The organism is Pseudomonas sp. ANT_H12B (assembly GCF_008369325.1).
GTDB lineage: Bacteria > Pseudomonadota > Gammaproteobacteria > Pseudomonadales > Pseudomonadaceae > Aquipseudomonas.
Window position 1 is genome coordinate 56861 of record NZ_VOBI01000020.1, and the last position, 57671, is coordinate 114531.

Consider the following 57671-nt stretch of genomic DNA (forward strand, 5'->3'; position numbering starts at 1 on the left):
CGAATATCCTCCTTGGGCAATTTCGCCAATTCACTGACCACCGGCCCCATCGGTCCGGTCGCCACGCCATGGGCATCGGAATAGCCGGTGCTGAGATAACCGAACAGCTGATCCTCGGTCCATGGTGTCGGTGCCCTCGACAAACCGTTCAGCGCCGGCGCCTCCCAACCATCGACCATGCCTCCGGCCAGGAACGACGCACCGCCCTTCCCCGCCCCCATCAGGTTGCGCGGTGAATGGCAGGCGGCGCAGTGCCCCAAACCGTTGACCAGATAGGCGCCGCGATTCCATTGCTCGCTGCGCTGCGGTTGAACGCTGATCTCGCCACTGCGCAGAAATAGCGCATTCCAGCCGGCCATCAACGGCCGCAGATTGAACGGAAAACGCATGTCATTGGCTTTCGCCGGTTGGCTGACCGGCGCTTGCGACATCAGGTACGCATACAGCGCCTGCATGTCGGCATCGTTGATATTGCGAAAAGCGGTGTAGGGAAACGCCGGGTACAGATTGCGCCCATCGCGACCAATGCCATCACGCATGGCACGTTCAAACGCCGGGTACGACCAGTTGCCGGTACCGGTCTTCACGTCAGGGGTGATGTTGCTGCTGTAGAGCGTGCCGAATGGCGTCTGCATCGCCAACCCACCGGCATTGGTCGCGCCGCCGGGCGCGGTATGACACACCGCACAATCGCCGACCGCAGCCAGCAAACGCCCGCGCTCAAGGGTCGCAGCAGACCAGGTGCCGGCACTCGGCGGCGCAATCGGCGCGATTTCACCGTGAAATGGCCACGCGGTGGCCGCCATGCCCAGCAGCGCGCCGAACGCCGCAAACAGTGAACCGAACAACCACTTCGAACGTTTGGCCGGCGCTGTCGGCGGCTCGTCACAGGTGCCGGCATTCAGCGCTGCCAATACCCGCTCCGGGGTAATCGGCAGTTCGCGAAAGCGGATCCCGGTGGCGTCATAAATGGCGTTGGCAATCGCCGCTGCACTTGGCACCGACGCGGACTCACCGGCGCCCATCGGCGGCTGGTCCTGACGCGGCATCATCATGACGTCGATCTGCGGCACCTCGGGGAAGGTCAGGATCGGATAGCCGCCCCACTCCTTGCTGGCCACCGTGGATTCCTCGAACGTCACCCGCTCCTTGAGTACCCGGCTGGTGGACTGAATGACATTGCCGTGGATCTGATGTTGCACGCCCGCCGGGTTGATCATCATCCCCGAGTCATGGCCGATCACTACCCGCGTGACGGACACATCACCGGTCTGGCGATCCACCGCCACGTCCGCCACCCACGCGGCCCACGCCGCACCAAAACCGGGGAACTTGCTGTGGATGTAGCGCGCGTAGGCAAAGCCGCGACCACGCAAAAACTGATCGTCGTTCGGGGTTTGCATCGGCGCAGTGCGCGGGGTCCAGGCCGCACGCTCGGCGGTGGATTTCACCAGGTCGATGGCGCGCTTGTCGCGCAGGTAGCGCAAGCGGTATTCCACCGGATCGACGCCCGCCGCGAACGCCAGTTCATCGATGTACGACTCGTGGGCGAAAGTGTTGGGCAACGCCGAAACCCCGCGCATCCACGACGCCCGCACAATCGGCGCCATGTCGTTGATGGTGACGCGCATGTGTTCGAAGTCATACGGCGGGATCGACGTGCGATCGCCCATTTCGAACATCGCGGCCACCGGCTCGACCCGCCCGGTCAGCAGCAAGGCCAGGGTCGGCGCGCCGTTGGAGGGGTAGCTGGTCTGAAAGTCATAGGCGGCGACGCTGCCATCGGCGTTCAAGCCACCGTCGACGTCCATCAGTTGCGCGGTGCCTTTGGGTTCCCACAGATGCTCTTGCTCGCGGGTCAACTGCACCCGCACCGGTTTGCCCACAGCGCGGGATAACAGCAAGGCATCGGCGCACACATCGTCGGCACAATTGCGCCCGTAACAACCGGACGCTTCCATGCGAATGATCTCGATAGACGTTTCATCACACTCCAGTAGCCAGGCCAGGTCGGCGCGCAGCAAATGCGGATTCTGGCTACCGGACCACACGCGGCTGCCCGACAGCTGATAGTCCGCGACCCCACAGGACGGGCCGATGGAGCCGTGCATCTGATACGGCCATAAATAGGTGCGCGGCATGCGTTGACTGGCCCCGGCCAGGGCTTCGTCGACATTGCCCTGGTCCAGGACGACGCGCTGCACGCTCGGGTTGTCTCGGATCGCCTGTTCGACATTACTCATGTCAGGTAGCGCATGGTTCCAGGCTTTCCAGCTGATCTTCAGCGACTGGGCAGCCTTGATAGCCTGCTCTTCACGCAGGGCCACGACGCCGACGAAATCGCGGATCACCACCACCGCGACGATCCCGGCGATATGGGCGATGGAGGATTCATCGACTTCCAACAGGCTGTTACCGACGAAGTCGCCACAATCGAGCCCGGCATAGGGTGGGCGAATCACCCGGCCGTGGAGCATGTCCGGCACCCGCATGTCGTGGACGTAAGTCAGTTCGCCGGTGGCTTTGGCCGGAATGTCCACCCGCGCGGCGCCCTTGCCCACCAGCCGATAGTCTTCGGCAGGCTTGAGTGGCGCGGTGCCGGAGATGCGCAGTTCAACGTGGTCACCGCGCACCAGATCGGCGTAGGCCATGGTGCGTCCGTCCGCCGCGACAATTAGCCCGGCCTCGACCTTCAGGCTGCCCGCCTCCACCGCCCAGCGTTCTGCCGCAGTCTCCAGCAGAAAACGCCGGGCCTCGGCCGCGGCGTTGCGCAACGGGATCGCGGAAATCTGCAGGGTGGCGCTGGCGATGGTTGCGCCCTGATTCGGCACACGCTCCGTATCGCCCAGCACCATGCACACTTGCTCCAGTGGCAAGTCCAGTTCTTCGGCGACGATCTGCGCCAGCGAGGTGCGAATGCCGGTGCCGAGGTCGACATGCCCGTTGAAGGCATACACGCGCCCGTCGTCGCAGATGGCAATGAACAACCCCAGTTCCTTGGGCTTGATCAACGGGGTACCACCTTTGGCCACCGGGCCCGAAGGCGGCAGGATGTCGTCGACGATCAGCAGAACGCCGGTCTTGGCCAGCAATTGGTCGCGGGTAGGGATTGCGTCAGTCATGGTCATCGATCCACGTTCAAGGCGTTTGACGGGCGGCACGCAGCACCGCCCGGAGGATTTCGATATGGGTGCCGCAACGGCAGAGATTGGCCGAGAGTTCGTTGCGGATCTGGGTTTCGCTGGGGTGCGGGATGCGGTCGAGCAAGGCCTTGGCCGTCATGATCATGCCGTTGAGGCAATAGCCGCATTGCGCCGCTTGCTCATCGATAAAAGCTTGTTGCACCGGATGTGGATCGGCGCGGGTGCCGAGTCCTTCGAGGGTGACGATCTGCCGGTCGGCTGCGCCGGCCAGGGGAAATACGCAAGAGCGCGCCGCCACGCCGTCGATGATCACCGTGCACGCACCGCACTCGCCCAGGCCGCAGCCGTACTTGGGGCCGTTGAGTTGCAGGTCATTGCGCAGAATCAGCAATAACGGCGTGTCCGCCATGGCGGTGACGGTGGTGGTGTGGCCGTTGACCTCAAGCGCTACCGTGATTTCCTGGCTTGTCATTCGCTTCGCCCGCTTCAATTGATGAAGTACCCACTACACCAAAAGGTCGAAGAAAAGGTCGCGGGCCAGCGTCAATTTGTGGCGTCGCGACACACTCGAATGGTGAAGTGGTTACTACATGAAAAGAGAGCAAAAACAGTGCCAAAAACCTGATGCGTTGATCAGTCTTGTGGGTCGTCGATCATTTTTCGCAGCAAAAACAGCACCGCGACTTGCTCAGCCGGGTTGAGGTTGCTCATGGTCAGCTCGGTGATTTTTCCGGCACAGGGCACGGTTTGCTGCACCAGCCGGTTGCCGGTTTCGGACAGGCCGACAATGACTTTGCGTCGATCCTGCGGGTCAGGTTCGAGGGTAATCAGTTCCCGCGCCTTGAGCCGTTCGACAATGCCACGAATGGTCGCCTGGTCCACCGCCGTGGCCTTGACCAGTTCGGTCAGGGAGCTGGAGCCGTGATCGCGCAAGGCGCAAAGGGTCACGAACTGCACCGCCGTGAGCTGGGAGTCGCCGACATTCTGTTGAAAAATCGCCAGGTGCCGCTGATAGGCCTTGCGCAGCAAATGCCCGACTTGTTCGGAGAAAACATAGGAAGAATCAGGAGTTTCAGGCACGGCGGACTCGAAAGACGATGAGTGGTGGGGAGGCATGATGGACAGGTTGTGGGGTGGACTCAAGAGTGGCGTTGGCCAGCCCACACTCTCCGGGGATAGCGCAGAACCTTGTGGGAGCGGGCTTGCCCGCGAAGGCGGCGTCACATCCAACACATCAGTTGACTGACAGTCCGCTTTCGCGAGCAAGCCCGCTCCCACATTTGATCCGTGCTGACCACAGCATTTGGGTCTGGCAATCAGCAGTTCAGCGAACCCGGGAAGCGTCAGGCGCCACCACGTCACCGCCGATCACCACGGCCAAGTCATCCAGGTACACATCGCAATGACGCAGCGGAATATCCAGGTGGCACGGCGTCTTGCGGGTGCCACCGACTTCGGTATTCGGCCCGGTGGAGAACAGGAAGTTGCCGTAGAACGCCCGGGCGTCCATGCACATGCCGTCGTTTTTGTCGTGCAGCCCCATGGCGGTCCACTGCGCTTTTGGCTGCAATCCCCAGCCAATGTGGGAAATGCCGTAGACCTCGGGATCATTGAAATACTTCATGTAGTCGCGCAGGTATTCGGCCTCGAAACCACCGTGGATCGAGGTAATAAAGCCCTTGTCGATTTCCAGGGTGATCTTCTCCCGGGTGTAGGTCTTGAACGGCAGCAGAATATCGCCGACATCCAGCACCAGCACGCCCTCGGCGGTTTCTTCGTTCGGCCAGGAGAACAGAAAACCGCTGGGCCAGTGGTCCCAGCGCCCCGGTTCATCGGCGAAACCGTACTCGGTGACTGAAGGATATTGCCCAAGTGCAGCGCGAAAATCGCTGCCGGCCTTTGATTTGACGTGAATCGAGCGCGCCTGCTTGAGCAGCTTTTCCGCCGCCATCACTCGCACCTTATCGGCTTCGGTCGGCAGCATCCGCGCCAGGACTTCCGGGGGCTCTACGGCCAACAGAATCCGCGTGCCGGTTTTGAGGATCTGTTCCTGTTCCGGCGAGTGCAGCAGCATCATCGTGTCGACGATCAGGTCCGCCGCTTCCAGCGCCCGCTGCGCCGCGATATTACCGGTCAGCGCGGTGTCGCCGCAGTAGGCCGTCATGTCATTGCCCATGGCAGTCGGGTGGTTGAACGATGGCAATTCCACCGCATACACCTTGGCGCCCAACCGCTGGGCCGCATCCATCGCGGCACGCACGGTACGCGGGTCCGAATAGTGGCTCTTGAGCACGGCGACGCTCTGGGTCGGGTCGACCTTCGACAGCGTCAACACGTGTTCGAACATCTGGGTCAGTTCGCAATCGCTTACCGGCATTTTCCTCTCTCCTCAATCGTCTGCTGCGCACCAAGTCGAGGCACCCCGCCTCACTCTAGTGCAATTTTATAGTGTGTACGCCACTTATTAACGATAAGACCTGAAATGAGAGCGGACTGCAAGCATCAGACCACGACGTTACCAACTCACACAATTCCAACAAACAATGGTTACATTCGGTGACTACCGCGAAAAAACAATGAAAATTATTTTTCCCAGAAGGTCCTTTCTTTTTTTAAATTACAGCGTATACACTTTAAAAACCTTGCGGCGACCCAGCCAGCGACTATTCGAAGAAGAGGAACAAGCCCCATGGCAAATACACAAAAAATCGCCATCGTCGGTGCAGGTCTCGGCGGTGCAGCCGCTGCGACGTTGCTGCAACAAGCCGGGTTCCAGGTGGACATTTACGAACAGGCCCCGGAGTTCTCCCGCCTCGGTGCAGGGATCCACATGGGTCCCAACATCATGAAAATCTTCCGGCGCATGGGCATCGAGCAGCAGCTCGACCTCATGGGCTCGCACCCGGATCACTGGTTCAGCCGTGACGGCTTGAGCGGCGATTACCTGTCACGCATCCCTTTGGGAGATTTCGCTCGCAAGGAATACGGCGCGTCCTACATCACCGTGCACCGAGGCGACTTGCACGCCCTGCAGATGTCGACGATCAAACCCGGCACCGTGCACTTCAACAAACGCCTGGAAACCCTCGAAGAAACCGACAGTCAGGTGCGCCTGACCTTTAGCGATGGCGAAGTGACCTACGCCGACATCGTGATCGGCGCCGATGGCATCAATTCAAAAATTCGCGAAGAGTTACTCGGCGCAGAAAAACCGCTGTACAGCGGCTGGGTCGCGCACCGGGCACTGATCCGTGGCGACCAATTGGCCAAGTACGACCTGAAGTTCGAGGACTGCATCAAGTGGTGGACCGAGGACCGCCACATGATGGTTTATTACACCACCGGCAAGCGCGACGAGTACTACTACGTGACCGGCGTTCCGCACCCGGAGTGGGATTTCCAGGGCGCTTTCGTCGACAGCAGCCGCGAAGAAATGTTTGAGGCGTTCCAGGGTTATCACCCAACGGTTCAGGCACTGATCGAGTCCACCGAAAGCGTCACCAAGTGGCCGCTGCGCAACCGCAACCCGTTGCCACTGTGGAGCCGTGGTCGACTGGTGTTGCTGGGCGACGCCTGCCACCCGATGAAACCGCACATGGCCCAGGGCGCCGGCATGGCCATTGAAGACGCCGCAATGCTCACTCGCTGCCTGCAGGAAACCGGGCTCGGCGACTACCGCACCGCGTTTGAATTGTATGAAGCCAACCGCAAGGAACGCGCCTCCCGGGTGCAATCGGTGTCCAACGCCAACACCTGGCTGCGCACCCAGGAAGACCCGGCCTGGGTCTACGGTTATGACCTGTACGCCCAGCAGTTGAAATCGGGGGTGGCCGCGTGAGCACGTTTATCCACGGCGGCAACGTCCAGGCCAACGGCATTCGCCAGCATTACCTGCGCTACGGCGGCCAGGGCCCGGCGCTGATCCTGATTCCCGGCATCACCAGCCCGGCGATTACCTGGGGTTTTGTTGCCGAACGCCTCGGCGAACATTTCGATACGTATGTGCTCGATGTTCGCGGTCGCGGCCTCTCCTCCACCGGCCCGGAACTGGACTACAGCGCTGACGCTTGCGCCGACGACATCGGCGCCTTTGCCAAAGCCATGAAACTCGACAACTACCACCTGGTCGGCCACTCCATGGGCGCGCGATTTGCCGTGCAAAGCGCCGTGCGACATCCGGCCGGGGTAAACCGTCTGGTATTGATCGACCCGCCGGTCTCCGGCCCCGGTCGACGCGAGTACCCGAGCAAACTGCCGTGGTACGTCGACTCGATTCGCCAATCGTTGATCGGGATGGATGCCGAGGCCATGCGCGCTTTCTGCGCCACCTGGACCGACGAGCAACTGCAACTGCGCGCCGAATGGCTGCACACCTGCTACGAACCGGCGATCGTCAGGGCGTTCAACGATTTCCACGAGGTGGATTTCCATCAGGACCTGCCGGAACTTCAAGCCCCTGCGCTGCTGATGATCGCTGGCCGCGGCGGCGTGATTCAGCCTGAGGACGAAGCAGAAATCCTCGCGCTGCAACCGAACATTCGCACAGTCCACGTCGACAACGCCGGCCACATGATTCCCTGGGATGACCTGGAAGGCTTCTTCGCTGCCTTCGGTGACTTCCTTGGTCCACGCCTGAATTAAACGTATCCGGGAGACTTTTATGCTCAAGCCTTACCGCATCGGCCAGATCGTGCCGAGCTCCAACACCACCATGGAAACCGAGATCCCGGCGATGCTCACCGCGCGCCAATTGATCCGTCCGGAACGCTTCACCTTTCACTCAAGCCGCATGCGCATGAAGCAAGTGCGCAAGGAAGAACTGGCTGCGATGGATGGCGAATCCGACCGCTGCGCCGTGGAACTGTCCGACGCCAAGGTCGACGTATTGGGTTACGCGTGCCTGGTGGCAATCATGGCCATGGGTCTGGGTTATCACCGCAAGTCCGAGCAGCGGCTGCGCAAGGCCACTGCCGATAACGACGGCAACGCGCCGGTCATTACCAGCGCCGGCGCCTTGATCGAAGGTCTGAAAGTGTTGGGCGCCAAACGCATCGCCATCGTCGCGCCGTACATGAAACCGCTGACCGAATTGGTGGTGGATTATATTCGCGAGGAAGGCTTTGAAGTGGTGGACTGGCGCGCGCTAGAAATCCCCGACAACCTCGCCGTGGCCCGCCACGATCCGGCCAACCTGCCCGGCATCGTTGCCGGCATGAACCTGGAAGGTGTTGACGTGATCGTGCTCTCGGCCTGTGTGCAGATGCAGTCGCTGCCGGTGGTGGCGCAGGTCGAAGCGCAAACCGGCAAACCGGTGCTCACCGCAGCCATTGCCACTACCTACGCCATGCTCAAGGCCCTGGACTTGGAGCCCATCGTTCCCGGTGCCGGCGCCCTGCTGTCCGGTGCTTACTAAAAGGTGAGCGACATGAGCGAACAAACCGCCAACGACAACTATCAAGGCGTGTGGGGTCAGCGCATCGGTTTCGGCCAGAAATCCGCGTTGTTGATGATCGATTTCATGCGCGGCTACACCACCGAAGGGGCGCCGCTGTTTGCCCCAGGCGTGGTCAGTGCCGTGGCCGAAAGCGTCGAACTGCTGGCTAGCGCCCGACGTCAAGGCATCCCGGTGGTGCACACCAATATCCGCTACCATCCCGGCCATTTCGCCGACGGTGGAATCTGGGTTAAAAAAGCCCCGGTAATGAAAGACATGGTCGAAGGCAACCCTTTAGCGGCGTTCTGCGAAGAGCTGCTGCCAAGGCATGATGAAGTGGTGATCAGCAAACAGTACGCCAGTGCGTTTTTCGGCAGCAGCCTGGCCTCGATGCTGCACGCTCAGGGCATCGACACCGTGGTGCTGGCCGGTTGCTCCACCAGCGGCTGCATTCGTGCGACGGCAGTAGATGCGGTGCAACACGGCTTTCGCACCATCGTCGTGCGCGAGTGCGTCGGCGACCGGCATCCGGCGCCCCATGAAGCGAACCTGTTCGATATCGACAGCAAGTACGGCGATGTCGTCAGCAAACAGGAGGCGATCGCACACTTTGAGCAGCAGTAATATCCAACAAAGAACCGCGCCATAGAGCGCAGGTCTTGGACAAAAACTGAGGGTTCGCCCTCAGTCTTCTGACACTGCCTTTGGACGTCGCTTGCTACAGCGCGCCAGAGCGCTGGAAAAAAAGCGGCTGTATAAAAACCATAAGTCACCGCCAGGAGACACCCGATGCCCATTGCGAATGCAGCACCAGCGACCACGGTCGCTGACCCGATACAAGCGCTTTACCACAAAATCACCTGGAAGCTGATCCCTTTCCTGTGCTTCTGCTACCTGGCCGCGTACCTCGACCGGATCAATATCGGCTTCGCCAAACTGCAGATGCTCGATCAACTGCAATTCAGCGAAACCGCCTTCGGCCTCGGTGCCGGCCTGTTCTTTGTCGGCTACATCCTGTTCGAGGTGCCCAGCAACCTGGTTCTGGAAAAAGTCGGCGCGAAGATCTGGATCGCCCGAATCATGATCACCTGGGGCCTGCTCTCGGCCTGCACCATGCTCGTGACTTCCACCACGCAGTTCTACATCCTGCGCTTCTTGCTCGGCGCCGCCGAAGCGGGCTTTCTGCCGGGCGTGCTGTATTACCTGACGACCTGGTTTCCGACCTACCGCCGGGGCCGCATCATCGCGTTGTTCATGATCGGCCTGCCGCTGTCCAGCGTGATTGGCGGCCCGCTGTCGGGCTGGGTCATGAGTTATTTCGACAACTATGGCGGCCTGCATGGCTGGCAGTGGCTGTTCCTGATCGAAGCGGTGCCCAGCGTATTGCTCGGCGTGCTGACCTTCTGGGCCCTGCCGAACAACTATCGCCAGGCCAAATGGCTCAACGATGAAGAAAAAGCCCTGCTGGAGCAGGAATTGCAGGCCGATGACGCCAGTGCCAGTGGCAGCAAACACAGCTTTCGCGACGGGTTCTTCAACCTGAAAGTATGGATGCTCGGCGGGATCGACTTCTCGATCCTGCTCAGCGCCTACGCCATGGGGTTCTGGATGCCGACCTTCATCCGTAACGCAGGCGTTGTCGACACGTTCCACATCGGCGTCCTCACTGCGCTACCGAGCGTCGCCGCGTTGTTGGGCATGCTGTTGATCGGCGCCAGTTCCGACAAACACCGCGAGCGCCGCTGGCACATCATCGTGCCGTTTCTGGTGGGCGCAGCGGCCATGGCCAGCGCACCCTTCTTCGTCCACAACGTGGTGGCGACGGTGGCGCTGTTCGCCATCGCCTCGGCGGCGATCATCGGCGCGGTCCCGGTGTTCTTCAGCCTGCCGGCGACCTTTCTCAAAGGCACCGCTGCGGCCACCGGATTCGCCCTCGCCTGTTCGGTGGCGAACATCGCCGGGCTGGTGAGCAACTCACTGATGGGCGTGGCCATCGATGTCACCGGCAGCAGCGCGGGCGCCCTCTGGTTCTTCGCCGGCTGTCTGATTCTGAGCAGCTTCCTGGTGATCGCCTTGCCGGCCAAACTGGTCAACCGCTGATACACCACTGTCCCTGTGGGAGCGAGCTTGCTCGCGATGACGGCATGACATTCAGCATCAATGTTGACTGGTCTACCGCTATCGCGAGCAAGCTCGCTCCCATAGGGAATTTCAGCAGCCGAATATTCCGATTATCAGGTGAGAAAAACCATGCGAGCTGTGGGTTGATGTGAATGCCCAGTTCGGCGCCGATTACGGGCGAGCGCTGGGTTACAAGAAAAGTCCGCCTGTGGGCACGCAAAAAGCCAAGGTCGTGTTTGCCATCGACCAGAAAAAATTCTGGGATGATTATGTGAACCTTGTGACCTTGCCGACACCGGTCAAAGGCAGCTGATGCCGCGGTCGATCATGAACGAGTGACAGCCCGCGGCGAACCCCTCACAGTGAGCGTGGTCGCACAGGTGAACTGCTGAACGTTGCTCAAGGGTAGAGCCGTCAGCGGTTCGGTCCCTTTTTCTGTCGAGAGCCCCTTCATGCGCCGACTCCTCGCGTTAACCCTTTCTTTGTTGTTGATGTCCCTGAGCGCCTGCGCCCTGTTCCCCAATCGCGATCCGCTGAACATCAACGTGGTCGGCTTCGAACCATTGCAAAGCCAGAACATGGAAGTACGCTTTGCGGTGAAAATACGCGTGCAAAACCCCAATGAAACCGCCATCAACTACAACGGCGTGGCCCTGGACCTGGAAGTTAACGGCCAGCCACTCGCCTCCGGCGTCAGCGATCAATCGGGTACGATTGCACGCTTTTCCGAAACCGTACTGACCGTACCGGTCAGCGTTTCGGCGTTCTCGGTGCTGCGCCAGACATTAGGCCTGAGCCAGACTCAAACGCTGAACAACCTGCCCTACCTCCTGCGCGGCAAACTGGCTGGCGGGCTGTTCGGCACCATGCGCTTCGTGGACAGTGGCAAACTCAGCCTGCCAACGTCGACGACCGGCACCTGGTAAGACTCACAAAAGGAGTGACAAAGAACATGGACGCCACACCCACGCTCTACACCGAACGCTTGATCCTGCGCCCACTGGAATTGGCCGATGCCGGAGCCATCCAGCAACAGTTCCCGCATTGGGAAGTCGTGCGGTATCTGAACGTTTTCGTCCCATGGCCTTATCCCGCGGACGGCGCACTGACCTACCTGCGTGACAATGCCCTGCCGGCGATTGCCCGTGGCGAAGAATGGCACTGGTCGATCCGTTTGAAGTCGGCACCTGAGCAACTGATCGGCAATATCAGCCTGATGGATGAGCAGGACAACAACCGCGGCTTCTGGCTCGGGCTGCAATGGCAAGGCCAGGGTCTGATGACCGAGACCAGTGCAGCCGTGACCGAGTACTGGTTCCAGACCCTCGGCCGGCCAGTGTTGCGTGTACCAAAAGCGGCGCCCAACATCGGCTCGCGCAAACTCTCGGAACGGACCGGCATGCGCTTGATCCGCACCGATGAAGGCGATTTCGTCAGCGGGCGATTCCCGAGAGAAATCTGGGAAATCACCCGCGAAGAGTGGCTACAGCAACGCTGAAAATACAGGAACCGGGACCGGCCACTTACCTCGTGCACGACACCAACCAAATGTGGGAGCGGGCTTGCCCGCGATGGCGATCTACCAGTCGACATTGATGCTGAATGTGCCGGCCTCTACCCAGGCAAGCCCGCTCCCACAAGGGTTATACGGTGAACCGGACGCCGGGTTTAGCCCGTTCATCCACCGTCAACTCAAACACGTCCGGGCGCGCGTAGTGCCCGGTCACATCGAAGTCGTAACGGGCGCGGATCAGGTCGTCGGTGTCGATTTCAGCGCTGAGCAAACCGGCACTGTCACGCAGCGGTCCTGCCAGAATGTCGCCCATCGGTCCGACGATCACGCTGCCACCGGCAATCAGCGATCGGTCCACCGGCCAGTTAGCGATGTCCACGCCCAAAGCGCGCGGTGAATCCTGAACCTGACAGGCGCTGACCACGAAACAGCGTCCTTCATGAGCGATATGGCGCATGCTGACCTGCCACATTTCCCGCTCGTCGACCGTTGGCGCGCACCAGACCTCCACGCCTTTGGCGTACATTGCGGTGCGCAGTAACGGCATCATGTTTTCCCAGCAAATCACCCCGCCGATCCTTCCGACCTGACTGTCGATCACTGGCAACGTCGACCCATCGCCCTTGCCCCAGATCAGCCGTTCCGTACCGGTAGGCATCAGTTTGCGGTGCTTAGCCACCAGCCCCGCCTGCGGATCGAAATACAACGCAGTGCAGAACAAGGTGCTGCCAGCGCGTTCGATGACACCGATCACCAGATTCGCGCCGGTGCGCGCCGACAATTCGGCCAAAGCTTCGGTTTCCGCGCCGGGCACATCGATGGCGTTGGCGAAATACCGGGCAAACGCGTCGCGACCTTCCGGCAGTCGATACCCCAGTTGAGTGCCAAAACCCTCACCTTTCGGGTATCCGCCGAGCAATGCTTCGGGCATGACGACCAGCGCGGCACCGGACTCGATAATGGCGTTTTCATACGACAGGATTTGTTCCAGGGTCTCATCCTTGCCGCCAGGCAAGGCACCGATTTGCAACGCAGCAACGATTGACTTGGGCATGGCAGTAACTCCGAAAGCAATGAGGTGTTGCTCATTCTCAGGCCCCACAGGATCATGAATAAAGCCCCATTCACTGCTGAATGATATGAACCAAATGAATATCGCCGCCGTTGATCTCAACTTGCTGAAAGTCTTCGAAGCCCTGCACGAGGAGTCCAGCGCCAGTCGCGCTGCGTTGCGCTTGGGTGTAACGCAATCGGCGGTCAGTGCGGCGTTGCGCCGGCTGCGCGAGGTGTATGGCGATCAATTATTCGTGCGTACCGGTCGTGGCCTTGCCCCCACCCTGAAGGCCAACCAGCTCAAACCGGTGGTCAGCGATGCCCTGAACAAATGCCGCCAGAGCCTGGCGATGGTCGACCCGGCCGCCAATCATTACGAAGGACGCTCAGTCACTGTAGGCTTGTCGGATGACTTTGAAATCGCCTACGGGCGGCGCTTGATCGAGCACATCGCAATCTGCGCGCCGAAGCTGAGGCTGATCTTCCGTCAAACCCACAGCCAGATCGTCGCCCAGGCGTTGATGGAACGCAGCATCGATCTGGCGATTACCGCCGGCGGGTTCGCCGAACGGTTGCTCAGCCGTCAGGTGCTGGGTGAAGGAGACTATCTGTGCCTGGTAGATCCGATGAGTCTGGCCAAGGGACAGCAGACCCTCAGTCTTGAGGAGTTCGTCGCCCGCGAGCACATTCTGGTCTCATCAGGCGGCTTTATCGGGATCACCGATGAAGGGTTGGCGGCGCAGGGGTTGAGTCGACGGGTATGTGCCTCGACCACACACTTTGCGGTGTTGCCGCATTTACTCAAGGGCAGTCAGGCCGTGGCGACCATTCCGGCGCATGCAGCCCAAAGCATCGGTGCGCTCAGCGGGTTGGCGCTGCTGCCCTGCCCTCTGGCGTTGCCGCGCTACCCGATCGAACTGGGCTGGCGCACCAGCACGCAGCTCGATCCGGTGGTGTTGAAAGTGCGCGAGGCGATCGTGGCGAGTTTTGCGTGAAAGCCGGGCTTATTTGGCAGCCATCAGCCGATTGACTTCACTGCGCACCATGTTGGCGAATTCCGGGGGCGACATGCCGTCAAGTTCGGAGCGGACCCACTCGGCCCACTTACCCTTGCGTTTGGCGCGCTCACCGAACAAGCGCGCGGCCTCGCCTTTGGACTTGCCGAGGTTGCTTTGCCAGAGATCGAACAGACGGGATTTTTCATCTTCCAGCGCAGCGCGCTCGGTAAGGGGTTTGTCGGCCAGATTGAAGCTCATGGGAAATACCTGCTGCGTAAAATAGGCGACATCTTACACTGTAGGAGGAAATGTCCTGCGCTGGATTTTTCGTCAGGATTGAGCTCGCGCGCGAATCCGCTGCAACTTTTTCGATGACGACGGACTCCATTGTTCACTGTCCATTCACCTGCAAGGAGTACTCAAATGGCCCGGAAAACCGCCGCCCAAGCCGCCGAAGATCAAATCAAGGATCAGGCCTTCAGCGAACTTCAGGCTCTGATCGAAGAGTCGGAAAAACTGCTCAAGAGCAGTGCCTCACTGGTCGGTGAGGAAGCGGAGACACTTCGTGGGCAAATCGCCCAGAAACTTCAGCAGGCCCGGGACTCGGTAACCAGTGTTCGTGACCGGACCAAACCCGCGGTTGAAGCGACTGAAACCTACATCGGTGGTCATCCGTGGCAAACCGTAGCCATCTCTGCCGGTTTCGGCCTGGTAGTGGGTTTGTTGCTCGGTCGGCGCTAAGCGGCTTCGATAAAAAAGGCGAGCCTTGAGCTCGCCTTTTTCATGCCTGCATTTTACTGATGCTTCAATCCCCTGCCAGCTCCCGCAAATCCGCCAGCGTCTGTGGGTCGAGGTGGATGCCGTCAGTATTAGTCTTGGCGCGCTGATGATGACGTCGATCACCCGGCAAACGCTTGAGCCCCACGCCATGCATTTGCCGCACCAGTTCCTGACTGCGCTCGGCGAAACTCTGACCGGCAGCCTTGCTCGGATCAATCACGATCAACAGCTGGCCAGTCCACGGCGTTTTCGCGCCGGGATGGTTGGACCAATCGAACTCGAAAGAAAAATTACCGCCGGTCAACGCCGCCGCCAGCAGCTCTACCATCATCGACAGCGCCGAACCCTTGTGCCCGCCAAACGGCAGCAATGCGCCGCCCTCGAGTATTGCTTTCGGGTCCTGGGTCGGCTGGCCGAGGCTGTCCACGCCCATGCCAGCCGGCAAGCGTTCGCCCTTGCGAGCGGCGATCTGCACATCGCCATGGGCAATGGCACTGGTCGCCAGGTCGAAGACAATCGGCTCACCGTCGGCCCGAGGAGCGGCGAAAGCGATCGGGTTGGTCCCGAACAGCGGACGATCGGCACCGTGCGGCACCACACAGGTCATGCTGTTGACCACGCTCAACGCCACCAGCCCTTCATAGGCAAATGGTTCGACATCCGGCCATAACGCTGCGAAATGATGGGAATTACGGATCGCCAGCACCGCGATGCCGGCACTGCGGGCCTTTTCCACCAGCAATGCACGGGCCGCCGCGAGGGCCGGTTGGGCAAAACCACCGCCGGCATCGACACGGACAAAGCCCGAGGCCACATCTTCGACCACCGGCACGGCCTGGCCATTGACCCAGCCGCTCTTGAGCGTCGACACGTAACCGGGGATACGGAATACACCGTGGCTGTGAGCGCCGTCGCGCTCGGCGCCAGCGCAGTTTTCGGCCAGGACCCGAGCGACTTCGGCCGAGGTGCCATGACGCAGGAATATCTTCTCAAGCAATGCCGTCAGCTCGTCGAGGGACAGGTTTTGCGAGACAGCAGTAGACACATGATCGTGTGGCGCAGACATCTGAAGCTCCAGACTAATTATTGGAGGGGGCAACAGCGTACGAAGACGAACGATTAACAACGCGCCACGAGTGACCTGTCAACCTTTCGATGGTGCCTGCATGCACGAATACTGACAGCTCGTGCTTTAACTATTTACCACCACCGGTACAACGTCGGCTTTTAGTCTCGAACATCCAACCACAAGCGCACACCGTTGCGCCCTGAACGAGACTCGACGATGTCCAAATCTCCTGTTCCATTGTTTTTCCCCGAGGTCCTCCAGTTCCCCGGACTGTGGAACGACCTTGGCAAAACCCACGGACTCACGCAAAGGGACTTCGAGTGGTTCAGTCATCTGGAACTGGCCAGCCAAACCTTGCGCGGCCAACAGAGTCCGCCGATGCTCGCCGAAAAAATCCTGGTCAGCGCAGACAACCTTGAGCCGATCCCCTTGGCCGGCAGCTTCGTACTCAGTGCGCCCCCCGATGACCACGGGGAAATTCTCTATACGCCGTACGGCGGCATAAAAAAGTTCGACAGCCGCTCAGCCCTTTCCGAGCAACTGAAAAGGCAACTGAATAGCGCAACCGAGGACGACGACCTGCTGGCCTTCATGGCGTTGGCTCAGCGTAAAACGCTGGTTGCGGCCACCAGCGTTCAGGTGGCCTTCGAGGTCATTGAGGGCGATGTGTTCGAAGACCAGAGCGCGGTCATCACCCATAATCAGCACATCAACAATCAGGCGATGCTCGACGAATTGCTCAAGCTGCCGACGCTCACTTCGCTACTCAATAAGGCGCTAGGCGAGGCGCTGTCGCCGGTCTTTGCGGGGCTGGATCAAAGCCAGACCCAGGCCAATGTTTTCTCCGGGCAGCGCTGGGCCAACTCCATTTCCCTGAGTGATGCCGTGCTGCTGCACTACCGTCATCGGCGCTGGCCAATCGGGCAACGCCTTGAGTTTTCCAACCCAAAGAAAAATCCTGTCGACACCGACCAACAAGACTGGGAAAACGCAGTAATCGCCGTGTCCGGAAAACTCGCCAGTCTGCTGAGCGCGCAACTGCAAAGCTACTGGAACACGGCGAGTACCGATGGAGCCTCACGTCGCGATTTTTTCAGCCGGGCCATCCGTGAATTGGCACGAGCCGATCTGTTGCTCAAGCGCGAGGCCGACATCATCAGCGCGCAGCAAAGCCAGGCTTTGCACCAACTGATCGAGCCTCCGGTAAGCGGGGTCCGGCCGGTCACGGTCGAGACTGTGCGGCTTTGGGAACACGAGGCCAACTATGTCGAGCTGGCGGGCTCTCTGATGATCAATCATGCCAATGCCTTTCTCTACACCCCCACTCTGGGGTTACAGGTATTGAAGGACTATCCGGACCTGAAACAGACCTTGCTCAGTAAATTCAGCGCGGCCAGTCACGAGGATGAGCTTTACGGCCTGCTGAGCCTGGAGGAGCGTAACCGCTTCATCGGTTTCGATCAGCCGCATGTCACCGGTGTAGTGATTTCTGGTTCGATATTCAAAACGCTGTTCGAGTCGATCATCTTCAAACAACTGCAAAACATGGATCACGCCCTTCAGGTTTTCTGTCACAGCGATGGTGCCGTCGACATCCATGCGTTATTCGACAAGGCGCTGGATATACGCACCATGATCAGCGAACCCTTGTTGTCGCTGGATGCCCATGGACGCTGGAGTACGAGGCCGGTACTGACTGGCAAACAAAAGCCTTCCATCGTGCGGGCCGATACCGCTGCGGCGTTTGTGAAAACCTTCGGCGATGTCGAATCGCTGATCAGCGCCGACTTCGCTGCGCAACCTGTCGCCTCGCTGGCACTGCAACGGGTCTATCTGGAGAAGATGAAACCGCAACTGGCTCATGCGCTTTCCGTCGGGATACGCGGGGAAGCCAGCCTGCGGGTGCTCGACGCAACGTTGCGGAACGCCGAACAGGCCATTATCGATACGGTGTTCAACCCGGATAAAGCGGATCGTAAAAGCCGTCTCGCACTCAACGGTTTCCGGCCTGACGCTTATTCGCTGATCCTTGAGTGTTCCGGCCAAAGGGATGTACTGCCCTTGGCCAATTGCGTGTTGTTGACCGAGCGCGGCGGAATCGACACCCGGAATTCGGGGCGCGCAATTCTGTGGACGCCCGCAGCGGGGCTGGAAGTCTTTGATTCGGTCAACACTGCAAAACTTGAAGTGAACCGGCGTCTTCTCGATCCCCGCAAACGCCTGGCACTGCTGGAAAACCTTACCCCTGCCCAACGCAAATTCCACCAGCGCTACTCGCTCAACTCGTTGCGACTGATTGAAGGCAACGTCTTGCAATATCTTTCGCAATCGTCCATCGAGCACTTTCTGGCAGCCTGCGAGCGCGTACGTTCACTGGACCTTACGGATGCAAAAAAGTACAAAGCGCTCAATGAGCTGACGAAGACGGCCATCGACACCAACTTGCGCAGAGCCACACTGATTTCAAAGGCGATCATGCAACAGCAGACCTTACCGGCCTGGCTTGGCATGGCCCCGGTTGAGGATCAGCAGTTGCACATCGAATTGCTGGAGCAATACCGCAACGTCGTCACCGACGACAAAGACTACCTGCACGGGATACAAACGCTGTCGTCCTACGTACATGACCGATTGGCGTCATTGCTCGGCAGCCGGTTTCCCGAGGCGCGGCTTGACCCGGACCACATCGAAATCATCCCCAACCTGGCCCTGGCCGGACCGTCTCGAACCCTGACCGAGTTCGCCCTGAACCACATCAACATTGCTCAAGGCACCGGGTTCAAGATTGCTTCGTCCACCACACAAACGCTTCCTGATCGTCTGGACCAACAGGCCGTCCAGCAGCTTTTACAATCGCTGAACATCCAGCGTGATTACGCAAAGTTGGTGACGGATACATTAACCGGTGGCGAAGCTTCCATTCGCAAGCTGCGTTTTGTCCAGCAACTGCCGTGGCAACTGCTGCAACACGCTCATGCCCTGAAGCTGCAGCAACGGCTTTCCGCCAGCGCGTTCGACCTGATCTGGCAACTGCTCGACATGCCGGACGCCATCGCCCGGGCTGCCGTGCAAGGCGCTCATGCCATCCTCCGCCCGCTGGAATTGATCAAGACAGCCGGTGCCGCAGCGGTAAAAGCCCTGGGGCTTTATCTCATCGGCCCTGGCACCGGGCATGAAGGCCCGCAAATCCTGTATGCGCCCTATCACGCAGGCTCTGTGTTCACGGAGTTCGAGAATGAGGCCAGTGTTGTCACCGCAATGAATACGCCGGGGGCACTCCAGGATCTGATTATTCGTCGCCTGCCCGGCAATCAGCAGGCCTCGTTCAGCAACCTGTTCAAGATCACCCTCGGACAAGAGAGCGAAATCACCCTCGCCTCCTCCTCCATCGGTGGCAACCTGCTTGCTCAATTGTTCAGAGACAACACCCGCCTGCTAACGCAAATGCTCGGCAGTCAGGCGCAAATCACCGGCCTGCCGGACTGGGAGGCTGCCAAGAATCTGTTCAGCTCCGGAATCAAGCTGATTTCGGGCCTGCTGCCGGGCAAACTCGCCTATGTGCGTTTTTTGTGGCAGAGCTACCTGGATTTCAAAGACTCCGCCGAGGCACTGCAGGATCACCACTGGACACGGGCCTTGCAGGCTTTTATTGCCGGCGCTGCGCAGATGGTGACGATGGGACAGTTGTCGCTGGAAGCCTCGGTCGGCACTGCGCAGGCGACTGCCGAAACGGCACCGGTCGCAAGCCCCATCGTCGAGCCAAAATGGTCAGACGTAAAGCCGACGGCGCCGTCACGCACACTGTTGCAACCCTTCGAAGCACCGACCGTGGAATTGAAGGATCTGGCAAAGGATCCGGTCGATGGCATTTACGTTGATTCAGTCAGCAAAAAACAGTACGCCCCCGTTGCCGGGAAGGTCTACCCCGTCGCAAAACCCGGTGCTGTCTGGCAAATCCTCAATGAGAAAGAGAACGGGCCGTCTCTGCTGAAAACTCCGACCCGGCAGATGGTGCTCGACCCGGATGTGCACACGGTCCACTACGGCAAAGCCCTGTCGAAAATGCACAATCAATATGTTTCTAATCTCTCGGTCAGAGGGATTCTGAACATCGAAGCGCGGGGAATGGAAGACATTCGGATAAAACACCCGGAAAAAGCACGCATAATTCATCAAGCCATAGACTTGGCTCGCTACTACGCCTTCAACAGTCTGCATAACATGGCTCAGCTCAGACACTTGGTTTCCGGTACGCGACTCGATACATTCCTCAAAGCTTTTTTTGATGCAAGCATCATCGACACCAGCATTCTCGACAAAATCAAAAATGTCATCGTTCCCATTTGCAAAGCACTAGTGGATCCAAACGAGGATTTCATGAGCACCGAACGCTTTGTAGTCGGTTCAAACAAACACGGGTGCGAGGATGCGATCGCTTTTGTTGTGCGGGGAGACTTAAAGAAGAATGTGCATTTCACGGAAAAGTTTTTCGATCAGCAACTCGATTTGTATAAGTTCTGCTTGAAAGAGCCGTTCGATATCGATAGCCATGCGCAGGCTGCCACTCTGATTCACGAGTTCTCCCACCTTTATTCAGAAACTGTGGATATCGCAACGCTAGAGTCAAGGCGCCCGTTCAGCGATCTTGTTACGTCGATACCCGTTTGGGGCACGACGCTGAAACAGGTTCAGTTGGACTTCCAGCGACAGGCACTGTCCCTGGCAACGCCAAGGGAACAACTGTTTACACGTTGGAACAGTGAACTGGACTCATGGGACGATCTGGACGATTTTGGGGGGTTAGATCATGTGGGTAAGGAAATTTTGAAAGTGACGGGTTGCGCAACGTTGGATGAGGCTCGCAACGCCTTCCTGAATCCACAGAACGTAAACTTGCGAATCGACACCATTTTGCGCAATGCCGACTCGATCGCATTTCTGATTTGCGAAATGGGACGGCAACTGGACCCGGTGCCTGGTGCATCCACCTCACAACCCTGAACCCCATGACATTGCGCAGACCCTGTGATCTGCGCATCACCTTTTTTTCACCCCCGTTTATGCAAACTGCCGGACAACATTCTGTCTTTGCGGGCCTCTCAGTAAAAATATGCGCACTTTGATGGGTAATTGCCATGACGGCTGTTCTCGCAGACTTCCCCTCAAGGTTAGAATGCAGGAAATCAGGATGAGTCAATGACCGACAATTCTCTCTCGCAAGCCCAATATGACGCGATCACCGATGCCGCTGCGCACTGGTGCATGCGCATGCACGCCATTGACTGCACTGCGCAAGAGCGGTTGGAGTTTGAACAATGGCATGACGCTCATCCGCTTCATGCGTTCGAGTACGAGGCCATGCTGGATATCTGGGAGGTTGCGGGGGATCTGCCACGTCCCGAAGCCGTCGTGCCGGTTACTCACCTCAAGACTCAAACACATTGGCGCACGTTCGGCATCGCTGCCGCCGTGTGCGCCCTGGCGTTGCCGCTGGCGGCCTATAGCGGCTGGAACCTGGGCTGGTTGCCCAATTCGTATCAACACTACGAGGCAACCGACAATGTCCGCCACGTCACTCTGGGTGATGGCAGCCAGGTGGAACTGAACCTGGGCAGTGAGCTGACGTTCAGTAACTACAAAGACCAGCGTCGGGTGACGCTCGAAAAAGGCGAAGCTTTTTTCAGCGTCAGCCACGACACTCGCCACCCGTTCGTCGTCAAGGCGGCAGAAGGCAGGATTCGGGTCACCGGGACCAAATTCAACGTCTGGATGTATGAAGATCAAGTCAGAGTGAACCTGATTGAAGGCTCGGTGCTGGTGAGCAGCAATGATGACCTTGCAGGTGATGGTTTGAGACTCGGGCCCGCGATGCAGGCAAGCTACGGCCACGGCGACTACATTCCCCGAATCAGTCAGGCTTATGACAATGACAACTCATTGGCCTGGCTCAACGGCAAACTGGTGCTCGATGATCTGGCGCTGGCCGATGCGCTGCCATTGATCAATCGATACTTGAACAAACCGCTGATGGTCGCTGACAACAACACCGGAGCGATCCGCATCGGTGGCATCTACAACATCAAAGAGCTCAATAGCTTGGTGGCGTCCCTGCCCAAGGTGCTGCCGGTCTACCTGACCCGCAACAAGGACGGCAATCCGGTCCTCAACTCCATTCCGCAACAAGCCCCGAAAAGCTGAAGGCCGCGCCCCTTGCGGGGAGCGGCCTTCATTCTTGTTACAAGCGCCAGTCGCGTTACTGTGCGGCGACCTTCCCGGTTTTCTCATCCTGCTCGCGAATGGTCTGAACCTGATACTGCGGATCGGACGTGATCTGCTGCTCGGTGAACGGCAACACACTCCATTGCTTCTTCGAAAAAGCCTGCGTCTGATCCTTGGAGTACTTCGAGGCTGGATCGCTGGAGAGCGAGAATGCCAGCAGCCCCTGGGCTTGCGGCCCCTTGTCATCGAATGTCACTACCTGCAAATAGCTGGTGCCACTGATGACCTCGAGTTTGCCGTCGGTTCTTGGCACGCTCTGAATGGCGTTATAAACCCCCAGAGTGCCCGGCCCACCGTGAATCGGCGTTTGCTGGCCACCACTGCTGACCACCTGGATGTCACCCCAGCGGCTGTCAGCCTTGAGCCCCATCTTGTTGACCTGCTCTACCGACGCCAGCATCGCCTCGCGAACAGCCTTGGCAACTTCCGGCCGATCAACGGCCAAGCCGCGCGGAGTGTGTTGCGGATCTTTCGAATCGAAGGCCACACGCCAGACATCCGGTGTTTCCTGCAACGCCTCCATGACGTTCTGGAAATGCACAAACCCCAGACCGCTGTCCAGATTCGCACTGCGATCCCATAGCTTGAGGCTGGCACACAACGGCGTGAGCAACGGTGCATCGCCACCCAGGTCTGCCGCACAGAACTGCAGCAGGTCCGGCATCACTTGAGCCGCCTGATACACCTGATCGTCCATCACCATGTGTTGCAGGTCTGCCGCCGCAATCGGGCCAGACTTGTTCAGCGCATTGAGGCGATCCAGTGCAAAGCGCGAACGCAGCCCCAGTGGCTGGCTGTCCTGACTGATCAGCGGCGAGAAACCGGTGAGCGGTTGCGCCGGGTTGGCCATCCACGCCGAGTCGTTGGAGTGCTGTACGAAGTCTTTGCGCAACAGTTGCGGCAACTTGTCTGGCGCATAGATCCCTTTTTGCGCCGCCGTCGGGTCGATGTCCCAGGCACAGGCACTGTTGGAGCCATCGAGGACAATCATCTGCAACCCGGCCCTTGGGTCACTGCACTTGGCCAGTTTGTCGGCATCGACGTTCGGCACGACCGAAACGTTCATGTACAGCGTCTGTCCCTGATCGTCCGCCGCCAACGTGTTGACCCACGGGATTCCCTGGATCTTGTGGAGCGACGCCTGCAAATCCTTGAGGCTGACGGCACGGTTCATGGCGTACCACTGCTGCAGCACTCGATCGTTATCCAGATTGGCATCGCGCAGGCTGTAGGCGAACTGATTATCCCAGTCCAGCTTTGCGGGCCACTGCACGATCGGGCCAAATTGCGAACTGTAGACCACATGGGAAACCGGTTTGGTCTGCCCATCCGGTTGCTTCACGCTCACCGTCAGGGTCTGTTTTTTCATGGGCAACGACTTGCCATCGAGCAGATAACGGGTCGAATCCTTGGGATCGAGTTGCAGACGATACAAGGTGAAATGCTTTGACGAGTCGACGGTGTGGGTCCAGGCCAAGTGCTGGTTGAAACCGATGTTGATCATTGGCAGACCGGGCAATGCAGCGCCCATCACATCCAGCTTGCCGGGAATGGTCAGGTGCATTTGATAGAAACGCATCCCGCCCACCCATGGGAAATGCGGGTTGGCCAGCAACATGCCACGACCGTTGAAAGAGCGCTCGCTGCCGACGGCAACCGCGTTACTGCCGCGATCCAGGGCAAAACGTTGCATACGCGAGGCCGCCACCTGGAACGATGCCGGGGCGCCGTTTTTTTGTGCAACGGCTTTGGGTGGAGTAGCGCCGGCCAGCGCTTCAGCAAACTGCCCTACGCCGCCTTCAACCAACAGACGACGGGTCAACTTGACCAGGTCCTGGGCGGTAATCTCGCGCACCCAGGCGCCCTGGCATTGCTGTGGTAAACCCTGCGCCCGACGCTCAGTCAGCGAACGGTTGTAGCCCGCCACGTACCCTTCGATGAGTTGACGGACTTCAGGGGTTTGCGCCTGCCAAAAAGCCGAGACGGCCTGCGGAGTGTTCAGCCAGTTGAAAAACAGATCGCTGACCAGGTTTTCGCGCTCCTCAACCGTAAACTGATCCGGGCCGAAGTACCGTGAGCGTTCGCCGTTCACGGTGGTGATTTCATTGGCCAGCAGGCACAGGTTGTCCTGAGCGTAGGCATAGCCAATGCCGTAGCCGAGCCCACGCTCGTTTTCGGCACGAATATGCGGCACGCCGAAACTGGTCCGGCGGATATCGGCAGTCGCCTGCTCCGGCTGGCTGCGCGCGTTTGCCGCAAGACTCAAGCCCACCAACACGCCTGCAAGGCTCAACCTGGTTAACTGCCTGGAAATAATCACGCTCGCTCCTGATCGAAAAAACGAAGGTCACACCCTGCGTATTTACACGCAATGTGCCTGCACCTAAGAACGAAGCAAACGATAAAAATTTAGGATTTTGGGGAGCACTTTTGCGGTGTCTTACAGGTTTCTGACGTGGCGGCGACAAAATTTCTACATTTGAGCCTTCATGATTTGCCAGGCTCATACGTCTTAATGATTGAGAGCCCCCATCTTTTCCTGATCAGGCTCTGAAAAGGAGTTTTCGCATGTACAACTCGCAACTGCCAACGGACGGTAGCCATGCGCCAAAGAGTACTTCCATGAGCTCCGGCGTTTTCGAACAACGGACCGAGCGCCACGTCAACGAGCGGATCAGGTTTCTGCTCAAGAGCTTTGGCCTGCGAACCAGTCTGATTCGTCTGAAAGTCATCGACGCCTTGCTGACCGCCGCCGAAAGCGACCGCAGCCTTGGAGTGCGCGGCGTGCACAGTCACTTGCTGGACCTGGATATTCCCCTGTCCTTTCTCAGTGTGCGCGAAGTGTTGAAACGCTTGTGCGTGGAGGGCGTAATTACTCTCAACACGGACAAAAGCTACAGCCTGCACCCACAGGCTGCCGCCGTTCTTCACAACGAATAATCAAGCCTGGCTGTGCCGCTCAGGGCTTGACCTTGCGGCGCATCACGCCATTGACCACCACCACGATCACCGCCACGCCAATGGCGATGTACTGGAACAGTTTTTCGCTGATGACACCCTGATTCTGCAGCCAGGAAAGGCCAAACATGATCCCCAGTACCACCAGCGAGATCAGAATCGAGTATTTCAAACGTTGCGACTGGGTCATTGCCATTTCCTGAAAGTGAGCCTGAGCTTTAAAAATGTATCCGGTTTGTATCCGATTGCATGCCAAGCCCCTACCGTTCTCCGGGAATGAGGCGCTGCAAGCGGGGTCTCATGTTACAGCCGATGAAGAGTTTTCGCTTCATTGCGGCGACAACCATGAGAATTTTGAAATGTTCCGTCGAATCACACTGCTGATTCCCCTGCTTGCTCTCCTGACTCTGAGCGGTTGCATCGTTTTCCCCCACGGCGGCTGGCACCACGACCATGGCGGACCGGGTTACAACCAGCATCGATAACGCCTGGTTATTATTTTGAAGTTTTAACATCAGATTAATCACTCTATAACGGAGAGTTTGTCCTACACGCGTTGAATTAATGCCCGCTCCGTGCGGGCATTTTTCGTGTAGGACTTTTTTCATATATGAGTGAGCCTAACTTACGACAAGTGATTCTTTATTTACCGTCACTTTCAGCTCAACACATTTCGACATTTTTCGACACTTCATGCCTCAATTAATGCAGTGAAATGATTCATGACCAATGATTACTCTTGTTGTGCCGCTATAAAGATTCGCGGTCAATTTCATAGCACCAACAGGAACATCATGCGCAAACCTTTAATACACATAAGCTCACCTCGACTACTTGGGTTTTGCCTTGCAATTACTCTTTTCGAACTACTGACTTATATGGCCAGCGATATGATCATGCCGGCCATGTTGACCGTGACCCGCCACCTGGATGCCAGTCCGAGCCATGTTCCTCACGCCTTCAATCTGTATTTGGCAGGAGGCGTTCTTCTGCAATGGCTCATTGGTCCGCTTTCTGATCACTTCGGCCGACGCAAGATGCTGCTCATCGGCTGCGCGGTATTCGCCTTGGCTTGTGCCGCAGCGTTCAACGTCCAGAGCATTTTTGCATTCAACGGTTTGCGACTGATTCAGGGCATGGGGCTGGGGTTCGTCATCGCGGTGAGCTACCCGGCGCTGCAAGAAGTCTTCTGCGAGGCTGACGCGGTAAAGATCATGGCGTTACTGGGGAACGTTGCACTGCTCTCCCCGCTACTGGGGCCTTTGCTCGGTAGTTTATTGCTGGAATGGTTGTCCTGGCGGGAACTGTTTTTGCTGCTGGGTTTCGGCGGAGTGATGGTCTGGCTTGGGCTTTATCTGTTCATGCCGGAAACAGTGGGCACCCTGCGCCACGATGGTCAGCGCCTTGCGGCAGTACCCTTTGAATGGCGTGGCACCGTGCGCCGCTATGCCGCATTGCTGGCTAACACGCAATTTCTGAGTGCCACTGTCGCGTTGGGCGTGATGAGCCTGCCATTGATTGCCTGGATCGGGCTGGCGCCGGTATTGCTGATCCACAACCAGGGCCTGTCACCGCTGGAATATGGCCTATGGCAAATACCGGTGTTTGCGGCCGTCATTCTCGGCAATCTGATCCTCAACCGACTGATTGCCAAAACCGAACTGCCACAACTGATTCGATATGCGCTTTGGCCATTCTGTGGCGGGCTCATCGCATTAGTTGCCGTCAGCTTCTACGGCGCTTCTACAGCCATGCTGATCAGTTGTCTGGCGCTGTACGCCGTAGGGCTTGGCATGAGCAATGCCGCGTTATACCGGCTTGCGCTGTTTGCCAGCGACGACAGCAAAGGTCTGGTCTCGGCCATGATCGGCATGATGTCGATCGCGGTCATGGGCGGTGGCGGTTCGATTGTCGCGGCAGTCGGCGCCGGTAACAGCCACGAATCCTTTGCCCTTATGGCGGGTATTGCCGGGCTTCTTTGCCTGGCGCCCCTGCGACTGTTTCTGCGGCGATCTCAAATCGCCCTCGCTGTCTGATCCCACACAACAGGTCTATCCATGATCCATTTACCCCACACCGATGCGCTCTGCGCGTTAACGCAACCCTATTGCCTGGATTCCGTGCCCGAGGGGCTATTCGATCAGGCAATGGGGGAAATCAGCCTCTTCCATTGTCACCACACGCCGGGGTACGAACGCTGGCTGAACGCAAACGGGCTCAATGCCCGGGACTTGGAAACACTGGATGACTGGTCAAGACTGCCGCCGATCTTCGCCAACTATTTCAAACGTCACTTGTTGTTCGGTCCAACGGGCGAAGGCGCACTGGAACTGACATCGTCAGGCACCAGCGGCCAGAAGAGTCGCATGCGCTATGACCAGCGCAGCATGTCCGCGGCCCAGGGCATGGTGAGCCACATTTTTCGGCACTACGGCTGGGAGACCCCGGACAGCCCCTGTAATTACTTGCTCCTGAGTTACGAACCCGAGGCAGCCATCACCTTGGGCACTGCCTACACCGACCAGTTTCTCTGCAGTTATGCGCCAGTGAACCGGGTTGTGTATGGGCTGCGTCGGACGGGTAACGGTCACGAGTTCGACCTGTTCGGGGTCGTTCGCGCCTTGCAGGAATTTGCTGACGAGGGGTTGCCCGTCCGGATTCTCGGGTTTCCGGCGTTCCTTTCCTATGCGTTAAAGCACATGGAAGACACCACTGCAGCGAATCTCAAGCTGCCTGACCAGTCGCTGGTGTTTCTGGGTGGCGGCTGGAAAACCCAGTCAGCCCAGGAAATTCCCTTGCTTGAGTTGTATGCCCGAATCAATCGCCAATTGGGTATTGATCTGTCCCGCTGTCGGGACGGTTACGGCGCGGTAGAGCACGCGGTGCCTTACATCCAGTGTGCCCACCATCATTTCCATGTCCCGGTCTATTCGAAGGTTTTTGTGCGCAATCCATCCGACTTCACTGTTCAACCCTACGGTCAGCGCGGTTTGCTGGAGTTTGTCTCTCCGTACATTTCTTCCAGCCCGGCACATGCGGTTGTCATGGGTGATCTGGCAACGCTGCACCCGGGCGCAAGCTGCGGTTGCGGCCTGACGACCGATTGGTTCGAGCTGCATGGACGTGCCGGAACTACCGCCAGTCGAAGTTGCGCCATGGCGGCCTCCGAACTGATCGGGGGGGCTTGATATGTACCTGGTTGATGGCCAACTGCGTGACGACGTCACCCTCGAGACAACGCTCGATTTTCTTCAGAAACAATTGCCCCGGCGGCTGAACACGCCGATCGACAGCGATACCGTCATTGAGTCTGCGGCGCGTTTTGCCGCACTGTTGCAAAATCGCAGCCTGGCGCTGCCCCTCGAAGATGATCAACGCCTGGGGCTTATCGATTTCTGTCAGCGCACCCACCTGAGCACAAAGCTTGAGCGGGAATTGGGAGCGCAACCGCGTTCGCTGAGGCGTATCGAATACCGACACGCGCATTTTGAAAGCTGGCATCCGCTGGGTCTGGTGGTGCACATCACGCCAGGAAATGCACCGATGCTGGCGTTTTGTGCGGTACTCGAAAGCCTGCTGGCCGGCAACATCAACTGGTTGCGCCCCAGCTCCAGCGATGAAGGCTTGACCGCGCAATTGCTGGCCGCGCTGGTGAGTTGCGACACCAGTGGCAGGCTTGCCGAATTCGTCGCAGTGATGCCCGTGAGCACCTCACAGATAGCGCAGCTCTGCACTCACGCCGATGGCGTGGCAGCCTGGGGCGGTGAAAAGGCGCTCAAGGCGATCCGCCAGCAGATCCCGGCGGGATGTCGATGGATCGATTGGGGACACAGGATCAGTTTCGCTTACCTGTCGCCTGACGCTGCCACTCCTTCGACACTGGATGCGCTGGTGAATGAGGTTTGCAGTCTGGATCAGCAGGCGTGTTCCAGCCCGCAATGGGTGCTGGTGGACAGCAACGATCCGGCCGTGTTGCGCGACCTCGGAGAACGTCTGGGCGAAGCCTTCAACCGTCGCGCGCCGCACTGGCCGGCGTTGGTGCCAACAGACCAGGAGGCTTCGGAGATCACCACCCGCACAGTGATGGCACAACTGGATCATTGTTTTGCGAACCAGACCGGTCAGGTCTGGGCCGGCCAGGGATGGCGTGTCATCTGGGAGCACAATCAGTCGCTGGCCCCTTCTCCCCTGTTTCGTACGGTCCTGCTCAAACCCGTACCGCAACACCTGATCGCCGAGACACTTCTGCCTTGGCGCACAGTCCTGCAAAGCTGCGCACTGATTTGCCCCTGGACGCAGACACCAGGACTTGTTCGAACGCTGGTCAATGCCGGCGTTACCCGTATTGCGCCATGCGGGTCGATTCATGACGGCTATGCAGGGGAGCCCCATGATGGCGTCTACGCACTGACGCGTTTGAGTCGTCGCCTCTCGGTGAGTCTGCCGCCAGATGTTTTGCCGGGCCATGCAACACTCGACCCGGTCCCGTCCGCCCCCGACACCGCAAATGACCCGATCATGGACAAAAACACGTTTACGACCCAGCCGATGGGCGCCGCGGCACAGCTATATTTCCGCTCTGGAGGGAGCAGCGGAATTGCGACCCTGGCCGGTTTCAGCTATCGCGACTTTCAACGGCAGATGCGTGCCGCGGCTGACGGGATGTTCGCCGCCGGCCTCGACCCATCCCATGACCGGGTCATGAACCTGTTTTACGGCGGCGGCCTTTATGGTGGGTTCTTCAGTTTTTCAAAAATTCTTGAACAGATGCACGTTACGCATTTCCCCATGGGAGCCCCTCAGGACGATGACTTCAGCGAAATCTCCCAACTGATCGTAGATCAGCGTGTCACCGTGCTGATCGGCATGCCGAGTACTTTGCATCGTCTGTTTCTCAATGAGCAGACAAGGCTGCGGGCGTACGCCGGCATCGGCAAAGTGTTTCTCGGCGGCGAGCATCCGGGCCAGGCCAGTCGGCAACTGATGGAAAGCTGCGGGGTTGCGACGATCCGCTCGGCCATCTATGGCTCCGTCGACGCGGGCCCCCTGGGGCATGCTTGTTCGGCGTCCCCGGACGGCGTGTTTCACTTGATGTGCGACACCCAGCATCTGGAAATCGTGCATATCGATCAGGACGTACCTGCCCAGGCTGATGAGATCGGTCGCCTATTGTTCACTTCACGAGCACGGCAAGGCCAAACCGTGCATCGATATGACGTTGGAGACACCGGTCGCTGGATACCCGGCGCCTGTCCGTGCGGGCTGGACTCACCCCGATTCGAACTGCTCCAGCGGCACGGCAAACTGGTGCGCATCGGTACGGAGTTCATTTCACCCTCGGCCCTGGAACATAGCGTTGGCGCGCCCATTCAAATTGTTCTGGACTACGCACCTGATGGCGTCGAGCGGTTGCAAGTGTTGGTGGATGCGGAGACCCACCAGGTTCACGAAAAACTACTCAGCCATGGAGCGCTGGCGAATGCCGTAAAGGCCGCATTGTTAATTGTTGAAGTTGAAACATGCACCGAACAAAAATTCACACGAAACAAACACAGCGGCAAGACGCCACTGGTTATTGATAAAAGAAAATAAAAACAGACTGCTTTAATCCGTGCCTTTGTCCATTAAGCAAGACGCCTGATAAAAAGAGGATCCAGTGAAAACACTATTTTCGCTTGAACAACTATTGTCTTATATACGGCAACATTCCAACTTTTACTGCCATCAACTGCAGCACTTACAACAAGAGAGGCTTACTTTAAACGATGTGCCGCTTACCAACGTGGCTGACTATTGGGCTGGCAGCAATGATTTGAGTCATTGGCCGGTCCTCACCGGAAATGTCGACGATGCGCTGGTGTTTAAAACCGGCGGTTCGACCAGCCAGGGAAAACTGGCAATCTACACCTATAGCGAATGGCAAGTAATGGTCAGCACGTTTGGACAAAGTTTGTCCTCTCAACTGAACGACGGCGACCGGGTCGCCAATCTGTTTTTTTCCGGTGATCTTTACGCAAGCTTTCTGTTCATCCACGACTCATTGGCCCATGTCGGGCGATCCATCTGCGAGTTTCCATTTACCGGACACGTCGAGCTGGACGTCTTGGCGGATGCCATTGCACAGCATCGTGTCAACGTTCTGGCCGGCGTACCGGCACAATTACTGCAACTCGCCGCGTATCTGAGTCAGCATGGACGAGTGTTGTGCGGGATCGAGACACTGCTCTATGGCGGGGAAAGCCTGTTTGCCCCGCAACTGGCCATTCTCACGGAAGTATTTCCCAACGCTCGCATTGCCTCTATCGGCTATGCCAGCGTAGACGCCGGTCTGATCGGTGCCACTGACCGCGACTGTGCATTGGGCGAGCACCGCGTGTTCGAAGAACACACCCTCCTGGAAATCGTCGATGAACTCACCGGTGAAGTCATTGAGGAATGCGATCGCACCGGCCAGTTAGTGGTGACCAGTCTGACGCGCCGGCTCATGCCGCTGGTGCGTTATCCGGTGGGTGACCGTGCCTGCTGGCGTGAACCCGGCGCAACCCCAAGGCGCAAATTCGCGCTCAAAGGACGTAGCGCGCACAGTCAGCGGATACGGGTGGGCGTGCTGTCGTTATTGACCGACGAAATAAGCGAAATCGTTCAGCGCATCGCCAACACTGATCAATGGCAATTGCTCATTGAACAGTCCGGATGCAAGGACATCCTGAGTGTGAAATGGGTACCCGAAACCCAGTCAAAAGCCATTGAGCCGGTGCACCAGGCGCTGCGTGATGCGCTGGTTACTCACTACCCCACCATCGACGGACTGAGCCGTGCGGGTCAGCTGGATTTGCGAATCGTTGCCTGTGCGGCCACGGAGCTGACACTTCATCCCCGCTCCGGCAAACAACTGCGAGTGCAGGATTTGCGCATGTATGACGTACCGTTGGTGGAGCCTGCCTGATGCGCCCTATTATTTTTCGGCCTTACCGGCCATCCGATGCCTGTGCCGTGAGCCGATTGTTTCGCGAGGTCTATGGCGATCATTACGTTCAGCCGGATGTTTACCTGCCGAACATGATCAATCAGCACAATGTCGACGGGCGTTGGAAGTCCATGCTGGCGATGGACGACGAACGCATTCTCGGGCATGCAGCGTTGTGCTATGAAACGCCTTCCAGTACCCCGGAACTGGCCTTGAGCGCGGTACATCCCGCCGCGCGAGGGCAGAGTATCGCCACCCGTCTGGGTCGGGAGTTGCTGTCGCTGTCTGGGTCGCTGGGTTTCAACAGTGTCTCGATCAAACAAGTGACTCACCATTTCTACACTCAACGTATGGCAAACAGCGTCGGTTTCCACAGCACTGGATTGCTTCCCGACTACGTACCGTCGCCCTTCGCCGAGCCGCTCCCGGAAACCATCGTGATGGGTTTGCACGTGATCGAAGGACACACACGCCCCCTCCCCGACATCCAGTGGCCCGAAAGCTATCGGGGGTTCATGCAGCACTTGTGTTCAGTGTTCGGAACTCACCCAGCCGCAATACCGCGGCCTTCACTGCCCCTGCAACTCAAACAACATCATCAAAGATTTGAGATGGTCATTCAGCGTTTGAACAAACGTTTACTCGAGCAGATCCGACAACTGCCCATGCACTGGCTGATCTCGGCCAAACTCCAATTGACGCGGCACTTTGCCGAGGATTTGCGCAAATTGACGGCCCTTGGCTTTGCCTTTACCGGGCTTATGCCTACGCCATTCAATAGCGGGTGGTTCGCACTGTTCCATCGAGGGAGTCAGCCTCGGCATCTCAACCTGCACTGCCCGCACATGCAACAGTTGCATGACGACTTACAACTAAACGATACCGCCCATGCAAGTGCCACAGCACTGGACAAAACTCGCTCAGCTGCCTGAGTCTCTTCGATAAAAATCATTTCCCGGCAGTGCGCAAAGCTCCACCATCCAGTCGACGAACACCCGCACCCGCCGTGACAACTGGCGATGGGGCGGATAAAGCGCCGTCAGCGGCATAGCCGGTGGCGGCACCTCCCTCAGGAGTTCAATCAAACGACCCTCCTTCAATTGTCGGGCGACATGATAGTAGGGGGTCTGGACCAAACCATATCCCGCCTCACAGGCGGCCAGATAACCATCGGCACTGTTGACCGCGACCTGCTTGGGCAGATCAACGAGCTGTATCTGCTCATTGACCATGAATTCGAGCCCGAAACGCTTACCGCTGCTGCTGGAGAAATATTCCACCATCTGATGGCCTTCAAGGTCCGCCAGACACTGAGGCGTCCCATGACGCTTTAAGTATTCGGGGCTGGCACACGTCACCTGGTCCAGCATGACCAGCGGGCGCGCTACCAACGAATCGTCCAGGGACGAGCCACCACGCAGCACGCAATCGACGCCTTCGCGAATCAGGTCCACAGGCTGGTCATTCAAGCCGATTTCCAGTTCGATCAAGGGATACCGGGCGGTGAAATCCGGCAATGCCGGAATGACGATCAAACGCCCTATTCCCGACGGCATGTCCATTCGCAGCAGCCCTTTAGGGTTGTGACGGGCAGCTGAGAACACCGCTTCGGTTTCCTCCAGGTCCGCCAGCAATCGCACGCAACGGGGGTAATAGGCTGCGCCGTCGAGCGTCAGACTGAGCTGACGCGTGGTGCGTTGCAGCAATTGCACTCCAAGGTGTGCTTCCAGTTGCTTGATCAGAATGGTCACCGAAGCACGCGGCAATTGCAGGCTGTCCGCCGCTTTGGCAAAACCGCCGAGCTCAACAATTCGGGTGAACACGCGCATCGCATTGAAACGGTCCATAGCTTGGGCATACCGGCTGATTATTTAGAAACTACAAACAGTGATAGCAGTTTTAGCCGGTTTAACTTGTTTCTGTCGACGTCAACAATGGGGTTCACATTCACAGGGAGCTGATGTCATGCAAACACGTCAACTGGGCAAAAACGGCCCGCAGGTTTCCGCGATCGGTCTGGGCTGCATGGGCATGACTGATTTCTACACAACGGGCGTCGACACCCGCGAAGCCACGGCCACTTTGCATCGCGCGCTGGAGTTGGGGATCAACCTGCTCGACACCGCCGACATGTACGGCCCACACACCAACGAAGAACTGATCGGCAAAGCCATCGTCGGCAAGCGTGACCAGGTGTTTCTGGCGAGTAAATTCGGCATCGTCCGCGACCCGGCAAACCCGGTTGCGCGGGGCGTCAACGGTCGACCGGACTATATACGAGCCTCTATCGACGGCACCCTCAAGCGTCTTGGCGTTGAAACCCTGGACTTGTACTACCAGCACCGCATCGACCCACACGTGGCCATCGAGGAAACCGTCGGCGCGATGGCCGAATTGGTGAAGGCCGGCAAGGTTCGTTATCTGGGTTTGAGCGAAGCCTCGGGCGCGACGCTGGAGCGGGCACACAAGGTCCATCCGATCAGTGCACTGCAAAGCGAATATTCCTTGTGGAGCCGCGATCAGGAGGAGAACGGTTGCCTCGCCGCGTGTCAACGCCTGGGAATCGCCTTCGTCCCTTACAGCCCGCTGGGCCGGGGATTTCTAACCGGCGCACTGAAAAGTCCCGATGATTTCGCGGCGGACGACTACCGTCGCTTCAGCCCGCGTTTTCAAGGGGAGAATTTCGCGAAAAATCTAGTGTTGGTGCAGCAAGTGCAGGACCTGGCCGCAGAAAAAGGCGTGACGGCCGGCCAATTGGCACTGGCGTGGGTGCTGGCCCAAGGCGATTACTTGATCCCGATTCCGGGGACCAAACAACGTAAATACCTGGAAGAGAATGTGGCAGCGCTGGACGTGAAGCTGAGCCGCGAAGAATTGCACGCCCTTGAAGCAATATTCCCGGCGAATGCCACCGCCGGCTTGCGTTATCCGGAAGAGGTCATGAAGTTGCTGGACCGCTAACCCCACCTTACCCTGAGCGCCGACGCCGACGCCGACGCCGGCGCTCAGCGGCCAACCTGACAACTTTGTAATGCGCACCTCATCTGACTGACAGCTTTGATCTACGATGATCAAACGGCCCGGTTTTGTATTACTTCGAAACACACCTTGAATGCCTGACCGGGAAAAATGGTCAGAATGCATTTTTTTGGCCGCAATCCGAAACGAGATCCCCCATGCGAACCCACCTGCGTCTGGTCGCCCTGAGCGCCCTGTTCATCTCCTCCCTGGCCCAGGCCGCTGACCTGATCCCGATTGAAGTCCACCGCGACGCCAATTGCGGTTGCTGCAAAAAATGGATCAGCCATCTGGAGGCCAACGGCTTCAAGGTCGAAGATCACGTCGAATCCAACATGAGTGAATTCAAGCAACAACACGGTGTTCCGCCGCGCTTGGCGTCGTGCCACACCGGTTTGATCAACGGTAAATTCGTCGAAGGCCATGTGCCGGCCGATCAGGTGCTGGCGCTGAGCAAGCGCGACGATCTGTTGGGCGTTGCCGCCCCCGGCATGCCCATGGGTTCACCCGGCATGGAAATGGACGGCATGAGCGATGCCTATCAGGTGATCGGCCTGAAAAAGGATGGCACTGACATGGTGGTGGCGGACTACCCCGCCCATTGATGTTCGGTGCGTACATCGGGCTCTTCCTCGCGGCATTCGGTGCGGCAACCTTGCTGCCCTTGCAGTCCGAAGCGGTGCTGGTGGGACTGTTGCTCAGCGGCAAGTATTGGCTCTGGTCGCTACTGGCGGTCGCGACCCTGGGCAATGTCTTGGGCTCGCTACTGAACTGGTGGCTGGGCCGAGGCATCGAGCGGTTTCGTGACCGACGCTGGTTTCCGGTCAGCCCGCGTCATCTGGACAAAGCCCGACTTCACTATCAACGCTATGGGCATTGGTCATTGCTGCTGAGTTGGGTGCCTGTTATCGGTGATCCGCTGACCTTGGTGGCCGGTGTGATGCGCGAGCCACTGGGTCGATTCCTGCTGATCGTGACTCTCGCCAAGGGCGCCCGTTATGGCGTCCTGGCCTTCGCCACATTGGGCTGGATGAGTTGAACGATCACCCTCCTCGATTGCCTGTGTTTAATGTCGCCCTAATCATGCCGTTCCAGCATCGGCCGATTTCCAATGGAGTTCACCCATGTCCCCAACCCTCTCCCGCTGGCTACCCGCCCTGCTGCTGAGCGCCGCACTGCCCGTCATTGCCCACGCCGAAGGCCCGGAATATGGCCCGCAGCTGCAAGGTTTCGAATATCCCTATACGGTCAAGCATTTCGCCTTTGAGTCTCAGGGCAAATCCCTGCAAATGGGTTACATGGACGTCGCCGCCCACGGCAAGGCCAACGGACGCAGCGTGGTGCTGATGCACGGCAAGAATTTCTGCGGTGCGACCTGGGACAGTTCGATCAAGGCCCTGAGTGAGGCCGGTTACCGGGTCATCGCCCCGGACCAGATTGGTTTCTGCACCTCCAGCAAGCCGGACAACTATCAATACACGTTCCAGCAACTGGCGGCCAACACCCAGCAACTGCTCAAGGCCCTCGGCATACAAAAGGCCGCCCTGCTCGGGCACTCCACCGGCGGCATGCTCGCTACTCGCTATGCGTTGCAATACCCCGATCAGGTCGAACAATTGGCCTTGGTCAACCCGATCGGCCTGGAAGACTGGAAAGCCCTCGGCGTGCCGTATCGCACCGTGGACCAATGGTATGAGCGCGAACTGAAAGTGACGGCGCAGGGCATCCACGACTACCAACGCAGCACTTACTACGACGGCCGCTGGAAGCCCGAATTCGACCGCTGGGTGGACATGTACGCGGGCCTCGCCAAGGGCCCGGGCAAAACTGCGGTGGCGTGGAACTCGGCACTGATTTACGACATGATCTTCACCCAACCGGTGTACTACGAGTTCAAGGACCTGAAAGTGCCGACCCTGTTGCTGATCGGCACCGCCGATACCACCGCCATCAACAAAGACATCGCGCCGCCCGAGGTCAAGGCGAAAATCGGTCATTACGATGTACTCGGCAAACAAGTGGCGAAACTGATTCCCCAATCGACGCTGGTCGAGTTCCCCGGCATGGGCCACGCGCCGCAGATGGAAGAACCGGTGAAATTCCACCAGGCTTTGCTCGCCTGGCTGAACAAAACCAACCCCGTTCATTGATAAGGTAAGGCTGATGGCTGTGCAGATTGCAGTGATTGATGACTGGCAGGATGTGGCCCGTGACGTGGTGGACTGGTCGGTGCTGGACGACATCGGCCAGGTGAGTTTTATCCATGACTACCCTGCCGACAACGAAACCCTGGCAGCCCGTTTGGGCGAGTTCGAAGTGATCTGCGTGATGCGCGAACGCACCCGGTTCGATGAGGACCTGCTGCGACGTTTACCAAAACTCAAACTGCTGGTCACCGGTGGCATGCGCAACGCCGCGCTCGACCTCAAAGCCGCCGCAGCGCTGGGCATCCAGGTCTGCGGCACTGACAGTTACAAGCACGCCGCGCCGGAGCTGACCTGGGCGCTGATCATGGCTGCGACCCGCAACCTGGTGGCCGAGGCCAATGCCTTGCGCGCAGGCAAGTGGCAGCAAAGTCTGGGTGGCGATCTGCATGGCAAAACCTTGGCCATCCTGGGTCTGGGCAGCATCGGCACACGTGTTGCCCAGTTCGGTCAGGTGTTTGGCATGCGGGTGATCGCCTGGAGCGAAAACCTGACGGCCGAACGTGCAGCCGAAGTCGGCGTGACCTACGTCAGCAAGCAGGAACTGTTCGAACAAACCGATGTGTTGTCGGTGCATCTGGTGCTCAGTGACCGCAGTCGGGGATTGGTCGACGCCCAGGCACTGGACTGGATGAAGCCCACAGCACTGCTGGTCAACACCGCCCGTGGGCCGATTGTCGATGAAGCGGCGCTGATCAAAGCGCTGCAAAAACAGCGGCTGGCCGGGGCTGCGCTGGACGTCTTCGAGCATGAGCCCTTGCCGTCTCATCATGCGTTCAGAACCCTGGACAATGTGCTCGCCGCGCCCCACGTCGGGTATGTCAGCCAGCAGAACTACCACCAGTTCTTCTCGCAGATGATCGAGGACATTCAGGCGTGGGCGGCGGGAGAACCGATTCGTCTACTGAGCTGATACCGAGTCATCGTTCTTCGCCAGCAGGCTCGCTCCCACACTGATTTTGTGAGCGACACAGATCAAACGGGAGCGGCGGTGCGACTTGCTCGCGAATGGCCTTACCACCGATTTAACTGCCCTTCACTGCCACAAACGCCACGGTCTCATAGGGCACCGTCACTACGTCCTTTCCACGCAGTTCAGGCTCGGCGGGCGGTGCCGCTGACGGCCAGCACCTCAGGCAAGGCTTCGGACAATTTCTCGAGCATCTGTGGCACCGGTTCCACGGCAATTACCTGCGTCCCCGTCGCCACCAGTCGGGCGGTGAAAATGCTGACGAGCATAGCGCCTCGATTTGAGCTTTCCTTGCAAAGACCCTCACAAAGAAATGAATAATTGTTCACCCCGAGGTGTTCACCTCTTATCGCGATGAGAATTGCCTATGAACAGCCCAAACCTGAACACGCCAGCACGTTACGACCGCCTGACCATGAGCCTGCACTGGCTGACTGCATTGCTGGTGATTGGCATGTTCGCCAGCGCGCAGATCTGGGAGCAACTGGCCAAAGGCACGCCGCTGCGCAAGGAATTGCAGGCGTTGCACATTTCCTGCGGCATCCTGCTGGCGGTGATCGTCATCGGCCGGCTGCTCTGGCGTCTGTCCCGTGGCCGGCGTTTGCCGCCCGCCAATCAGGGCGTGATGAACATTCTGGCGAAAACCGCGCACCTGGCGCTGTATGCCTTATTGCTGAGCCAGATCGTGTTGGGTTTTCTGTTTCGCTGGGCCCAGGCAGAACCGTTCAACTTTTTCGGCCTGTTCGATGTCCCAACCTTGATCACCTTCGATAAAAGCATGAAGTCGGTGTTTGGCGGCCTGCACGAACAAGTGGCGTGGGCGATCGTGATTCTGGCCGGGCTGCATGCCGTGATGGCGCTGGTTCACCATTACGGCCTGCGAGATAACACCTTGCGCCGCATGTTGCCGGGGCGTGGTTCGAACTGAAACAAATTAACGCTGTGGAGCGTTGCTCATGAATACCCGTTTCGCTGTTTTTACCGCCCCACTGCTGCTCGCCGTTGCGTTGTCCGGTTCGCTGGCATTCGCCAACGGCGATGCCGACGAGCCATCCAAACCCAATTGCCCCAAAGGTCAGGTCTGGGACAGCAAACAACAGAGGTGCCTGAAGCAAACCAGCAGTCTGGTACCGGACGCCGACCGCACCGATTACGCTTACCGCCTGGCCAAGGACGGTCGCTACGAAGAGGCCCTGACCCTGCTCGACACCCTCAAAGAGCCAAACACCGCCAAGGCCTTGAACTATCGCGGCTACGCCACGCGTAAACTGGGGCGCACCGACGAAGGCATCAACTACTACCTGCAATCGGTCAAACTTGATCCGCAGTACGCACAAGTGCGCGAATACCTAGGCGAAGCCTACGTCATCAAAGGTCGGCTGGACCTCGCACAGGAACAGTTGCAGCAGATCAAATCCATCTGCGGCAACACCTGCGAGCAATACCAGGACCTGGCCGAAGCCATCAACGATTCGTCGAAAACCTGACACACCGATCAGACGGAGGTCGCCATCGCCAGCGATCAGGCAATAAGGGCGGAACTGGGCCAGCACCTGGCGCGTTTATGGCGCTACGGCCTGCTGTTGTCCCGGCAACGGCATGTCGCCGAAGACCTGGTCCAGGCGACCTGCGTGCGAGCGCTCGAGCGTGCCGGACAGTATGAGCCTGGCAGCCGCATGGACCGCTGGCTGTTGAGCATTCTGCATTCGATCTGGCTCAACGAAGTCCGCTCGCGTCGGGTGCGTCATGGCCAAGGGCTGGTGGACGCCGACAACGCCTTGTCGTTCGACGGTGAACACGCGGCGCAAACCCATGTATTCGCGGCTCAGGTGATCAGGCGCGTTGATGCGCTGCCCGAAGCCCAGCGAGAAACGGTGTTTCTCGCCTACGTCGAGGGCTTGTCCTATCGCGAAGTCGCCGAGGTGCTGCAAGTGCCCATCGGCACGGTCATGAGCCGCCTGGCCGCTGCACGCGCGAAACTGGCCGAGTATCCGCCATTGCACACCGTGCCGAACCCTTCAACTGGAGAACGTCGATGAACGACCGGGCACGACCGACGATACCTTCGGATGAACAACTGGTGGCCTACCTCGACGACCAGCTCGACAGCGAGCAGCGTGCACGCATCGATACGGCGATCGGTGATGACCCGACGCTCAACCTGCGCCTGCAATGGCTGGCCCGCAGCAGCCTGCCATTCAAGGAGGCCTACGATGAGTTAGGTCGGCAGGCGCCCATGGATCGCTTGCAGTCCATGCTCGACACCTTGCCTGCGCCGGAACGCCCGGCCATGAATCGGCGTTGGTTCCTCGCGGCCGCGGCCGGGTTGGTGGTGAGTGGTGTCGTGGCGGACCGGTTGTTCCTCGGGTGGCAATTGAGCCAGAAAAAGAGCAACTGGCGAGGGCTGGTGGCGGACTATATGTCGCTCTACGTGCCACAAACGCTAGAACACCTGCCCACCGACGAGGCGGTACAACGCGCCCAATTACGCATCATCGACGAGCGCCTGGGCCTGAATCTCGTGCCCACGAAACTCGCCCTGCCACGCCCCGAATTCAAGCGCGCGCAAATCCTCGAATACGACGGCGTGCCCATTGCCCAGATTACCTATCTGGACCCGGCGCATGGTCCCATGGCGCTGTGCGTCACACGCTCCAACAGCGGCAGCCGGCATTTTGCTCACGAGCGTCGGCGTGGCATGAATGTCGTTTATTGGGCCGACATGGAACACGCCTGGATGCTGATCGGGCATAACCCGGCGTCGGAACTGGAAGACATGGCGAAGTTGTTGCGAAGCCGGCTTAGCGCGTAGCAGCTGTCGAGGCTGCGAGGCTGCGTTGATCGTACCCACGCAGAGCGTGGAAACGATCAGTTACTCCGCAGCGGCTACAAAGAAAACGTCAGGCTGAAGTCGGCAACCAAAGTCTGAACCGCGCCCCGCCCAGCGGTGAATCTTGCGCAGTCAGCGTACCGCCCTGAGCTTCCAGCGCCCGTCGACTGATTGCCAGCCCTAATCCAAAACCACCGGTTGCCCGATCCCGACTGCGATCCAGTCGGTAGAACGGTTCAAAAATCCGCTCCCGCTCATCATCCGGAATACCGATCCCATCGTCGTCCACCCAAATCTCACAACCCTTGGCACACACCCGCACACCAATCTGAATGCGTTTTTCGCAGTAACGCATGGCATTGCGCAACAGGTTCTGCAGTGCGCGGGCGGTCAGGCGCGGGTCGAGGCTGAAGCGTTCGAGCTGACCGTGGAGCAGCACGTCGATAACGATCTCCGGGGATTCCAGCTCTTCGTCGACACTGCCCAGAATGCTGTCAATGAACTCATCCAGCGACACTTCAACCTGTTCCGACAATCGCGCCGGGTTTTGCAAACGGCTGTAAGACAGCAGTTCCAGCACCAGCTCATCGAGTTCGCGAATATGCGCGACCAGGCCTTGCAGACGCTCACGACTGGCGGCGGGCAAATCGTCGGACAGCGCCAGCGCCAGGCCGAAATCCAGTCGTGTCAGCGGAGTGCGCAGTTCGTGGGAGACGGCATTGAGCAGATCGCGCTGCTGATTGAGCAGGTTCTCGATATCGCCCGCCATGGTGTCAAAAACATTGGCCAGACTGCCGATGTTGGAGCTTGGGGCAATCTGCGTGCGCTCGCTCAAATGCCCCTTGCCGAAACGCTCAGCGGTACCTTTGAGGCGTTCCAGGTCGCGCCAATGAGGACGCAGCCACAGCAGCAGACAAGCGAGCATGGTCGCACCGATCAGAACGTTGATGCTCCAGTACAACAAGCTGACGTCAATCGGGTCGGGCGGCACGATCATTTGCACCACGGTTTGCGAGTTCAGCGGCGACACCGCCAGCGTGCGCCAGGCCCAGTCGCCAATGCGCACGACGTTCTCGCCACGCTGCAACCGTTCGCGCTCATCGGCGGTGAAATCGGCATCATCGTGACCGCTCAGCACGATGTGCAGCGGCTCGAATTCCTTGTCCATTTCAGCAGCCAAGGCCGGCCATTGTTCCTGAGGCACGGCGTGAAACTGCTTGACGATGAGGGTTTGCAGCCCTCGTGAATAATCGAGGTTGTAGGTGACAAAGCGCTCATGGAAGACCTTGATCACCAGGTCCGGTACCAGGTAGATCGCCGCGCTGAACGAGACGATAGTCACCAGATAGAGGCGAAACAGGATTCTGAACATCGTTTCAGCATTCCCATTCGGAACGGCTGAACAGGTAACCCTTGCCCCATACCGTCTTGATCTTGCGTGCCTCGCCAGCATGGTCGTCGAATTTGCGCCGCAACTTGGAAATCGCCACGTCCACCGAGCGGTCGGTGCCGTTGAATTCAATGCCGCGCAGGCGTTGCAAAATCTGGTCACGGCTCAGGACTTCACCGGCATGCCGGGCCAGTACCACCAGCAGGTTGTATTCGCCGCTGGACAATTCCACCAATTGCTCGCGCCAGGTCACGGTGCGCTCGGACAGGTCGATGCACAAGTTGCCCATCAGAATGCGGTCATTGGCCGTCTGCGGTTCAGTGAGGCTGCTGCGCCGCAGCAAGGTCCGCACCCGGGCCAGCAACACCCGCGGTTCGCAGGGTTTGGTGACGTAGTCGTCGGCACCCATTTCCAGGCCCAGCACCTGATCGTGGCTGTCGTCACGAGCAGTGAGCATCAGGATCGGCAACGTGGCCGAATCCGCGCGCAGCAAGCGGCAGACTTGCAGGCCGTCGAGCCCCGGCAGCATCAGGTCGAGGATCACCAGGTCCGGCGAATTGACTCGCGCACGCTCGCGCACTTGGTCGCCACGGCTGATCACGCTGACGGAGTAACCGTTGCGTTCCAGGTAGCTGGCAATCAGTTCGGAGAGCGCGGTGTCGTCTTCGACCAGGAGGATGTTGGGCATGGGGTGTTCCAGAAAGTGCAGTGGCGCCTGATTGACCGCCTTCGCGAGCAGGCTCGCTCCCACAGGGACTGCATTTCAACTGTGAGAGCGGGCTTGCCCGCGATGACGGTAGAACCGTCGCAAAAAGTTTCAAGCTGCAAAGGATATACGCCCGCAGGCGCACCTGAGTAAAACCCTTACACAATTTCACACAGCGCCTACAAAGCTTCACCGCTACCCTCGTCGCCTCCCCGTAGCATGCTGGGGGTCATTATTGGGGTATTACATGTCGAAGAACCTTCTTGCCAGGCTCAGTCTGCTTGCGCTGGCGTTGACGCTGAGCGCTTGTGACAAGGCCTCCATCGCCGAGGAACAGGCGCCACTGGCCACGGTGCGAATCGAAACCATCGAAGCCCGGCCCCTGTCGATCTCCAGCGAATTGAGCGGGCGAATTGCCGCGCCACGCATCGCCGAAGTCCGCGCCCGAGTGGCCGGCGTCGTGTTGCAACGAGCGTTCCGCGAAGGCAGCGACGTAAAAAAAGGCGATGTCTTGTTCCGTATCGACCCGGCGCCGTTCAAGGCTGACCTGGACAGCGCTCAAGCGTCGTTGCGCAAGGCCGAGGCCAACGCCTTTCAGGCAAAACTGCAAGAGCAACGTTACGCCCAGTTGATCGAAGGCAACGCCATCAGCGGCCAGGACTACGACAACGCCCGGGCCAATGCCCGGCAAACCGCTGCCGACGTCGCCGCCAACAAGGCCGCCGTGGAGCGGGCGAAACTGAACCTGGGATACGCCACCGTTACTGCACCGATCTCCGGGCGCATCGGCCGCGCGCTGGTCACCGAAGGCGCACTGGTCGGGCAGAACGAAACCACCCCGCTGGCGTTGATTCAACAGCTGAACCCGATTCACGCCGACCTCACCCAATCGACTCGTGAACTCAACGACCTGCGCCGGGCGTTCCGTTCCGGCCAGTTGCAGCAGGTTGGTCAGGACCAGGTCAAAGCCACGCTGATCCAGGACGACGGCAGCCTCTATCCGTTGCCGGGCAAGCTGCTGTTCGCCGACATCACCGTCGACCCGGGCACCGGCCAGATCATCCTGCGCAGCGAGTTCCCCAACCCGGACCTCGACTTGCTGCCCGGCAGCTTCGTTCGGGTGCGTCTGGAACAAGCGGTCAACCAGCAAGGCATCAGCGTGCCGCAACGGGCCATCCAGCGCGACAGCGCCGGTGTCGCCCAAGTGCTGCTGCTCGACGCCGAACAAAGGGTCGGCCAGCAACCGGTCGAACTGGGCGCCGTGCAGAACGATCGCTGGATCGTCACCGGGGGCCTCAAACCTGGCGACCGCATCGTCACCGAAGGCCTGCAACATGCGCGTCCCGGCGAGAAAGTGCAGATCGACAACACCCCTCTTCCACTCGCCCAGGTTTCTGGTCAGTAAGCAGGACGCTTTTTTATGCCGCAGTTCTTTATCGATCGCCCGGTGTTCGCCTGGGTGGTTGCCCTGTTCATCCTGTTGGCCGGCGCCTTGGCCATTCCACAGTTACCGGTGGCGCAATACCCCAACGTCGCGCCGCCGAAAGTCGAAATCTATGCCGTGTACCCGGGCGCTTCGGCGCAGACCGTGGACGAAAGCGTGGTCAGCCTGATCGAGGAAGAACTCAACGGCGCTGATCACCTACTGTATTTCGAATCCCAGAGCAGCCTCGGCAGCGCCACCATCACCGCGACGTTCCAGCCGGGCACTGACCCGGAAATGGCTCAGGTCGATGTGCAAAACCGCTTGAAAGTGGTCGAGTCGCGCCTGCCTCAAGCGGTGACGCAACAGGGTTTGCAGGTGGAGAAAGTCTCTGCCGGTTTCCTGTTGCTGATCACCCTGACTTCCAGCGACGGCAAGCTCGACGACGTGGCGCTCAGCGATTACCTGGCGCGCAACGTGATGAACGAGATCAAGCGCCTGGACGGCGTCGGCAAGGCGCAGCTGTACGGCGCCGAACGGGCCATGCGGATCTGGATCGACCCGCAGAAGCTGATCGGTTTCAACCTGACGCCGGCCGACGTCAACGCCGCCATCGTCGCGCAAAATGCCCAGGTCTCGGCCGGCAGCATCGGTGACCTGCCGACCCGCAACACCCAGGAAATTACCGCGACCATTCTGGTGAAGGGCCAACTGTCCACGCCTGAAGAGTTCGCCGACATCGTCCTGAAGGCTAATCCCGACGGTTCGACCGTGCGCATCGGCGATGTGGCGCGGGTTGAAATCGGCAGTCAGGAATATCAATTTTCTACCCGCCTGAACGGCAAACCGTCCACCGCCGTCAGCGTGCAGCTATCGCCTGGGGCCAACGCGCTGAGCACCGCAACGTTGGTGCGGGCAAAGATGGATGAGCTGGCGCGCTACTTCCCGGCCGGCGTGGAATACAAGATTCCGTACGACACCTCGCCCTTCGTCAAAGTCTCGATCACTAAAGTGGTCTACACCCTCGTTGAGGCAATGTTGCTGGTGTTTGCGGTGATGTACCTGTTCCTGCAAAACATCCGTTACACACTGATCCCGACGCTGGTGGTGCCGGTGGCGTTGATGGGCACGTTCGCAACGATGCTTGCACTGGGGTTTTCGATCAACGTGCTGACCATGTTCGGCATGGTGCTGGCCATCGGGATTCTGGTGGATGACGCCATTGTGGTCGTGGAGAACGTCGAGCGGATCATGGTCACCGAAGGCCTGTCGCCCAAGGAAGCAACCCGCAAGGCAATGAAACAGATCACCGGGGCAATCATCGGCATCACCCTGGTGCTGGTGGCGGTGTTTATTCCGATGGCATTCATGCAGGGTTCGGTCGGGGTGATTTACCGACAGTTCTCGTTGTCGATGGCCACCTCGATCCTGTTCTCGGCGTTCCTTGCCCTGACCTTGACCCCGGCGCTGTGCGCAACGTTGCTCAAGCCGATTGCCAAGGGCGAGCATCACGAAAAGCGCGGATTCTTTGGCTGGTTCAACCGACGTTTCGAACAACTGACCGTGCGGTATCAGGGCTGGGTCGCGTATGCACTGAAACGCAGCGGTCGCTACCTGTTGATCTATGGCGTGCTGCTGATCGGCCTGGGCGTGTGCTTCAGTCGCCTGCCCTCCTCGTTTGTGCCGGTGGAGGATCAGGGTTACACCATCACCGACATTCAACTGCCACCCGGCGCGAGCAAGAACCGCACGGTGCAGGTGGTCGAGCAGATCGAAGCGCACAACGCCACTGAACCGGGCGTTGGCGACAGCACGGTGATTCTCGGTTTCAGCTTCTCCGGCAGCGGCCAGAATGCGGCGCTGGCGTTTACCACGTTGAAGGATTGGTCGGATCGCGGTAGCGACGATTCGGCGAGCTCCATTGCCGACCGCGCCAACATCGCGTTGAGCCAGATCAAGGATGCCGTAGCGTTTGCGGTCCTTCCGCCGCCAGTGGACGGTCTCGGTACTTCCAGCGGTTTCGAGTTTCGCTTGCAGGATCGCGGCGGCCTCGGCCATGCCACGCTGATGCAGGCACGCAGCGAATTGCTAGCCGCCGCCGAGAACAGCCCGATCCTGATGAACGTGCGCGAAAGCGCGCTGGCTGAAGCGCCGCAGGTGCAACTGGAAGTCGACCGCAAACAGGCCAACGCGCTCGGCGTTTCCTTTGCCGACATCGGCAACGTGCTGTCCACTGCCGTCGGTTCGGCCTACATCAACGACTTCCCCAATCAGGGGCGGATGCAGCGAGTGGTGGTCCAGGCCGAAGGCGACCAGCGCAGTCAGGTCGCCGACCTGCTGAAAATTCACGTGCGCAACAACACCGGGAAAATGGTGCCGTTGTCGGCCTTCGTCCAGGCCAAATGGACCCAGGGCCCGGCGCAGTTGACCCGTTACAACGGCTACCCGGCCATCAGCATTTCCGGCGAACCGAAGCCCGGCCACAGCACTGGCGAAGCCATGGCAGAAATCGAACGCCTGGTAGCGCAAGGGCCGGCAGGACTGGGCCAGGAATGGACCGGTTTGTCTTTGCAGGAACGGTTGTCCGGCAGTCAGGCGCCGATCCTGCTCGGCTTGTCGCTGTTGATCGTGTTCCTGTGTCTGGCGGCGCTTTACGAGAGTTGGTCGATTCCGACCTCGGTGCTGCTGGTGGTGCCGCTCGGTGTACTCGGTGCGGTACTGGCCGTGACCTTGCGCGGGATGCCCAACGACGTGTTCTTCAAGGTCGGGCTGATTACCATCATCGGGCTGTCGGCGAAGAACGCGATTCTGATCATCGAGTTTGCCAAGAGCCTGTACGACGAAGGTCACGACCTGATCGACGCCACGCTGCAAGCCGCACGCCTGCGTCTGCGGCCAATCGTCATGACATCCCTGGCGTTCATCCTCGGCGTGGTCCCGCTGGCGATTGCCACCGGGGCCAGCTCGGCGAGCCAGCAAGCCATTGGCACCGGGGTGATTGGCGGGATGATCACCGCGACATTGGCCGTGGTGTTTGTGCCGGTGTTCTTTGTGGTGGTGATGAAGCTGGTGCGCAAGCGGCATAAGGGTATCTAACCAACAACACCGATAACCTGTGGGAGCGAGCGTGCTCGCGAAAGTGGTGTAACAGTCAACATGGATGTTGAATGTGATGACCTCTTCGCGAGCAGGCTCGCTCCCACAAAGGTTGGCGCCGGCTTCAAGGTAATGGTCACAACTGACCACGCTGGGCTAAGGTGTTTGCAATACCCTGCCCCATCGAGCCTCCATGCCCTTCCTCGCCCGCACTCATCCGCGCCTGTCCGCCGCCGCCACGCTCGGCGTCACCGTGGGCATTCTGGCGCCGGCCGACTCGATCATCAGCAAAATCCTCATCGGCTGGAATACCGGCGTCTGGACTTACCTGGCCCTGATGTTTTGGCTCACCGTGCGGGCCAAAGCCCCGGACGTGAAGCGCATCGCCGAGGTCGAAGATGAAAACGCCGGGCTGGTGCTGTTCGTAGTGTGCATCGCAGCCATTGCCAGCCTGGCGACCATCACCTTCGAACTCGCCGGCAGCAAAGATCTGGAAACGGCCCGCAAGCTGCTGCATTACGGTTTCACCGCGCTGACAGTGATCGGTTCATGGCTGTTGATCGGGGTGATTTTCAGCGTGCACTACGCCAGGTTGTATTACACCTGGAACGGCAAGGAGCCGGCGTTGCGTTTTGCCGAGGGGCTGACAACCCCTAATTATTGGGACTTTCTGTACTTCTCTTTCACCATCGGTGTGGCGGTACAGACGTCCGATGTCGGCGTGGCGACTCGAGACTTGCGCAAGATTGTGCTGGCGCAGTCGTTGATCGGGTTTCTGTTTAATACGGCGATTTTGGGGTTCTCGATCAATATCGCTGCGGGACTTTTCAATTGAAGATTCTTGTTTGATGTGGCGAGCAGCATGCCGAATTTAATGAAAATCAGGCGAGTGCTACGGGTGGCGCTCTGAAGGCGGTGAGCGACTTCTACAGAGCGTTTCAGGCCAGCTGCAGAATTGCCGTTTAGTGCTTGTTTAACAACGCTCAGTGTTACCTCCTGAAAGCTACAAGACCTTGCGCCGTTGCCTACGGTTACGCCAGAATCCGCCGGCTTGTGCGCCTTGGAGCCCATCGGTAACTTGAGTCCTGTCACTGCCCATCAGTGATCGGGTTTAGCAGCCCGTTGTGACGAAGCGCATCTGCATCCAGACAGTCAGGTCATTTCATGCCTGCACTTTATGGTAGCTGTGCGCAGGGCGCCCTTGGGCGCGCCGGATTCGTCTCCACCGGTCTGCTAACCTGCGCACAGCTGCCACCCTCGTTTAGCAGCGATTCGGTGACGGCTCCATATTGTTGGAGACTTACATATGTTCAAGGTCACACCCAATCCGCCGGACCCCGATCCGGTCTCCCCGTACGAATTCGATTCAAACAAACTCAACGAAGCCGCCGAGCGCGCCCTCGACTTTCACTTCCCGTCAATTACCGACATCAAAGCCACCCCGCGAACACCCAACTCACTGTTTACCGTAGACCCCGCAGCCACAACCGAAACCCTGGTGGTTTATCTGGTCGAGACGCTGGCCTCGGTCGATGTGATGGTCCATCACTTGGTAGATCTTTTAGACGGTGGCTCGCGCAATGCCCTGCTGGGCATTTCCAACAGCATCATGCTGGCGGAGCTCACGGCGAACAGGGTGCTGGATCAAATCGACCCGCCTGAATAAGTGCGGTCGTCTGTGGTGAGCGAGCTTGCCTGCGTCGGACTTTGAGGCGGTCCCTCACCACAGATTTCTCGACGGCGGTTTTCGGTCAATGTTGCGGCGTTTTTTTGGCTGACGTGGTCCGGCGCGATATCTGTAAAAACTGGCGACACCTGTCAACTCTGACAGTTACGCCGTTTTTTCTACGCCCTTAAGCTGGAAATCCCGCCGGGCATTCAGACCGGTGAACCTATGGTCACGGACCAGGGAGCGCAGCAATGAACGGCAACAAACTCAATCAAACCACCGGATCCATGTCCGCGACGATTAGCACCCCCGACGAATCATTCGTTGGCGGGAGCGACTTCGCCATTGAAAAGGGTTCTGAGAAGTTTTATCTAAGGGCCCGTATGGATCTGCCCGATGGCGGATGGAGATATCTGTCATTTCAGCTACCGCTGAGCATTGCCAGTAACGGATCGAATAATGACTTGTCGTTGGTGATGAATCCGAGTTCGGACACTGAAGCCAGGGCGAACTATGACTTGTTTTCAGAAGCAGACGGAGTTCAGCTGGGATCGCGATCCGGCAAGCTCCAAATAACTTACGACTGGAAAACAGCACGAATGGTAGGGAGTTTTAATTTCACCTCAAAAACCGGCGATACAGTGGTTGAAGTGACTGCCGGTAAATTCGATCTGACAGGTATCTCCGACGAAGTAAGTCTGAACGAACAAACCACCGGGACTGGGGATTTCCGTGCGGAAATCAGTGACTCTAAGACAACCTTCATCGCCGATTCAGTTGGTTTTGAGTTCATAGAGCCACCCCTTGAACCAGGAAAAAGCTACTGGATAATTGTCGGCGGAAAGAGAACCGATCTCCCTCCTACGAGCTCACATATCGCCGTATTTCTTAGGAAAGACGTTGACGTCGGCACGTACGATTTGAAAAGCAACACACAAGTCTGGGTCAGTTATTTCAGGCCAGATGAGGGTGGGTTCTTTTTAGCGAATGCGGGCAAGGTCAAAATTGAAAAGCTGCCAAAGACAGGGAATGCCAAAGGCAGTCTGTTTGCATCCTTTCAGATAAATGAAAACGTTGTTACGGTAGATGGCAATTTTGATATCAACGACGAAGTCGCTAAAGCCTGACAGTTCCCATACCAAAAACCGTCAACCGACAGGGCTGACGGTTTATCTTTCCCCGCACAAACCTTCTAGACACCCTCCCCCCGCCCCACGCTAACCTGTACACCTGACCTCAACCTGTTCAAGCCGTCATGACCACCCACAACTGGATCGACCTGGCCCAGGACGCCGACACCGGCATCGAGACCCTGCGCGCGCATTTCGAGGGCCATGCCTACGACCCGCACTGGCATGACAGCTACCTGGTGGGCGTCACCGAGCAAGGGGTTCAGCAGTTCAACTGCCGGCGAGCGAAGCACCAAAGCACGCCGGGCAACGTGTTTTTGCTTGAGCCGGGCGACATCCACGACGGTGATGCGCCGACCGAAGACGGTTTCACCTACCGCATGCTGTACCTCGACCCGCAGTGGTTGAAGCGCGAACTCGGTGCGGTTTTCGAAAACGCGCCCGACAACAGTCAATTGAGTTTCGCCAACACCCTGGCGACCAATTCGCGTCTGGCCCATGCCACCAGCCTGGCCTTTCAAACCCTGCACGGTGGCGAACTGAAAATAGTGCGTCAAACCGCCCTCGACGGCTTGCTCGAACGCCTGACCAGCCACCTGCACTGGCGCGCCCGCTATGGCGAAGACCCGCGCCTGCCCCTGGTGGCGCAGAAGGCTCGGGAGTACCTGCACGCCAACGCTCAATACGATATCGGCCTCGACCAACTGGCCGCCGCAACGGGCGTCGACCGCTTCCGCCTGACCCGCGCGTTCAAAGCCGCTTATGGCATGGCGCCCCACGCCTATCTGGTGCAGTTGCGCTTGGCGACTGCCCGGCGAATGTTGGCCCGTGGCGAACAGCCGGCGACGGTGGCGATGGCGCTGGGGTTTGCCGATCAAAGCCATCTGGGGCGCTGGTTTGTCCGGGCTTATGGGTTAACCCCGGCGCTGTACCGCAAGCGCTGCTCAAATCTTCCAGACGCAGGAAGCTGACTTTGTGAGGATCGGCTCCTACAAGTACCCAAGGAGCCCATCGTCATGTTGTCGACTTTTCCCACCCTGCTGCCGTTTTTGCTATTCGCCTTCGTTGCCTCCATCACGCCAGGGCCGACCAATATTCTGGTACTGAGTAACAGCGCCCGGTACGGCTTCAAGGCTGCGTTGCCAATCATCTTCGGCGCCTGTGCCAGTGCGGCGTTGATTGTGTTGCTGGTGGGCAGCGGCGTTGGCCAAACACTGGTGCACCTGCCGCTTGTGCAATCGCTGATGAAAGGCGCCGGCGTGATCTGGCTCAGCTACCTGGCCTGGCAGATTTTCCGGACACCGGCCACCCTCCCCAATGCTCATTCGGGTGAGCAATCCCCGCGAACATTCGGGCTAAGGGCTGCCGCGAGTCTGCAACTGATCAACCCCAAAACCTGGATGATGGCGTTGGCCGTGGTCAGTGTGTTTGCCGGAACCGGGGATGATCGCCAGGTTCGAGTCCTTGGTCTGTCTCTGGTGTTTTTTCTGGTATCGCTGCCGTGCCTGGGAATGTGGGCGGTACTGGGCGCAGGATCGGCCAAATGGGTTCGCTCAGCCAAAGCCTTGAAACATTTCAATCGGGCAATGGCCTTTTTGCTGCTGGGTTCAGCCTGGCTCAGTTTGCTGGTGTGATCTCGACTCAATCAGAAAGCAAAAAAATACCCCGACATTGTCGGGGTATTTTTATTGCTCACTTCTATGAAACAACGTTCATCAGAAGAAATAGCTCAGCCTCAAGCTACCGCTCCAGTCCTGACTGACGGTCGAGCCTTTGCTGCCACCCACTTGGCCGGAAACCTGCCAGTTGCGTTGCGCCGGCGTCCACTTCAAACCGGCGCCGTACTCGACTGAGCTGCTCGCGCGATCATCATCGAACGCATCGTCGTTGATCTTCACTTCATTGGTTTTTACAAACTCGTGATTAACCGCCGCCAGCAGGCTGGGCTCAAGCAAACTACCGTTTTCGAGGGTGATGACACGCCCGCCTCTGACCCCCACTTTGCCCTGCACCGAACGCATGGTGTCGCTTTTCACTTCCAGGCCATTGTCGAGATGGTACTCGTCACTTTGAGTGACGCCAGTCGATAGCTGCACTTGAGGCTCGACAAAGTAGTCGTCTTTCAAGCGAATATGCTTGCCCACCGCCACCGACCCGCTGACGCCCATGGCTTTGTAATCGCCCTTGGCACGCGAGCCATCACTCATGGTGACTTTGGCCTTGTTATCGAACTGGTTGATTTTGACCATGGCATTGACGAACACGCCGCTTTCAACATCGAAGGTGCTGCCATAGACACCGGCATTGAGGCTTTCAACGGTAGCCGTGGAGCCGTATTTGAGATCCATCCGGGTATGGCTCGACCCTACAAACCCGCCCAACACCCACGACCTGCCGCCCATATCCACCGTTGTGTCGGCACCGCCAGTGATACCCGTCTGGTTCTGGGTATAGCCATCGCCGTAGGCATTATCGACACTGTATTGGTTGCCGTAAGTGCGAACCCAGACACTGTTACTGAGGTTTTTCGCCGGGCTGTCGTCCATCGAGCGCATTGATGCTTCCGGCCGGATGCTCATGCTGCGATCACCCAGTTGATCGCTAAGCATGGACATTTCAGCATTCAACACACTGCGAGCGCTGCCGGCCAGGGCCAGTGCCGTATTGGTTGAGGTGCTGACCGTTTCTTTGTCCGGTTGCAGATACAACCCCTCTCCTTCCTTCGCCAGCCTGTAGACGAACGTGCCGGCGTCCATTGTTCCACGGTTCAAGGAAAATTGAGCATCACCGGAAACAACGTTACCGACCTTCACCGCCTCGGCAGTGACCGGGTTGTTGCCGGTCGCCGAGATCTGCAGCAGATGTTGACCACTCGCATGGCCGACATTCAGGAAATCGGTAGTACCGGTACCCATGTCGGTCCCCATGACAATGGTGCTTTTACCCGAGAGATAGGCTACATCAAGCCGAACGACCTGTTCGTTGGTGCCCATGCGGATAACGCCGTCATTGAGTGCCAGGTTCTTCACAGCGTTGTTGCCGGTCATCACCCATTCCGCCGAGTTTTTAATATCCAGAGTGTCGGCGTTGTTGATTAGACCTTTCACCACCGAGGCATGGTCCAGCGACACAGTGCCCGCCGTGTCAGTCTGTACATTACCGTCCACCCTGCTGCCGTTGTTCAACGACAGGTTTACATTTTCCACATCGCCTTCGATCACAGCCCCGTTGTCGAGGCTGACCATTGCTCCGGTACCCGCAACCGCTTGTACTTTGCCCCTCAAGATGCTGCGTGTATCGAGTCTTGTCCGGGTGACGTTCTGCAAATTGCCGTCAAGCGAAGCGCCATTTTGCATTAGCAACGCAACTGTACTGCCCTTATCGGCAACGACATCGCCGCTAAATGCACTTGCATCAACGGTAAGGTTGGCGGAGGAACCATTGGTTGCCTGCAACACCGTACCGTTGCCGCCAATCAATTCGCTGCCACCGAGGACATCGATATTCGCGACGGTTCCGGCACTGCCGGATGACCCCAACACGATGGCCGATCCTGTGCCACCTGTTACACGGGTGCTGTTCAGCGTGACCGTGCTGGCGTTGACACCGGTTAAATCAGTGTTGATTTGCAGGCCGTTCTTCTCTCCGGACAGAACGCTGCCGTTGGCCGAAAGCGTCGCCCCACCAAGCCTCACACCATAACTGTCCGAACCCGTGCCTCGGACGGTGGAATTCTCGACGTTTAATACGGCAAAACCCACCGCATCCGCGCCATTCAGGCCGATGATCGTGCTTCCTCCCTTGACCGTCGCGCTCGATGACGCCGGGGTAGTGGTATTGCGACCCAAGAGAAGACCGAAACTGTTTGTACTGATGATGGTGCTTCTGTCGATGATGGCGCTGCTGTCGATCAGTTGTATCGCACCCCTGCCAGCCGCGCTGTTTACAGTCGCACCAGAGAGGTTTACCACTGAAGTGTTGGCATCGATACGGGCGCTTTGACCGCCATTGAAAACGACGTTGGCATTTGATGACGAGATGGTCAGCGCCTGTGCGTTATCAATGGTTAGTGTGCCCCCTTGGGACACCACCCAGGCTTCCGGTGCGGGTGGGTTCGTGACGACTGCGCTCTCACCTGGATCTAGCGTTCGACTGAAGGCCTCGCTGGAGGATAGAAGTGCCGCAGCAATCACTGACTTCTGAAAAGTCACAGAGGGCGGAGATTTAAAACAAAAATGCATGGGGAATTCCTCAAACTGCGCAACTACTGACATTGCTTTTTGGCAGTATTGAAAGCTCCCACCAAAAAAACGTTCGACACCCTAATGAGAAAATCGAGACTTTTATGTAGGAAAAATCCTTGTCAAAAGAGAAATTATCCTCGCCGGCTGTAGCGTGCTTACCGTTCCCTTGCCGTTAACACGGGTAATCGCGAAAGAAACATCCGTGTCTCTCCCGCAATATCGATGAGCTAATACACCAACTAAGTAGCCGCAGCCGGAGCAGGTGTCAGATCGCAATAGTTAAAACTGTTGCTAATATTGTCTATCCGTTTGATTACTGGGTCAGACGATTGCTGTCCATTGATATCGGTCGTATACCAATATTTGCCGTACGCTATTGCTCCCCTGACAGGTTGTGCCAATTTGAAAATGGCAGGATTGGCCACTGGCGCGACATCAGGGACATCTGCGGCTTTGATCACATAATCTTGAGAGTCTTCAGTACCGGAAATCAGATCAGTCCCTGCCAGATCCCTGTAAGCTGCGAAACGTGCAGTAATCGTTTTGCCTGGGGGTAGAAGTGGGTCTTTCTGAATCTGCAAGCCTAGAACCATGCTACTGGTTGGACTGATCATGCCGTAACATTCAATGTAATCACGCAGGGCCGGATTGCGGATCCGGATTGTAGGTGGAGGTAAAGGTACTGCTGCACCAGCAACAGTCACCTGTTGGTCAGGGGATTTCATTACGTTTTTATCACTATCTGCCTTCTGAATGGTCCAGTGAGCATCTGCTATGCCAATGGGCAACCTGGATATGATATCTGCCGAAACAGGAACTTCAAATTCATCCGCACCCACAAATGGATTAAACTCACCTACAAGCTGACCATTAATGTAACACTTCGCTAACTCGGCCGAAGTAATAGGCGGCTGACCGATTGCAAGGGTAACTTTAAATTTGCCCGGACTGTTTCTGTCACCGGGCAGCAAGTCGTTAGGCGTACTCGAGGCACCCGTCACTACAGGCGACACCATATCTGGGTTAGTAAGATCTGGAAGATCTGGATTCGTGGGTCCCGCATAGTCGAATGCCAACGTGATGAGTTGAACCGGAGATTCAGCGTTTGGAATACCGGGTCGAACGATCTGATACCAGATATTGGCCATTTTAGGCTCATCGGCATCGTTAAATATTCTGGAGAGATCCGTGTATGTCAGGGCAAACGTTAAATTGGTATTGGCGACCCACGGTTGAGAGGTAAGATCTACAAAGTTAGTTGCGTCAGTGGCGTCTTCAATGGTGATGAAAATTTCATCGCCTGGCTCTGCGTTCGTGATGAAAGCGCTTTCAACGATCGCGGTTATCGCGCCGGCAAAATCGTCCAGATAAAGTGCCGTGGTATAGTTCGGATCGGTTTTCGGTACCAGAGGACCTTTTGTTGAAACTGGAGGTTGTGCCAATGCCAGTGTCAGTACGTCACTTGCGGCAGACTCCCGACTTTCATTACCAGGCAGATCTTTCCATTGATACTGAATTCTGACGCGGCCGTTTGGAAATGTGCGTAACACGGTGTTGGCGATAGTAAATGCGCCGCTAGCGGGTACCGGAGCGTTCCACGCCTCGACTCGCTGAACGCCAGAAATCAACCAGACGCGAAGATTGTCGTCAAGACGACGCAGCGGATAACCAACGTTCACGGTGAAATTCAGGTTGGCGTTAGCCGGATCCGCCGCCCAGGCTTCGGTAATTGTGCGTTGCGCATCCGAGGGTGGATTAACGAACGTGGGGGTTGGCGTTGGTACGACGAGCGTGACCACGGTATTCCCATCGTTATCTGACCTTTTTGAACCAAACGGTGCAGTCTTGTCGATAACAAACTCCAAGTCATTGGAGGGTTCATTAACACCGCCCGCCTGTTTGTAGAGCTCAAACATAGCTTCATAAATGGTGGGCGTTGCCGGTGTTGGAAGTTCTGGAAACAAACTTGCTGGCAACTGGATCGGTATAGTCCCAACCGGCCGGGCAGCAACCGGACCAAGTAGAATTTTTTGATCCCACAAATCCTGCGCCTGGCCTTTAACACCGAACTTCAGTTCCAGTTCATCCTCGTCAAACTCTTCTGCAGTGCGGGTAAAGTTAATCGTCACAAACCCGGTATCCAGCACGCTTTTGGCGATCAGACCGTCCGCAAGTGTGACTATATCAATAACAGCCAAGGGGTCCATATTCTTGACACCGTTGAATTCAGGTCTTGGCGTTCTTGGTACGAATTTTATAGCCATGTTTCCATCTCCTTGTGTATTCAGGCCAGAAGGGCCACTTTCGCCAGGTGTTACCCTGTCTATTTTCACCAAACCTTTTTGCGACTCGCCGACAAGTCGCCCACCTTTGAACAACTGCCAGTGTGCAATAGCTGAAGCATTATCAATAAGTGGTCTGACATTGGGGTCAAACGGAACAACAAACAGCCAATGTCCATTCATATGCTTCGGTTCCAGCGTTATCTCCCAGTCACCGGAAGTACCCGGCACTGGTGGCCCGCTTCCATTCAAACTTGAATACCCTTGCCAATATAATTTGGCTGTATCGCCATCTGCCGCAGGGCTGTTGGCTGTAGGTATCAAAACGGTTGCTCCCGAGGTCAACGGCGGTACTGTCTTGTTATTCAAGTAACCCCAAATCGTTGCATGGGGA

At 58.2% G+C, this 57671-nt stretch carries 48 protein-coding genes and 2 pseudogenes (2 of these 50 running past the window's edge); 34 read left to right on the forward strand and 16 right to left on the reverse strand.

Annotation, left to right across the window (positions count from 1 at the left end):
• From FQ185_RS25105 to FQ185_RS25120, 4 genes are all read right to left on the reverse strand, one after another.
• Positions 1-3122 carry the 5' portion of a molybdopterin cofactor-binding domain-containing protein gene (locus FQ185_RS25105; protein WP_178113597.1) on the reverse strand. The gene continues 433 nt to the left of window position 1, outside the view, so the window shows 3122 of its 3555 coding nt (coding positions 1-3122); its start codon is at positions 3120-3122; the stop codon falls past the left edge of the window.
• 16 nt (positions 3123-3138) lie between these two features.
• Positions 3139-3615 (reverse strand): (2Fe-2S)-binding protein, encoded by a 477-nt coding sequence (locus tag FQ185_RS25110; RefSeq protein ID WP_149419782.1) that lies wholly within the window; start codon positions 3613-3615, stop codon positions 3139-3141.
• Between the two features lie 161 nt (positions 3616-3776).
• A complete protein-coding gene (locus tag FQ185_RS25115) occupies positions 3777-4259 on the reverse strand; it encodes a MarR family winged helix-turn-helix transcriptional regulator (protein ID WP_149419783.1) in 483 nt (160 codons plus the stop codon).
• Positions 4260-4467: 208 nt separating this feature from the next.
• Positions 4468-5520: a 2,5-dihydroxypyridine 5,6-dioxygenase gene (locus FQ185_RS25120; RefSeq protein ID WP_149419784.1), complete on the reverse strand. Its 1053-nt coding sequence runs from the start codon at positions 5518-5520 to the stop codon at positions 4468-4470.
• Between the two features lie 312 nt (positions 5521-5832).
• Here FQ185_RS25120 and FQ185_RS25125 point away from each other — a divergent pair, with 312 nt between their 5' ends.
• The 8 genes and pseudogenes from FQ185_RS25125 (at position 5833) to FQ185_RS25160 (ending at position 12196) form a co-directional block, all read left to right on the forward strand.
• On the forward strand, positions 5833-6981 hold the full coding sequence (locus FQ185_RS25125) for an FAD-dependent monooxygenase (RefSeq protein ID WP_149419785.1): 1149 nt from the start codon (positions 5833-5835) through the stop codon (positions 6979-6981).
• Positions 6978-7784 carry an alpha/beta fold hydrolase gene (locus FQ185_RS25130; RefSeq protein WP_149419786.1) on the forward strand — a complete coding sequence of 269 codons (807 nt, stop codon included), beginning with the start codon at positions 6978-6980 and terminating at the stop codon, positions 7782-7784. The genes FQ185_RS25125 and FQ185_RS25130 overlap by 4 nt, the downstream gene beginning before the upstream one ends.
• Positions 7785-7803: 19 nt before the next feature.
• On the forward strand, positions 7804-8556 hold the full coding sequence (locus FQ185_RS25135) for an Asp/Glu racemase (RefSeq protein ID WP_149419787.1): 753 nt from the start codon (positions 7804-7806) through the stop codon (positions 8554-8556).
• A gap of 12 nt (positions 8557-8568) precedes the next feature.
• Positions 8569-9201 (forward strand): N-carbamoylsarcosine amidohydrolase, encoded by a 633-nt coding sequence (locus tag FQ185_RS25140; RefSeq protein WP_149419788.1) that lies wholly within the window; start codon positions 8569-8571, stop codon positions 9199-9201.
• Positions 9202-9366: 165 nt separating this feature from the next.
• Positions 9367-10677 (forward strand): MFS transporter, encoded by a 1311-nt coding sequence (locus FQ185_RS25145; protein WP_149419789.1) that lies wholly within the window; start codon positions 9367-9369, stop codon positions 10675-10677.
• Between the two features lie 154 nt (positions 10678-10831).
• Positions 10832-11011: pseudogene (locus tag FQ185_RS25150) on the forward strand (nucleoside hydrolase); the annotation flags it as partial.
• Positions 11012-11150: 139 nt separating this feature from the next.
• A complete protein-coding gene (locus FQ185_RS25155; RefSeq protein WP_149419790.1) occupies positions 11151-11624 on the forward strand; it encodes an LEA type 2 family protein in 474 nt (157 codons plus the stop codon).
• 26 nt (positions 11625-11650) lie between these two features.
• Positions 11651-12196, forward strand: a complete 546-nt coding sequence (locus FQ185_RS25160) for a GNAT family N-acetyltransferase (RefSeq protein WP_149419791.1) — start codon at positions 11651-11653, stop codon at positions 12194-12196.
• 145 nt (positions 12197-12341) lie between these two features.
• On the opposite strand, the gene FQ185_RS25170 is transcribed toward FQ185_RS25160, so the two are convergent.
• A complete protein-coding gene (locus tag FQ185_RS25170; RefSeq protein WP_149419792.1) occupies positions 12342-13265 on the reverse strand; it encodes a carbon-nitrogen hydrolase family protein in 924 nt (307 codons plus the stop codon).
• Between the two features lie 85 nt (positions 13266-13350).
• On the opposite strand from FQ185_RS25170, the gene FQ185_RS25175 reads away from it, so the two are divergent.
• The gene (locus FQ185_RS25175) at positions 13351-14259 is read left to right on the forward strand and encodes a LysR family transcriptional regulator (protein ID WP_149419793.1); all 909 of its coding nucleotides are present in this window, start codon (positions 13351-13353) and stop codon (positions 14257-14259) included.
• Positions 14260-14268: 9 nt separating this feature from the next.
• Here the strand turns inward: FQ185_RS25175 and FQ185_RS25180 are convergent, their stop codons facing one another.
• Positions 14269-14520: a hypothetical protein gene (locus tag FQ185_RS25180; RefSeq protein ID WP_149419794.1), complete on the reverse strand. Its 252-nt coding sequence runs from the start codon at positions 14518-14520 to the stop codon at positions 14269-14271.
• Positions 14521-14685: 165 nt separating this feature from the next.
• Between FQ185_RS25180 and FQ185_RS25185 the strand changes: the two genes are divergently transcribed.
• Positions 14686-15003: a YqjD family protein gene (locus FQ185_RS25185; protein ID WP_149419795.1), complete on the forward strand. Its 318-nt coding sequence runs from the start codon at positions 14686-14688 to the stop codon at positions 15001-15003.
• Between the two features lie 64 nt (positions 15004-15067).
• Here FQ185_RS25185 and FQ185_RS25190 read toward each other — a convergent pair whose 3' ends face one another.
• Positions 15068-16108, reverse strand: coding sequence for an Ldh family oxidoreductase (locus FQ185_RS25190; protein WP_149419796.1), 1041 nt, complete (start codon positions 16106-16108; stop codon positions 15068-15070).
• Positions 16109-16327: 219 nt separating this feature from the next.
• Between FQ185_RS25190 and FQ185_RS25195 the strand changes: the two genes are divergently transcribed.
• Positions 16328-21112 carry a dermonecrotic toxin domain-containing protein gene (locus tag FQ185_RS25195; RefSeq protein ID WP_149419797.1) on the forward strand — a complete coding sequence of 1595 codons (4785 nt, stop codon included), beginning with the start codon at positions 16328-16330 and terminating at the stop codon, positions 21110-21112.
• A 195-nt stretch (positions 21113-21307) separates the two neighbouring features.
• Entirely contained in the window at positions 21308-22309 is a 1002-nt protein-coding gene (locus tag FQ185_RS25200) for a FecR family protein (RefSeq protein WP_149419798.1), read from the forward strand.
• Positions 22310-22364: 55 nt separating this feature from the next.
• Here FQ185_RS25200 and FQ185_RS25205 read toward each other — a convergent pair whose 3' ends face one another.
• The gene (locus FQ185_RS25205) at positions 22365-24710 is read right to left on the reverse strand and encodes an acylase (RefSeq protein ID WP_149419799.1); all 2346 of its coding nucleotides are present in this window, start codon (positions 24708-24710) and stop codon (positions 22365-22367) included.
• Positions 24711-24958: 248 nt separating this feature from the next.
• Between FQ185_RS25205 and FQ185_RS25210 the strand changes: the two genes are divergently transcribed.
• Positions 24959-25330 carry a fe2+ zn2+ uptake regulation protein gene (locus tag FQ185_RS25210; RefSeq protein WP_149419800.1) on the forward strand — a complete coding sequence of 124 codons (372 nt, stop codon included), beginning with the start codon at positions 24959-24961 and terminating at the stop codon, positions 25328-25330.
• 19 nt (positions 25331-25349) lie between these two features.
• Here FQ185_RS25210 and FQ185_RS25215 read toward each other — a convergent pair whose 3' ends face one another.
• On the reverse strand, positions 25350-25538 hold the full coding sequence (locus tag FQ185_RS25215) for a hypothetical protein (protein WP_149419801.1): 189 nt from the start codon (positions 25536-25538) through the stop codon (positions 25350-25352).
• A 70-nt stretch (positions 25539-25608) separates the two neighbouring features.
• Positions 25609-25956, reverse strand: a complete 348-nt coding sequence (locus FQ185_RS30265) for a hypothetical protein (RefSeq protein ID WP_178113598.1) — start codon at positions 25954-25956, stop codon at positions 25609-25611.
• 186 nt (positions 25957-26142) lie between these two features.
• Here FQ185_RS30265 and FQ185_RS25220 point away from each other — a divergent pair, with 186 nt between their 5' ends.
• The 5 genes from FQ185_RS25220 (at position 26143) to FQ185_RS25240 (ending at position 33247) form a co-directional block, all read left to right on the forward strand.
• Positions 26143-27384 (forward strand): MFS transporter, encoded by a 1242-nt coding sequence (locus tag FQ185_RS25220; protein WP_149419802.1) that lies wholly within the window; start codon positions 26143-26145, stop codon positions 27382-27384.
• A 21-nt stretch (positions 27385-27405) separates the two neighbouring features.
• Positions 27406-28536 (forward strand): acyl-protein synthase, encoded by a 1131-nt coding sequence (locus tag FQ185_RS25225; protein WP_149419803.1) that lies wholly within the window; start codon positions 27406-27408, stop codon positions 28534-28536.
• A 1-nt stretch (position 28537) separates the two neighbouring features.
• Positions 28538-30940: an aldehyde dehydrogenase family protein gene (locus tag FQ185_RS25230; protein WP_149419804.1), complete on the forward strand. Its 2403-nt coding sequence runs from the start codon at positions 28538-28540 to the stop codon at positions 30938-30940.
• Between the two features lie 64 nt (positions 30941-31004).
• On the forward strand, positions 31005-32294 hold the full coding sequence (locus FQ185_RS25235) for an AMP-binding protein (protein ID WP_149419805.1): 1290 nt from the start codon (positions 31005-31007) through the stop codon (positions 32292-32294).
• Entirely contained in the window at positions 32294-33247 is a 954-nt protein-coding gene (locus tag FQ185_RS25240; RefSeq protein WP_149419806.1) for a GNAT family N-acetyltransferase, read from the forward strand. The genes FQ185_RS25235 and FQ185_RS25240 overlap by 1 nt, the downstream gene beginning before the upstream one ends.
• On the opposite strand, the gene FQ185_RS25245 is transcribed toward FQ185_RS25240, so the two are convergent.
• Positions 33236-34162 carry a LysR family transcriptional regulator gene (locus tag FQ185_RS25245; RefSeq protein ID WP_149419807.1) on the reverse strand — a complete coding sequence of 309 codons (927 nt, stop codon included), beginning with the start codon at positions 34160-34162 and terminating at the stop codon, positions 33236-33238. The genes FQ185_RS25240 and FQ185_RS25245 overlap by 12 nt on opposite strands.
• A gap of 118 nt (positions 34163-34280) precedes the next feature.
• Here FQ185_RS25245 and FQ185_RS25250 point away from each other — a divergent pair, with 118 nt between their 5' ends.
• The 5 genes from FQ185_RS25250 (at position 34281) to FQ185_RS25270 (ending at position 38450) form a co-directional block, all read left to right on the forward strand.
• Positions 34281-35276, forward strand: coding sequence for an aldo/keto reductase (locus tag FQ185_RS25250; protein ID WP_149419808.1), 996 nt, complete (start codon positions 34281-34283; stop codon positions 35274-35276).
• 215 nt (positions 35277-35491) lie between these two features.
• Positions 35492-35938: a DUF411 domain-containing protein gene (locus FQ185_RS25255; RefSeq protein ID WP_149419809.1), complete on the forward strand. Its 447-nt coding sequence runs from the start codon at positions 35492-35494 to the stop codon at positions 35936-35938.
• A complete protein-coding gene (locus tag FQ185_RS25260; protein WP_149419810.1) occupies positions 35938-36372 on the forward strand; it encodes a YqaA family protein in 435 nt (144 codons plus the stop codon). Before FQ185_RS25255 ends, FQ185_RS25260 begins: the two co-directional genes overlap by 1 nt.
• A gap of 85 nt (positions 36373-36457) precedes the next feature.
• Positions 36458-37483 (forward strand): alpha/beta fold hydrolase, encoded by a 1026-nt coding sequence (locus tag FQ185_RS25265; protein ID WP_149419811.1) that lies wholly within the window; start codon positions 36458-36460, stop codon positions 37481-37483.
• Positions 37484-37496: 13 nt separating this feature from the next.
• The gene (locus tag FQ185_RS25270; RefSeq protein ID WP_149419812.1) at positions 37497-38450 is read left to right on the forward strand and encodes a D-2-hydroxyacid dehydrogenase family protein; all 954 of its coding nucleotides are present in this window, start codon (positions 37497-37499) and stop codon (positions 38448-38450) included.
• Between the two features lie 194 nt (positions 38451-38644).
• Here the strand turns inward: FQ185_RS25270 and FQ185_RS25280 are convergent.
• Positions 38645-38761 (reverse strand): annotated as a pseudogene (locus FQ185_RS25280) (SAM-dependent methyltransferase); the annotation flags it as partial.
• Positions 38762-38874: 113 nt separating this feature from the next.
• Here FQ185_RS25280 and FQ185_RS25285 point away from each other — a divergent pair.
• Genes FQ185_RS25285 through FQ185_RS25300 form a run of 4 tightly spaced genes read left to right on the forward strand, consistent with a single transcriptional unit; the run spans position 38875 to position 41319 of the window.
• Positions 38875-39435, forward strand: a complete 561-nt coding sequence (locus FQ185_RS25285; protein WP_149419813.1) for a cytochrome b — start codon at positions 38875-38877, stop codon at positions 39433-39435.
• Positions 39436-39463: 28 nt separating this feature from the next.
• The gene (locus FQ185_RS25290) at positions 39464-39994 is read left to right on the forward strand and encodes a tetratricopeptide repeat protein (RefSeq protein WP_149419814.1); all 531 of its coding nucleotides are present in this window, start codon (positions 39464-39466) and stop codon (positions 39992-39994) included.
• A gap of 54 nt (positions 39995-40048) precedes the next feature.
• A complete protein-coding gene (locus tag FQ185_RS25295; RefSeq protein WP_218575898.1) occupies positions 40049-40546 on the forward strand; it encodes a sigma-70 family RNA polymerase sigma factor in 498 nt (165 codons plus the stop codon).
• A complete protein-coding gene (locus FQ185_RS25300; RefSeq protein ID WP_149419816.1) occupies positions 40543-41319 on the forward strand; it encodes an anti-sigma factor in 777 nt (258 codons plus the stop codon). Before FQ185_RS25295 ends, FQ185_RS25300 begins: the two co-directional genes overlap by 4 nt.
• A gap of 88 nt (positions 41320-41407) precedes the next feature.
• Here FQ185_RS25300 and FQ185_RS25305 read toward each other — a convergent pair whose 3' ends face one another.
• Complete coding sequence (locus tag FQ185_RS25305) at positions 41408-42709, reverse strand: ATP-binding protein (RefSeq protein ID WP_149419817.1); 1302 nt, start codon at positions 42707-42709, stop codon at positions 41408-41410.
• 4 nt (positions 42710-42713) lie between these two features.
• A complete protein-coding gene (locus tag FQ185_RS25310) occupies positions 42714-43415 on the reverse strand; it encodes a response regulator transcription factor (RefSeq protein WP_149419818.1) in 702 nt (233 codons plus the stop codon).
• Between the two features lie 265 nt (positions 43416-43680).
• On the opposite strand from FQ185_RS25310, the gene FQ185_RS25315 reads away from it, so the two are divergent.
• The 7 genes from FQ185_RS25315 to FQ185_RS25350 all read left to right on the forward strand — a co-directional run bounded on the left by FQ185_RS25315 (position 43681) and on the right by FQ185_RS25350 (position 52385).
• Positions 43681-44838, forward strand: coding sequence for an efflux RND transporter periplasmic adaptor subunit (locus FQ185_RS25315; protein ID WP_149419819.1), 1158 nt, complete (start codon positions 43681-43683; stop codon positions 44836-44838).
• Positions 44839-44853: 15 nt separating this feature from the next.
• Positions 44854-47952 (forward strand): efflux RND transporter permease subunit, encoded by a 3099-nt coding sequence (locus tag FQ185_RS25320; RefSeq protein WP_149419820.1) that lies wholly within the window; start codon positions 44854-44856, stop codon positions 47950-47952.
• A 193-nt stretch (positions 47953-48145) separates the two neighbouring features.
• Positions 48146-48787: a DUF1345 domain-containing protein gene (locus tag FQ185_RS25325; RefSeq protein ID WP_149419821.1), complete on the forward strand. Its 642-nt coding sequence runs from the start codon at positions 48146-48148 to the stop codon at positions 48785-48787.
• Positions 48788-49258: 471 nt separating this feature from the next.
• Positions 49259-49618 (forward strand): DUF6124 family protein, encoded by a 360-nt coding sequence (locus FQ185_RS25335; protein ID WP_149419822.1) that lies wholly within the window; start codon positions 49259-49261, stop codon positions 49616-49618.
• Between the two features lie 254 nt (positions 49619-49872).
• Complete coding sequence (locus FQ185_RS25340) at positions 49873-50748, forward strand: hypothetical protein (protein WP_149419823.1); 876 nt, start codon at positions 49873-49875, stop codon at positions 50746-50748.
• A gap of 128 nt (positions 50749-50876) precedes the next feature.
• Positions 50877-51722 (forward strand): AraC family transcriptional regulator, encoded by an 846-nt coding sequence (locus tag FQ185_RS25345; RefSeq protein ID WP_149419824.1) that lies wholly within the window; start codon positions 50877-50879, stop codon positions 51720-51722.
• 45 nt (positions 51723-51767) lie between these two features.
• The gene (locus tag FQ185_RS25350) at positions 51768-52385 is read left to right on the forward strand and encodes a LysE family translocator (protein ID WP_149419825.1); all 618 of its coding nucleotides are present in this window, start codon (positions 51768-51770) and stop codon (positions 52383-52385) included.
• Between the two features lie 81 nt (positions 52386-52466).
• Here FQ185_RS25350 and FQ185_RS25355 read toward each other — a convergent pair whose 3' ends face one another.
• Both FQ185_RS25355 and FQ185_RS25360 read right to left on the reverse strand, forming a co-directional pair.
• Positions 52467-54992 (reverse strand): autotransporter outer membrane beta-barrel domain-containing protein, encoded by a 2526-nt coding sequence (locus tag FQ185_RS25355; RefSeq protein ID WP_149419826.1) that lies wholly within the window; start codon positions 54990-54992, stop codon positions 52467-52469.
• A gap of 242 nt (positions 54993-55234) precedes the next feature.
• Positions 55235-57671, reverse strand: partial view of a hypothetical protein gene (locus FQ185_RS25360; RefSeq protein WP_149419827.1) — the 3' portion only. 347 nt of this gene lie beyond the right edge of the window; only the last 2437 of its 2784 coding nucleotides appear in the window; its start codon lies beyond the right edge, outside the window; it ends in the stop codon at positions 55235-55237.

Bases quoted from the DNA above. Each gene is read 5' to 3' on its own strand.
- FQ185_RS25110 (WP_149419782.1), bottom strand. From the start codon at position 3,615: ATGACAAGCCAGGAAATCACGGTAGCGCTTGAGGTCAACGGCCACACC.
- FQ185_RS25170 (WP_149419792.1), bottom strand. From the start codon at position 13,265: ATGCCCAAGTCAATCGTTGCTGCGTTGCAAATCGGTGCCTTGCCTGGC.
- FQ185_RS25145 (WP_149419789.1), top strand. From the start codon at position 9,367: ATGCCCATTGCGAATGCAGCACCAGCGACCACGGTCGCTGACCCGATA.
- FQ185_RS25285 (WP_149419813.1), top strand. From the start codon at position 38,875: ATGAACAGCCCAAACCTGAACACGCCAGCACGTTACGACCGCCTGACC.
- FQ185_RS25140 (WP_149419788.1), top strand. From the start codon at position 8,569: ATGAGCGAACAAACCGCCAACGACAACTATCAAGGCGTGTGGGGTCAG.
- FQ185_RS25185 (WP_149419795.1), top strand. From the start codon at position 14,686: ATGGCCCGGAAAACCGCCGCCCAAGCCGCCGAAGATCAAATCAAGGAT.
- FQ185_RS25115 (WP_149419783.1), bottom strand. From the start codon at position 4,259: ATGCCTCCCCACCACTCATCGTCTTTCGAGTCCGCCGTGCCTGAAACT.
- FQ185_RS25260 (WP_149419810.1), top strand. From the start codon at position 35,938: ATGTTCGGTGCGTACATCGGGCTCTTCCTCGCGGCATTCGGTGCGGCA.
- FQ185_RS25180 (WP_149419794.1), bottom strand. From the start codon at position 14,520: ATGAGCTTCAATCTGGCCGACAAACCCCTTACCGAGCGCGCTGCGCTG.
- FQ185_RS25120 (WP_149419784.1), bottom strand. From the start codon at position 5,520: ATGCCGGTAAGCGATTGCGAACTGACCCAGATGTTCGAACACGTGTTG.
- FQ185_RS25250 (WP_149419808.1), top strand. From the start codon at position 34,281: ATGCAAACACGTCAACTGGGCAAAAACGGCCCGCAGGTTTCCGCGATC.
- FQ185_RS25310 (WP_149419818.1), bottom strand. From the start codon at position 43,415: ATGCCCAACATCCTCCTGGTCGAAGACGACACCGCGCTCTCCGAACTG.
- FQ185_RS25305 (WP_149419817.1), bottom strand. From the start codon at position 42,709: ATGTTCAGAATCCTGTTTCGCCTCTATCTGGTGACTATCGTCTCGTTC.
- FQ185_RS25315 (WP_149419819.1), top strand. From the start codon at position 43,681: ATGTCGAAGAACCTTCTTGCCAGGCTCAGTCTGCTTGCGCTGGCGTTG.
- FQ185_RS25190 (WP_149419796.1), bottom strand. From the start codon at position 16,108: ATGTCTGCGCCACACGATCATGTGTCTACTGCTGTCTCGCAAAACCTG.
- FQ185_RS25125 (WP_149419785.1), top strand. From the start codon at position 5,833: ATGGCAAATACACAAAAAATCGCCATCGTCGGTGCAGGTCTCGGCGGT.
- FQ185_RS25220 (WP_149419802.1), top strand. From the start codon at position 26,143: ATGCGCAAACCTTTAATACACATAAGCTCACCTCGACTACTTGGGTTT.
- FQ185_RS25345 (WP_149419824.1), top strand. From the start codon at position 50,877: ATGACCACCCACAACTGGATCGACCTGGCCCAGGACGCCGACACCGGC.
- FQ185_RS25225 (WP_149419803.1), top strand. From the start codon at position 27,406: ATGATCCATTTACCCCACACCGATGCGCTCTGCGCGTTAACGCAACCC.
- FQ185_RS25135 (WP_149419787.1), top strand. From the start codon at position 7,804: ATGCTCAAGCCTTACCGCATCGGCCAGATCGTGCCGAGCTCCAACACC.
- FQ185_RS25255 (WP_149419809.1), top strand. From the start codon at position 35,492: ATGCGAACCCACCTGCGTCTGGTCGCCCTGAGCGCCCTGTTCATCTCC.
- FQ185_RS25270 (WP_149419812.1), top strand. From the start codon at position 37,497: ATGGCTGTGCAGATTGCAGTGATTGATGACTGGCAGGATGTGGCCCGT.
- FQ185_RS25195 (WP_149419797.1), top strand. From the start codon at position 16,328: ATGTCCAAATCTCCTGTTCCATTGTTTTTCCCCGAGGTCCTCCAGTTC.
- FQ185_RS25340 (WP_149419823.1), top strand. From the start codon at position 49,873: ATGAACGGCAACAAACTCAATCAAACCACCGGATCCATGTCCGCGACG.
- FQ185_RS25325 (WP_149419821.1), top strand. From the start codon at position 48,146: ATGCCCTTCCTCGCCCGCACTCATCCGCGCCTGTCCGCCGCCGCCACG.
- FQ185_RS25335 (WP_149419822.1), top strand. From the start codon at position 49,259: ATGTTCAAGGTCACACCCAATCCGCCGGACCCCGATCCGGTCTCCCCG.
- FQ185_RS25200 (WP_149419798.1), top strand. From the start codon at position 21,308: ATGACCGACAATTCTCTCTCGCAAGCCCAATATGACGCGATCACCGAT.
- FQ185_RS25245 (WP_149419807.1), bottom strand. From the start codon at position 34,162: ATGGACCGTTTCAATGCGATGCGCGTGTTCACCCGAATTGTTGAGCTC.
- FQ185_RS25210 (WP_149419800.1), top strand. From the start codon at position 24,959: ATGTACAACTCGCAACTGCCAACGGACGGTAGCCATGCGCCAAAGAGT.
- FQ185_RS25230 (WP_149419804.1), top strand. From the start codon at position 28,538: ATGTACCTGGTTGATGGCCAACTGCGTGACGACGTCACCCTCGAGACA.
- FQ185_RS25240 (WP_149419806.1), top strand. From the start codon at position 32,294: ATGCGCCCTATTATTTTTCGGCCTTACCGGCCATCCGATGCCTGTGCC.
- FQ185_RS25290 (WP_149419814.1), top strand. From the start codon at position 39,464: ATGAATACCCGTTTCGCTGTTTTTACCGCCCCACTGCTGCTCGCCGTT.
- FQ185_RS25300 (WP_149419816.1), top strand. From the start codon at position 40,543: ATGAACGACCGGGCACGACCGACGATACCTTCGGATGAACAACTGGTG.
- FQ185_RS25155 (WP_149419790.1), top strand. From the start codon at position 11,151: ATGCGCCGACTCCTCGCGTTAACCCTTTCTTTGTTGTTGATGTCCCTG.
- FQ185_RS25320 (WP_149419820.1), top strand. From the start codon at position 44,854: ATGCCGCAGTTCTTTATCGATCGCCCGGTGTTCGCCTGGGTGGTTGCC.
- FQ185_RS25265 (WP_149419811.1), top strand. From the start codon at position 36,458: ATGTCCCCAACCCTCTCCCGCTGGCTACCCGCCCTGCTGCTGAGCGCC.
- FQ185_RS30265 (WP_178113598.1), bottom strand. From the start codon at position 25,956: ATGAAAAAAGTCCTACACGAAAAATGCCCGCACGGAGCGGGCATTAAT.
- FQ185_RS25175 (WP_149419793.1), top strand. From the start codon at position 13,351: ATGAACCAAATGAATATCGCCGCCGTTGATCTCAACTTGCTGAAAGTC.
- FQ185_RS25350 (WP_149419825.1), top strand. From the start codon at position 51,768: ATGTTGTCGACTTTTCCCACCCTGCTGCCGTTTTTGCTATTCGCCTTC.
- FQ185_RS25160 (WP_149419791.1), top strand. From the start codon at position 11,651: ATGGACGCCACACCCACGCTCTACACCGAACGCTTGATCCTGCGCCCA.
- FQ185_RS25215 (WP_149419801.1), bottom strand. From the start codon at position 25,538: ATGACCCAGTCGCAACGTTTGAAATACTCGATTCTGATCTCGCTGGTG.
- FQ185_RS25355 (WP_149419826.1), bottom strand. From the start codon at position 54,992: ATGCATTTTTGTTTTAAATCTCCGCCCTCTGTGACTTTTCAGAAGTCA.